The 55887-nt window shown below is 69.6% G+C and carries 58 protein-coding genes and 2 pseudogenes (1 of these 60 only partly in view); 25 read left to right on the top strand and 35 right to left on the bottom strand.

From position 1 onward, the window contains the following. The 3 genes in view from FG385_RS21835 to FG385_RS21825 are tightly spaced (each overlapping or abutting the next) and all read right to left on the bottom strand, a layout consistent with a single transcriptional unit that may run on beyond the window. On the bottom strand, positions 1-1830 hold the 5' portion of the coding sequence (locus FG385_RS21835) for a xanthine dehydrogenase family protein molybdopterin-binding subunit (protein WP_139098627.1). 345 nt of this gene lie to the left of the window's left edge; only the first 1830 of its 2175 coding nucleotides appear in the window; its start codon is at positions 1828-1830; its stop codon lies off the left edge, out of view. Continuing rightward, the gene (locus FG385_RS21830; RefSeq protein ID WP_139098626.1) at positions 1827-2789 is read right to left on the bottom strand and encodes an FAD binding domain-containing protein; all 963 of its coding nucleotides are present in this window, start codon (positions 2787-2789) and stop codon (positions 1827-1829) included. The genes FG385_RS21835 and FG385_RS21830 overlap by 4 nt, the downstream gene beginning before the upstream one ends. Beyond that, a complete protein-coding gene (locus FG385_RS21825; RefSeq protein ID WP_139098625.1) occupies positions 2776-3228 on the bottom strand; it encodes a (2Fe-2S)-binding protein in 453 nt (150 codons plus the stop codon). Before FG385_RS21825 ends, FG385_RS21830 begins: the two co-directional genes overlap by 14 nt. Before the next feature lie 178 nt (positions 3229-3406). Here FG385_RS21825 and FG385_RS21820 point away from each other — a divergent pair, with 178 nt between their 5' ends. After that, positions 3407-3985 (top strand): TetR/AcrR family transcriptional regulator, encoded by a 579-nt coding sequence (locus FG385_RS21820; protein ID WP_139098624.1) that lies wholly within the window; start codon positions 3407-3409, stop codon positions 3983-3985. Between the two features lie 23 nt (positions 3986-4008). Here FG385_RS21820 and FG385_RS21815 read toward each other — a convergent pair whose 3' ends face one another. From FG385_RS21815 to FG385_RS21790, 6 genes are all read right to left on the bottom strand, one after another. Further along, positions 4009-4419, bottom strand: a complete 411-nt coding sequence (locus FG385_RS21815; RefSeq protein WP_139098623.1) for a PIN domain nuclease — start codon at positions 4417-4419, stop codon at positions 4009-4011. After that, complete coding sequence (locus FG385_RS21810; protein ID WP_139098622.1) at positions 4416-4634, bottom strand: type II toxin-antitoxin system VapB family antitoxin; 219 nt, start codon at positions 4632-4634, stop codon at positions 4416-4418. The genes FG385_RS21815 and FG385_RS21810 overlap by 4 nt, the downstream gene beginning before the upstream one ends. Positions 4635-4722: 88 nt before the next feature. Next, positions 4723-5217 carry a GNAT family N-acetyltransferase gene (locus tag FG385_RS21805; protein WP_139098621.1) on the bottom strand — a complete coding sequence of 165 codons (495 nt, stop codon included), beginning with the start codon at positions 5215-5217 and terminating at the stop codon, positions 4723-4725. After that, positions 5210-7324, bottom strand: coding sequence for an NAD-dependent DNA ligase LigA (ligA, locus tag FG385_RS21800; protein ID WP_139098620.1), 2115 nt, complete (start codon positions 7322-7324; stop codon positions 5210-5212). The genes FG385_RS21805 and ligA overlap by 8 nt, the downstream gene beginning before the upstream one ends. A 36-nt stretch (positions 7325-7360) precedes the next feature. Continuing rightward, positions 7361-8035, bottom strand: coding sequence for a hypothetical protein (locus tag FG385_RS21795; protein WP_139098619.1), 675 nt, complete (start codon positions 8033-8035; stop codon positions 7361-7363). A 9-nt stretch (positions 8036-8044) separates the two neighbouring features. Beyond that, entirely contained in the window at positions 8045-9070 is a 1026-nt protein-coding gene (locus FG385_RS21790; RefSeq protein WP_139098618.1) for a uroporphyrinogen decarboxylase/cobalamine-independent methonine synthase family protein, read from the bottom strand. A gap of 137 nt (positions 9071-9207) precedes the next feature. Between FG385_RS21790 and FG385_RS21785 the strand changes: the two genes are divergently transcribed. Further along, positions 9208-9834, top strand: a complete 627-nt coding sequence (locus tag FG385_RS21785) for an LURP-one-related/scramblase family protein (protein ID WP_235022718.1) — start codon at positions 9208-9210, stop codon at positions 9832-9834. A gap of 87 nt (positions 9835-9921) precedes the next feature. Next, a complete protein-coding gene (locus FG385_RS21780) occupies positions 9922-10962 on the top strand; it encodes an MBL fold metallo-hydrolase (RefSeq protein ID WP_139098616.1) in 1041 nt (346 codons plus the stop codon). Between the two features lie 146 nt (positions 10963-11108). On the opposite strand, the gene FG385_RS21775 is transcribed toward FG385_RS21780, so the two are convergent. Further along, the gene (locus tag FG385_RS21775) at positions 11109-12584 is read right to left on the bottom strand and encodes an acyl-CoA synthetase (protein WP_139098615.1); all 1476 of its coding nucleotides are present in this window, start codon (positions 12582-12584) and stop codon (positions 11109-11111) included. 37 nt (positions 12585-12621) lie between these two features. Between FG385_RS21775 and FG385_RS21770 the strand changes: the two genes are divergently transcribed. After that, positions 12622-13068 carry a GNAT family N-acetyltransferase gene (locus FG385_RS21770; RefSeq protein ID WP_407645522.1) on the top strand — a complete coding sequence of 149 codons (447 nt, stop codon included), beginning with the start codon at positions 12622-12624 and terminating at the stop codon, positions 13066-13068. A 1-nt stretch (position 13069) separates the two neighbouring features. On the opposite strand, the gene mnmA is transcribed toward FG385_RS21770, so the two are convergent. From mnmA to FG385_RS21735, 7 genes are all read right to left on the bottom strand, one after another. After that, entirely contained in the window at positions 13070-14146 is a 1077-nt protein-coding gene (gene mnmA, locus FG385_RS21765) for a tRNA 2-thiouridine(34) synthase MnmA (protein WP_139098614.1), read from the bottom strand. Continuing rightward, positions 14146-15333 carry a cysteine desulfurase family protein gene (locus FG385_RS21760; RefSeq protein ID WP_139098613.1) on the bottom strand — a complete coding sequence of 396 codons (1188 nt, stop codon included), beginning with the start codon at positions 15331-15333 and terminating at the stop codon, positions 14146-14148. The genes mnmA and FG385_RS21760 overlap by 1 nt, the downstream gene beginning before the upstream one ends. A 26-nt stretch (positions 15334-15359) precedes the next feature. After that, positions 15360-16715: an MFS transporter gene (locus FG385_RS21755; protein WP_139098612.1), complete on the bottom strand. Its 1356-nt coding sequence runs from the start codon at positions 16713-16715 to the stop codon at positions 15360-15362. 160 nt (positions 16716-16875) lie between these two features. Further along, positions 16876-17757: a lysophospholipid acyltransferase family protein gene (locus FG385_RS21750; protein WP_139098611.1), complete on the bottom strand. Its 882-nt coding sequence runs from the start codon at positions 17755-17757 to the stop codon at positions 16876-16878. After that, entirely contained in the window at positions 17754-18524 is a 771-nt protein-coding gene (locus FG385_RS21745; protein ID WP_139098610.1) for a GNAT family N-acetyltransferase, read from the bottom strand. The genes FG385_RS21750 and FG385_RS21745 overlap by 4 nt, the downstream gene beginning before the upstream one ends. 151 nt (positions 18525-18675) lie before the next feature. After that, the gene (locus tag FG385_RS21740; RefSeq protein WP_139098609.1) at positions 18676-19635 is read right to left on the bottom strand and encodes an electron transfer flavoprotein subunit alpha/FixB family protein; all 960 of its coding nucleotides are present in this window, start codon (positions 19633-19635) and stop codon (positions 18676-18678) included. A gap of 14 nt (positions 19636-19649) precedes the next feature. Then, the gene (locus FG385_RS21735) at positions 19650-20435 is read right to left on the bottom strand and encodes an electron transfer flavoprotein subunit beta/FixA family protein (RefSeq protein ID WP_139098608.1); all 786 of its coding nucleotides are present in this window, start codon (positions 20433-20435) and stop codon (positions 19650-19652) included. A 212-nt stretch (positions 20436-20647) separates the two neighbouring features. On the opposite strand from FG385_RS21735, the gene FG385_RS21730 reads away from it, so the two are divergent. The 6 genes from FG385_RS21730 (at position 20648) to FG385_RS21705 (ending at position 26442) form a co-directional block, all read left to right on the top strand. Beyond that, the gene (locus FG385_RS21730) at positions 20648-21490 is read left to right on the top strand and encodes a DegV family protein (protein ID WP_139098607.1); all 843 of its coding nucleotides are present in this window, start codon (positions 20648-20650) and stop codon (positions 21488-21490) included. Positions 21491-21552: 62 nt separating this feature from the next. Then, entirely contained in the window at positions 21553-21720 is a 168-nt protein-coding gene (locus tag FG385_RS34445; protein ID WP_200834590.1) for a hypothetical protein, read from the top strand. Between the two features lie 86 nt (positions 21721-21806). After that, positions 21807-22622, top strand: coding sequence for an ATP-binding protein (locus tag FG385_RS21725; protein ID WP_139098606.1), 816 nt, complete (start codon positions 21807-21809; stop codon positions 22620-22622). Positions 22623-22921: 299 nt separating this feature from the next. After that, a complete protein-coding gene (locus FG385_RS21715) occupies positions 22922-23695 on the top strand; it encodes a class I SAM-dependent methyltransferase (RefSeq protein WP_139098605.1) in 774 nt (257 codons plus the stop codon). Then, a complete protein-coding gene (locus FG385_RS21710; protein WP_139098604.1) occupies positions 23692-25146 on the top strand; it encodes a 1,4-alpha-glucan branching protein domain-containing protein in 1455 nt (484 codons plus the stop codon). The genes FG385_RS21715 and FG385_RS21710 overlap by 4 nt, the downstream gene beginning before the upstream one ends. 42 nt (positions 25147-25188) lie before the next feature. Next, a complete protein-coding gene (locus tag FG385_RS21705) occupies positions 25189-26442 on the top strand; it encodes a glycosyltransferase family 4 protein (RefSeq protein ID WP_139098603.1) in 1254 nt (417 codons plus the stop codon). Here FG385_RS21705 and FG385_RS34985 read toward each other — a convergent pair. From FG385_RS34985 to aceA, 5 genes and pseudogenes are all read right to left on the bottom strand, one after another. Beyond that, positions 26439-26925, bottom strand: a pseudogene (locus tag FG385_RS34985) (hypothetical protein); the annotation flags it as partial. The gene FG385_RS21705 and the pseudogene FG385_RS34985 overlap by 4 nt on opposite strands. Positions 26926-26938: 13 nt before the next feature. After that, a complete protein-coding gene (locus FG385_RS21695) occupies positions 26939-27664 on the bottom strand; it encodes an alpha/beta hydrolase (RefSeq protein WP_139098602.1) in 726 nt (241 codons plus the stop codon). Positions 27665-27855: 191 nt separating this feature from the next. Continuing rightward, on the bottom strand, positions 27856-28311 hold the full coding sequence (locus tag FG385_RS21690) for a nuclear transport factor 2 family protein (protein ID WP_200834588.1): 456 nt from the start codon (positions 28309-28311) through the stop codon (positions 27856-27858). Positions 28312-28457: 146 nt separating this feature from the next. Next, on the bottom strand, positions 28458-30056 hold the full coding sequence (gene aceB / locus FG385_RS21685; protein ID WP_139098600.1) for a malate synthase A: 1599 nt from the start codon (positions 30054-30056) through the stop codon (positions 28458-28460). A gap of 63 nt (positions 30057-30119) precedes the next feature. Beyond that, positions 30120-31400, bottom strand: coding sequence for an isocitrate lyase (gene aceA / locus FG385_RS21680; RefSeq protein ID WP_139098599.1), 1281 nt, complete (start codon positions 31398-31400; stop codon positions 30120-30122). Positions 31401-31625: 225 nt separating this feature from the next. Here aceA and FG385_RS21675 point away from each other — a divergent pair, with 225 nt between their 5' ends. Next, complete coding sequence (locus FG385_RS21675; protein ID WP_139098598.1) at positions 31626-33050, top strand: short-chain fatty acyl-CoA regulator family protein; 1425 nt, start codon at positions 31626-31628, stop codon at positions 33048-33050. 165 nt (positions 33051-33215) lie between these two features. Here FG385_RS21675 and FG385_RS21670 read toward each other — a convergent pair whose 3' ends face one another. Then, positions 33216-34166: a DUF2332 domain-containing protein gene (locus FG385_RS21670; protein ID WP_139098597.1), complete on the bottom strand. Its 951-nt coding sequence runs from the start codon at positions 34164-34166 to the stop codon at positions 33216-33218. Continuing rightward, on the bottom strand, positions 34163-34918 hold the full coding sequence (locus FG385_RS21665; protein WP_139098596.1) for an acyltransferase: 756 nt from the start codon (positions 34916-34918) through the stop codon (positions 34163-34165). The genes FG385_RS21670 and FG385_RS21665 overlap by 4 nt, the downstream gene beginning before the upstream one ends. 11 nt (positions 34919-34929) lie before the next feature. On the opposite strand from FG385_RS21665, the gene FG385_RS21660 reads away from it, so the two are divergent. Then, entirely contained in the window at positions 34930-35892 is a 963-nt protein-coding gene (locus FG385_RS21660) for a nucleoside hydrolase (RefSeq protein WP_139098595.1), read from the top strand. Here FG385_RS21660 and FG385_RS21655 read toward each other — a convergent pair. Beyond that, positions 35882-36829 (bottom strand): annotated as a pseudogene (locus FG385_RS21655) (alpha/beta hydrolase). The gene FG385_RS21660 and the pseudogene FG385_RS21655 sit on opposite strands and share 11 nt — an antisense overlap. Positions 36830-36989: 160 nt before the next feature. Here FG385_RS21655 and FG385_RS21650 point away from each other — a divergent pair. Further along, positions 36990-37451, top strand: coding sequence for a MarR family winged helix-turn-helix transcriptional regulator (locus FG385_RS21650; RefSeq protein ID WP_200834587.1), 462 nt, complete (start codon positions 36990-36992; stop codon positions 37449-37451). On the opposite strand, the gene FG385_RS21645 is transcribed toward FG385_RS21650, so the two are convergent. Next, positions 37426-38907, bottom strand: a complete 1482-nt coding sequence (locus FG385_RS21645) for a plasmid pRiA4b ORF-3 family protein (RefSeq protein WP_139098594.1) — start codon at positions 38905-38907, stop codon at positions 37426-37428. The genes FG385_RS21650 and FG385_RS21645 overlap by 26 nt on opposite strands. Positions 38908-38981: 74 nt before the next feature. On the opposite strand from FG385_RS21645, the gene FG385_RS21640 reads away from it, so the two are divergent. Next, positions 38982-39563, top strand: coding sequence for a GNAT family N-acetyltransferase (locus tag FG385_RS21640; RefSeq protein WP_139098593.1), 582 nt, complete (start codon positions 38982-38984; stop codon positions 39561-39563). Here the strand turns inward: FG385_RS21640 and FG385_RS21635 are convergent. Further along, positions 39499-40131, bottom strand: coding sequence for a winged helix-turn-helix transcriptional regulator (locus tag FG385_RS21635; RefSeq protein WP_235022717.1), 633 nt, complete (start codon positions 40129-40131; stop codon positions 39499-39501). The genes FG385_RS21640 and FG385_RS21635 overlap by 65 nt on opposite strands. Before the next feature lie 51 nt (positions 40132-40182). Here FG385_RS21635 and FG385_RS21630 point away from each other — a divergent pair, with 51 nt between their 5' ends. From FG385_RS21630 to FG385_RS21620, 3 genes are all read left to right on the top strand, one after another. Then, entirely contained in the window at positions 40183-40677 is a 495-nt protein-coding gene (locus FG385_RS21630; protein ID WP_139098592.1) for a pyridoxamine 5'-phosphate oxidase family protein, read from the top strand. After that, on the top strand, positions 40674-41318 hold the full coding sequence (locus FG385_RS21625; RefSeq protein ID WP_139098591.1) for an alpha/beta fold hydrolase: 645 nt from the start codon (positions 40674-40676) through the stop codon (positions 41316-41318). The genes FG385_RS21630 and FG385_RS21625 overlap by 4 nt, the downstream gene beginning before the upstream one ends. A 112-nt stretch (positions 41319-41430) precedes the next feature. After that, entirely contained in the window at positions 41431-42372 is a 942-nt protein-coding gene (locus FG385_RS21620; RefSeq protein ID WP_160148863.1) for a helix-turn-helix transcriptional regulator, read from the top strand. Positions 42373-42376: 4 nt separating this feature from the next. Here the strand turns inward: FG385_RS21620 and FG385_RS21615 are convergent, their stop codons facing one another. Beyond that, positions 42377-42640, bottom strand: coding sequence for a DUF2277 family protein (locus FG385_RS21615; RefSeq protein ID WP_139098589.1), 264 nt, complete (start codon positions 42638-42640; stop codon positions 42377-42379). Positions 42641-42711: 71 nt separating this feature from the next. Here FG385_RS21615 and FG385_RS21610 point away from each other — a divergent pair, with 71 nt between their 5' ends. From FG385_RS21610 to FG385_RS21590, 5 genes are all read left to right on the top strand, one after another. Next, entirely contained in the window at positions 42712-43167 is a 456-nt protein-coding gene (locus tag FG385_RS21610; RefSeq protein ID WP_139098588.1) for a MarR family winged helix-turn-helix transcriptional regulator, read from the top strand. Continuing rightward, positions 43164-43967, top strand: coding sequence for an ABC transporter ATP-binding protein (locus tag FG385_RS21605; protein ID WP_139098587.1), 804 nt, complete (start codon positions 43164-43166; stop codon positions 43965-43967). Before FG385_RS21610 ends, FG385_RS21605 begins: the two co-directional genes overlap by 4 nt. Continuing rightward, the gene (locus tag FG385_RS21600) at positions 43927-44748 is read left to right on the top strand and encodes an ABC transporter permease (protein ID WP_139098586.1); all 822 of its coding nucleotides are present in this window, start codon (positions 43927-43929) and stop codon (positions 44746-44748) included. Before FG385_RS21605 ends, FG385_RS21600 begins: the two co-directional genes overlap by 41 nt. Before the next feature lie 74 nt (positions 44749-44822). Then, the gene (locus tag FG385_RS21595) at positions 44823-45290 is read left to right on the top strand and encodes a DUF4383 domain-containing protein (protein WP_235022716.1); all 468 of its coding nucleotides are present in this window, start codon (positions 44823-44825) and stop codon (positions 45288-45290) included. 19 nt (positions 45291-45309) lie between these two features. Continuing rightward, on the top strand, positions 45310-46041 hold the full coding sequence (locus tag FG385_RS21590; RefSeq protein WP_139098585.1) for an SDR family NAD(P)-dependent oxidoreductase: 732 nt from the start codon (positions 45310-45312) through the stop codon (positions 46039-46041). Here the strand turns inward: FG385_RS21590 and FG385_RS21585 are convergent. The 7 genes from FG385_RS21585 to FG385_RS21555 form a co-directional block, all read right to left on the bottom strand. Next, entirely contained in the window at positions 45995-47395 is a 1401-nt protein-coding gene (locus FG385_RS21585; RefSeq protein WP_160148862.1) for an MFS transporter, read from the bottom strand. The genes FG385_RS21590 and FG385_RS21585 overlap by 47 nt on opposite strands. Before the next feature lie 29 nt (positions 47396-47424). Then, positions 47425-47811 (bottom strand): aconitase X swivel domain-containing protein, encoded by a 387-nt coding sequence (locus FG385_RS21580; protein WP_235022715.1) that lies wholly within the window; start codon positions 47809-47811, stop codon positions 47425-47427. Between the two features lie 20 nt (positions 47812-47831). After that, on the bottom strand, positions 47832-49103 hold the full coding sequence (locus FG385_RS21575; protein WP_139098582.1) for an aconitase X: 1272 nt from the start codon (positions 49101-49103) through the stop codon (positions 47832-47834). Next, entirely contained in the window at positions 49100-50428 is a 1329-nt protein-coding gene (locus FG385_RS21570) for an MFS transporter (protein ID WP_235022714.1), read from the bottom strand. Before FG385_RS21570 ends, FG385_RS21575 begins: the two co-directional genes overlap by 4 nt. A gap of 8 nt (positions 50429-50436) precedes the next feature. Beyond that, the gene (gene ilvD / locus FG385_RS21565; RefSeq protein ID WP_139098581.1) at positions 50437-52104 is read right to left on the bottom strand and encodes a dihydroxy-acid dehydratase; all 1668 of its coding nucleotides are present in this window, start codon (positions 52102-52104) and stop codon (positions 50437-50439) included. Between the two features lie 4 nt (positions 52105-52108). Further along, a complete protein-coding gene (locus FG385_RS21560) occupies positions 52109-53395 on the bottom strand; it encodes an FAD-dependent oxidoreductase (protein WP_139098580.1) in 1287 nt (428 codons plus the stop codon). A gap of 105 nt (positions 53396-53500) precedes the next feature. After that, positions 53501-54253 carry a hypothetical protein gene (locus tag FG385_RS21555; protein WP_235022713.1) on the bottom strand — a complete coding sequence of 251 codons (753 nt, stop codon included), beginning with the start codon at positions 54251-54253 and terminating at the stop codon, positions 53501-53503. A 155-nt stretch (positions 54254-54408) separates the two neighbouring features. Here FG385_RS21555 and FG385_RS21550 point away from each other — a divergent pair, with 155 nt between their 5' ends. From FG385_RS21550 to bcp, 3 genes are all read left to right on the top strand, one after another. After that, complete coding sequence (locus FG385_RS21550) at positions 54409-54591, top strand: hypothetical protein (RefSeq protein ID WP_139098579.1); 183 nt, start codon at positions 54409-54411, stop codon at positions 54589-54591. A gap of 194 nt (positions 54592-54785) precedes the next feature. Beyond that, on the top strand, positions 54786-55316 hold the full coding sequence (locus tag FG385_RS21545; protein WP_139098578.1) for a hypothetical protein: 531 nt from the start codon (positions 54786-54788) through the stop codon (positions 55314-55316). Between the two features lie 28 nt (positions 55317-55344). Then, positions 55345-55815, top strand: coding sequence for a thioredoxin-dependent thiol peroxidase (bcp, locus tag FG385_RS21540; RefSeq protein WP_139098577.1), 471 nt, complete (start codon positions 55345-55347; stop codon positions 55813-55815). Positions 55816-55887: the final 72 nt, after the last annotated feature.

The following is a 55887-nucleotide window of genomic DNA, read 5'->3' as shown; positions in this document are numbered from 1 at the left end:
GTCGAACACCCCGAGCAGGCGCGACACCCGGGCCTCACGCGTCCACCGGTGCACGCGAACCTCGCAGAACTGGGCACCCCACGAGCTGAACGAGTGCTTGGTCAGCTCTTCGCCGGGCGCCGACGAACCGGTCGCGGAGATCGACGAGCGGTTCAGCGCCCGCAGCAGTTCGCCGAACGTCATGGTCCGGCCGCCGGCCAGCACCCGGCCGTCCGCGTACGAGACCTCCTCGCCCTCGAACGGCGCGCCCGGGGCCGACGCCAGCGCGACGAGATCGTCGATCACCGTGGCCGCGGCGATCATGATGGCGGTGCCCGCGCTCGCCGTCGCGGTCGAGCCGCCGGACATGCCACCCGGTGGGAGCGCCGAGTCGCCCAGCCGGGGCGTGACCTGCTCGGGCGGGATGTCCAGCGATTCGGCTCCGACCAGGGAAAGCACCGTCAGCAGGCCCGTGCCCGGGTCCGCGCCGCTGGTCGAGACCACGGCCGTGTCGTCCGCTCGCAGCGTCACCTCGACGGTGGCCGGGAACCGCAGGGCGGGGAACATCGCGGTCGCGGTGCCGAGCCCCACCAGCCAGTCGCCGTCGGTGCGGCCGTGCGGCGCGCGGTTCGCCCAGCCGAAACGCTGCGCGCCGATGCGGAAGCACTCGTCGAGATGCTTGCTCGACCACTGCAGGTCCTTGCCGGGCGGTGCGGTCGAGTTGTTCCGCAGCCGCAGTTCGATCGGGTCCATGTTCAGCGCGACCGCCAGTTCGTCGATCGCGCTCTCCAGCGCGAAGGATCCGGGCGCCTCGCCGGGCGCGCGCATGAACGTCGTCGGCGGGACGTTCAGCGGCACGATCTTCTGGCTGATGGCCAGGTTCTGGGTGGCGTACCACTCCCGCGAGGTGCCGTGCGAGGTCGGCTCGACGAACGACCGGTCGGCGCCCGTGCTGCACACCGAGTCATGGCGCAACGCGATCAGGGTGCCGTCCGCGTCCGCGCCGAGGGAGATCTTCTGCACGGTCGCCGCGCGGCCCGCTGTCGCGGTGAAGACCTGTTCCCGGGTCAGCGCGGCCTTGACCGGGCGGCCGATGTCCCTGGCGGCGGCCGCCGCGAGGAACGCCGGCACAGACGTGCGCCCCTTGCCACCGAACGCCCCGCCCACGAACGGGTCGATCGCGCGGACCGACGACGGATCGATGTCCAGTGCACTGGCCAGCTCCGCCGCCTGGAGGTTGGCACCCTGGTTTCCGCTGTAGACGGTCAGCACGCCCGCCTCCCACACCGCGACCGCGGAGTGCGGCTCCATCGCGGCATGGTTCTGCGGCGCGGTGGTGTACGTCGCGCCGACGACCACCGGGCTCGCCGCCAGCGCGTCCTCAATGGACTCGACGCCATCCGCGAGGATCTCCAGGGCGGGTGGCTCCTGCCGGGCGGTCGGCGACGCGTCCTCGGCCGAGTCGAGCCCGCCCTCCAGCGAAGTCAGCGCCGGTCGCTCGTGATACGTGACCTCGATGAGCATGGCCGCGTCCCGGGCCTGCTCGAAGGTCTCCGCCACCACGAACCCGATCGGCTGGCCGTAGTAGGTGACTTCCTTGTCCTGCAAGGGAACCCAGGTGTCGCCCAGTATCGGCGAGGTCGGTGTGCGCAGCTCCAGCGGGTCGAACGGCGAGTACACGGCGAGCACCCCGGGCGCACCGCTCGCCGCGGCGAGGTCCATGGCCGCGATTTCCCCGTGCGCGATCGTGCTGACGACGACGTACCCGTAAGCCATACCGGGAAAGTTGTGGTCCGACCCGTACCGGGCCTCACCGGTGACCTTCAGCGGCCCGTCCAAACGGTTCGTCACCGGTGGCTCCCCTCGGTCAGTTCGAGTAGCGCGCGGACGACGGTCCGCCTCAGCAAGGACAGCTTGAAACCGTTGGCGGCCAGGGGCCTGGCTCCTTCGGCCGCGACCGATGCCGCGTTTTCGAAGGACGCGGGGGTCGCGGGCGCGCCGCGCAGTGCCGCCTCGACCGCGGGCAGCCGCCACGGCACGGTGGCCACGCCACCGACCGCCACCCGGGCGTCGGCGACGCGCGAGTCCTGGATGTCCAGGGCGACCGCGGCCGAGCACAGCGCGAACTCGTAGGACTGCCGGTCCCGCACCTTGACGTAAGTGGAGCGCGACGCCCAGTCCAGCCGCGGTACGACCACCTCGGTGATCAGCTCGCCAGGTCGCAGATCGTTCTCGACCTCCGGCGTTTCGCCTGGCACGCGGTAGAAATCGGCCAGCTTGAGCACACGCTCACCGCCGGCACCGGCCAGCCGCACCTCGGCGTCCAGCGCGACCAGCGCGACAGCCACATCGCTGGCATGCGTCGCCACGCAGTTGTCGCTCGTGCCAAGCACGGCGTGCGTCCGGTTGGCGCCCGAGATGGCCGGGCAACCGCTGCCCGGCCGGCGCTTGTTGCACGGCATCGCGACGTCACGGAAGTACGTGCACCGCGTGCGCTGCAACAGGTTTCCGCCGATACTGGCCATATTGCGCAGCTGCTGGGATGCGCTGAGCAGCAGCGCGCGAGAGATCGCCGGGTAGACACCGGGATGCGCGGCGATGTCGCCCATCCGCTCCAGCGCGCCGATCCGCAGGCCGTCGCCGGTGTCGATACCGCGCAGTGGCAGGCCGTTGATGTCCACGACCTGTTGCGGGGTCAGGACATCGAGTTTCATCAGGTCGACGACGGTCGTCCCGCCGGCGAGGAAGGTGCCGGGTGCCGAGAGCGCCGCTTCGACGGTGGCGGGTGCCGTGAGCTCAAACGGACGCATCAGCCTGCCTCGCGTGTTCGATTGCCGCGACGATGTTCGGATAGGCCGAACAGCGGCAGATGTTGCCGGACATGAATTCCCGGACGTCTTCGACGCCGTCGCGGACCGCGGCCACCGCGGACATGAGCTGTCCCGGTGTGCAGAACCCGCATTGCAGGGCGTCGGCGTCGACGAACGCGCGCTGGACCGGATGCAGACCGTCCTCCGTGGATAGTCCTTCCACCGTGGTCACCTGCTGTTTCACGGTGGCAGCCAGGGTGAGGCACGAGAGCACGGGCTTGCCGCCGACGTGCACCGTGCAGGCGCCGCACTGGCCCCGGTCGCAGCCCTTCTTCGGACCGGTGATGTCGAGGCGCTCGCGCAACGCGTCCAGCAGCGTCACACCGGGCTCGACGCTCAGTCGTTCGGTCCTGCCATTGACTTCGAGTGAGATGTCCAACTGGATCTTTCCCCAGATCGTCGGTAGCGGAAGCCTGAGGGCATGGATGTGGAGGTCGTGGCGAACCGGATATTCATCCGCTCGACCACGCCGCCCAGGCTAGCGGATTACAATCCGCTTCGCACCGTGGAGTTGCTCCAGCTTCGGGTGCCGGCGAGGTGAACGGTCAGGAGGGACGATGACGACGGGAGCGGTCAGCCCGCGGCGGGCGGACACCCGGCGCAACCACGAGCGCATCCTTGCCGCGGCCGCGGCGGCGCTGGCCGGTTCGGGCGAGGTTTCGTTCAACAGCATCGCGAAGAAGGCCGAAGTAGGGGTCGGCACGGTGTACCGGCATTTCCCCACGACCGAGTCGCTCATCCTGGCCGTGTACCAGCGCGAGCTGCGACATCTCGTCGACGTCGTGCCCAGCCTGCTCGAAACGCACAGCGCGGAACAGGCTTTCCGGATCTGGATAAGCGATCACCTGGCGCGGTACATGATGACCAAGCGGGGCCTGGCGAACGCCCTGCACGCCGCGGCGGGGTCACGCGGGGAGCTGCCGGCGAACACCTACGAGGCCGTGGTCGGCGCGGTCTCCACCCTGCTGGAGGCCAACGTCGAGGCGGGCAACGTGCGCGCCGACCTCGATCCGGCGACGGTCGTGCGCGGGCTGGGCGGCCTGTTCTACCTCGACCCGGCCGGCGACTGGCGGAGCCAGACCAGGAGCCTCATCGACCTGCTGTGGCGCGGCATGCGCACGGACGGCTGCCGATGACGAACGGGCGGCGGGGGTGGATGTCAGATGTCCGTAACCAGCTTGACCGGCTGGCCGGTGACGTCCGCCACGGTCTCGAAATCATGATCGTCGCACAGTACGGTAAGCCGCTCACGCTCTGCCGTAGCGGCTATGAGCAGGTCAACGGGGCCGGCTGACCGATGCCCCCCGGTCTCCGTGAGCACCTGTTGGACTTCTTCTGCGCGTTCCCAAACTTGTTCGCTCATCGGCACCCAGCCGAACACCTCATCCAGCAGCCGCCGCTTCTCCAGCCGGTCCGCAAGCGATCGTGCGGAATAGAGGAACTCCAACTCGACGACAGGACAGATCGCGATAACGCCTGCGGCGAGCTGATCGGACCATGCCTGCCGTAGTTTGTCCTGCACGATCCGGAACAGGCCGGACGTGTCAATCAGGTACAACGCTGGGGTCACCTGCGGTAGGCCGCCTTGTTACCGACGAACTCATCGAAGTCACCGCGATCTGCCATGTCTCCGAGCCGGGCCAGCGCCCGCAGACGTACGAGCCGCTGCCCGACTTCGCGGAGGGCGGCGTTGACCGTTTCCTTCTTCGTCTTGGTGCCGAGGACCTCAGCCGCCAAGGACAGAGCCTCCTGGTCGATCTCGATCGGGGTCTTCACCGTAGTCATGCGACGCCTCCTCTGTGCGAACACGTCGAGGATATCACAGATATCTAGCGTGGATATCCGCGATGTCTTGCCGCCGGGCGCGGGCGGATCACACCTCCACCGCGAAAGCGCGCAACCACACTCCGGGCACCGGCTGCCAGTCGCGGTCCGGGAGGCGGGCGAAGCCGAGCCGTCCGTACAGGCGGTGCGCGGTCTTCATCGCGTCCAGGCTGGACATCACCACCCGCCGGAGGCCGAGTTCGCGAGCGCGGTCGAGTACCGCACGGGTGAGCGCCTCGCCGACGCTGCGGCCCCGCGCGGACGGGCTGGTCGAGAGCATCCGGAACTCCAGTTCGTCCTCGCGGGAGATCTCGGAGTACCGGGTGCCCGAGCGCACGACGGTGACCGAACCGAGCAGCTCACCGGCCGGGTTCACCGCCACGAGCAGTTCGGCGTGCTCGGCGCGACCGGCCGCGTCGGACAGCGTCTGCACGTACTTCGGATCCGCGGAGAGCAACCCGTCCGCGTCGTAGGCGGCGACGGCCAGCGCGCCGACCTCGCCGAACTCCGCCGGCAACGCCGCGCGCACCACGATCTCACTCACCCGGCTCCTCCTCCCCCGCCGGCAGCGCCACCTCGGCCGCCGCTTCGGGACCGCTGTCGAGCAGGACCTGGAACCCGCTCTCGTCCAGTACCGGCACCTTCAACTGGACCGCCTTGTCGTACTTCGAGCCCGGGGCATCGCCGACCACGACGAACGCCGTCTTCTTCGACACCGAGCCCGCCGCCTTGCCGCCGCGCGACATGATGGCCTCCTTGGCCTCGTCCCGCGAGTACGTCGAGAGCGATCCCGTCACCACGATCGACAGGCCTTCGAGGTTGCGCGGGATCGACTCGTCCCGCTCCTCCGCCATCCGGACCCCGGCGCGGCGCCATTTGTCCACGACCTCGCGATGCCAGTCGACGGTGAACCACTCCGTCACCGCGGCCGCGATGGTCGGCCCGACACCGTCCACATCGGCCAGTTCCTCCTCGCTCGCAGCCTCGATCCCCGCCAGCGAACCGAACTCGCGCGCCAGCGCCTGCGCCGCCGTCGGCCCCACATGCCGGATCGACAGTGCCACCAGCACCTTCCACAGTGGACGATCCTTGGCCGCGGCCAGGTTCACCAGCAGCTTGCGCGCGTTCGCCGAGAGCTCCCCCGCCTTGGTGCGGAACAGCTCCACCTGCCCGAGCTTCTCCTCGTCGAGGTCGAAGATGTCACCCTCGTCGAGGACCACCCTCGACTCCAGCAGCGCCGTGGCCGCCTCGTAGCCGAGCATCTCGATGTCGAACGCGCCGCGCCCGGCCAGATGGAACAACCGCTCCCGCAGCTGCGCGGGACAGGACCGGGAGTTCGGGCATCGGATGTCGACATCGCCCTCTTTCTGGTGCGCCAGCCGCGTGCCGCACTCCGGGCAGTGCGCGGGCATCACGAACTCGCGCTCGTCACCCGTGCGGGAGTCGACGACCGGGCCGAGCACCTCGGGGATCACGTCACCGGCCTTGCGGATCACCACGCGGTCCCCGATCAGCACCCCTTTGCGCTTGACCTCCTCGGCGTTGTGCAGGGTCGCCATCGCGACGGTGGAGCCCGCGACCTTCACCGGCTCCATCACCGCGAACGGCGTGACCCGGCCGGTGCGCCCGACGTTGACCTGGATGTCGAGCAGCTTCGTGATCGCCTCCTCCGGCGCGTACTTGTACGCGATGGCCCAGCGGGGGGCGCGTGACGTGGTGCCGAGCCTGCGCTGCAGCGACACCTGGTCGACCTTGATCACGATGCCGTCGATCTCGTGCTCGGCGTCATGGCGGTGCTCGCCCCAGTAGTCGATATGGGCGAGGATCTGCTCCGCGGTGTCGAACACCTTGCTGTTCGGCGAAACCGGCAGCCCCCATGCGGCCAGCGCGTCGTAGGCGTGCGACTGGCGCTCGGGTTCGAAACCCTCGCGCCGGCCGAGGCCGTGGCAGATCAGCCGCAGGCGGCGGCTGCGGGTGACCCGGGGATCCTTCTGCCGCAACGATCCCGCCGCGGTGTTGCGCGGGTTGGCGAACGGCGGCTTGCCCGCCTCGACGAGTTTCGCGTTGAGATCCAGGAAGTCCTCGACGCGGAAGAACACCTCGCCGCGCACCTCGACCAGCCCGGGCACCGGGAACTCGCGGGTGCCGGTCAGCCGCTCGGGCACCTGCTCGAGAGTGCGGACGTTCAGCGTGACGTCCTCGCCCGTGCGCCCGTCCCCGCGGGTGAGCGCGCGCGTGAGCCTGCCCTGTTCGTAGAGCAGGTTGATGGCCAGCCCGTCGACCTTGAGCTCCGCCAGGTACTGCGTGGACCCGCCGACCTCGCGCTCGACGCGCTCGATCCAGCCCAGCAGCTCCTCGGTGTCGAAGACGTTGTCCAGGCTCAGCATCCGCTCGAGATGGTCGTACGCGGCGAACTCGGTGGAGAACGTGCCGCCCACGTTCTGCGTCGGCGAATCCGGCGTGGCCAGGGAGGGGTACTGCGCCTCCATCGCCTCGAGCCGGTGCAGCAACTCGTCGAACTGACCGTCGGAGATCGTCGGCGAATCCAGCACGTAGTAGCGGAACTGGTGGCCGCGGACCTCGTCCGCGAGCGCGCCGTACCGCTCCCGCACGTCGGCGGGCACGTCCTGGACTTCCTGGGATTCACTCACAGCCGGTAAGCCTAGTCAGTACGTCCGACAGTTTCGTCAGATCGTCCGGCCGAGGCCGCGGACCAGTTCACGCAGTTCGAGCAGCGACATCGACGCCGCGGGTTCGGACTCGGCGGCCTCCACTCTCCGTAGCCGCTCACCTGCCAAGCGCTCGCCCAGCGTGGCGTCGAGCGGCAGGAACGTCATGGCCGACCGGGCCGCTTCGTCGAGCTCGGCCAGTTCCGGGTGGTACACCTCTACGTCCACCATCCCGTCCTCGACCCGCGCGCCGACCCGGAACTCGCCGAGCGAGATGCGCCGGCCGCCGAGGTTCACCGCCACTTCCGAGGGATCGGGCACCGGGGGAACCGAGTCGTGATACTCCCAGATGGCGTCCTCTTCGGGCGCGGCCTCACGCCACGCGTCGGTATACGGCCGCACCGCCGGGTCCTCCTGGCCCGTCACGACGAGCGCGTAGATCGCACGCTGACCACGTTCGAGCGAAAAGTGGAGATCGGGGTGCAGCGCGGCGACCGCGACGGACAGCTCGTGCTCGACCCGCTGGGGCTCCCGGTCGCCGAGCGCGGCGTTGACCTCAGGGAGCAGTTCGAACCACCGGCGCCAGAACACCCCGGCCGCCACGGCGGGATCCTCGGGCACTTCCTGCGCCGGCCACGGGGTGCGCGGATCGGGAACCTCGTCTTCGGGCTTCCTGCGCCGGAACCATCGCATCCTGCGTGTTTACCAGCCTTCGGGCGGCTCCACGAACGCTTTGCCCAGATCGCGGGTCAGCGACAGCGCGCGGCGCAGCCAGCCGGCCTTCGCCCCGGCGAGACCGCAGGTCGGGGTGGGCACGGCGCGTTCGGCGAGCACCGACCGGTTGAAGCCGAGGCGATCGGTCAGCCGCAGCGCGGGCGCGGCGACCTCGCGCAGGGTCGGCGGTTTCTCCGGCGCGAGCGCAGGGACGAGGCCCAGGAACAGGTGCACCCCGCTGTCCCACGCCTCACCGAGTTCGTCGAGGAGCTTCGCGGGTGAACCGTCGAGCAGCGTGGCGTCGAGCGCGAGCGCACCGGCGCCTGCCGAGCGCAGCAGCCCGACCGGCGGGCGCGGCGCGCAACAGTGCACCACGACGGGCTGGCCGGTGATCGCCCCGGCGCGCTCGATGACGGTGGCGAGCAGGTCACGAGCCTCGGGCTCCGCGACCGCGGCGACCGTGCCGTAACCGGAGGGCGTCGACAGCGAACCGGCGAGGACGTCGGGCAGCGTCGGCTCGTCGAACTGGACCACGACCTCGGCGCCCGTGCGGGACTTCAATTCGGCGACGTGCGCGGCCAGGCCCTCGAGCATCGACTCGGTGAACTCGCGGACGGCGCCGGCGTCAGTGAGCACGCGATGCCCGCGCGGCAGCTCGATCCCCGCCGCGAGCGTCCACGGCCCGGCGATCTGGGTCTTGATCACCCTCGCGCCCTCCGCCGCCTCATGCACCGCGTCGAGGTCCCAGCGCAGGAGGTCGACCGCGCGGCGGTGGTCGCGGCCGGGATGCGCGGCGACCCGGTACCCGCTGGGCACCTCCTCGATCGCGAGGTCCACGAGGAACGCGGAGGTTCGCCCGATCAGGTCAGCGCCGACGCCGCGTGCGGGAAGCTCGGGCAGGTGCGGGAACTCGGGTAGCTCGCCGAAGACGATCGCGGCGGCTTCACCCGCGTCGGTTCCCGGCATGGAACCGACGCCGGTCGCGGCTCCGGAGGGCCAGGCTCGTTCACTCACCCCGCCATTGTGGCCGGTGACCCGGCCGGCGGCGGCACGCACCCCCGGGGACCGCTCCCCGAATGAATTACGACATTTCTCCGCAATTCGCCTCGACGCTCGCCGTTCCGCCTTTTCTCTGGCTACCCTTTGGGCGCATGACGAATGATTCGCGGCGAGCCGGCGGCGGCACGCTGTTCACCGAACCGGTCCTGGTGGTGAACCAGAAGGCGAAGCTGGTCGAGACGGTGACCGAATTCGGCGTCTTCGACCAGCACGGCCGCCCGCTCGGCGCGGTGGTCGAGGTCGGCCAGACCCGGCTACGCAAAGCGATCCGGTTGTTCACGAATTACGACCAGTTCCTGACTCATGTTTTCGAAGTCCGCGATGCCGGCGGAAGCGTCGTGCTGAAAGTGACCAGGCCCGCCAAAATGGTGCGGTCCCGGTTCGTGGTGACCCGCGCCGACGGCACTCCGATCGGCGAGATCGCGCAGGAGAGCGTGTTCGGCAAGATCCGGTTCTCGTTCACCGCCGGCGGGCAGCCGGTCGGCCAGTTGCGCGCGGAGAACTGGCGCGCATGGAACTTCTCCATCACGGACGCGGCCGGCACCGAGGTCGCGCGCGTCACCAAGACCTTCGCGGGGGTGCTGAAGGAGGCCTTCACGACGGCGGACAACTATGTGGTCGAGGTGTACGACCACCTCTCCGATCCGCTCGCCAGCATGGTCGTCGCCGCCGCGCTGACCGTCGACACCGCACTCAAGCAGGACCAGCGCGACACGTGACAGGCGTCTCAACATCGTCCTGTAGACAATCCGACCGTGAGCGTTTCAAAGTAATTCGAACCGGTACGGAAGGGACGATGAGGTCGCGTGGAACCACTTGCCGAGGACGCAGCACGATCGTGGACCGAGCCTGGCGTCTACTCGGTCGCGCCCGGCGTCTACCGCATCCCCTTGCCCCTGCCCAACGACGGGCTGCGCGCGGTCAACGTCTACGCCGTCACCGACGGAACCGAACTGGTGATGATCGACTCCGGCTGGGCCCTCGACGAGGCGCGTGAGCAGTTCCAGGCCGCGCTGAAAGGGATCGGCGCGGAACTCGGGGACGTGACCCAGTTCCTGGTCACGCACGTGCACCGCGACCACTACACCCAGGCGGTCGCGCTACGGCGCGAGTTCGGCAACCGGATCGCGCTGGGCGAGCACGAGCGGACCTCGCTGGAGATCACCGCGAACCCCGAACGCGAACCGGTCAACACGCACCTGCGGCTGCTCGGCGAGGCCGGCGCGGAACCGGTCCTCGACGAGTTGCGGCGGTTCTTCGACGGCACGCGCAACACCGAGGCGTCCATCTGGGAGATGCCCGACGAGTGGCTGACCCCCGGCCGCCGCACCGTGCTGGGCAGCCGCGCGCTCGACATCGTGCACACGCCGGGGCATACGGCCGGGCACGTCGTGTTCGACGACGCGGCGGCCGGCCTGATGTTCACCGGTGACCACGTCCTGCCGCACATCACGCCGTCGATCGGCTTCCAGCCCGGCGCGACACCGTTGCCACTGCGCGACTTCCTCGATTCGCTGCGGGTGGTACGCGGGATGCCCGACCGCCGGATGCTGCCCGCGCACGGTCCGGTGTCCCCGAGCGTCCACGCCCGCGTCGACGAACTGCTGGCCCATCACGAAGACCGGCTGGAACACACCGCGAAAGCGCTTTCCGAAGGCGCATCGACGGCTTACCAGGCCGCGTTGAAACTGAGCTGGACACGACGGATGCGGAAGCTCGGCGAGCTGGACGTGTTCAACCAGATGCTCGCGGTGATGGAAACCAAGGCACACCTGGATCTCCTGGCGTACCAGGGAAAGGTGACGATGTCCGAAGTGGACGGCGTGCGGCACTACGCCATGGGCTAGTGTCCCGTGATCTTGTTTGCTGGTCAGGGCATCGAGTTGGCCCCTGGCGTCACCGAGTTGGCCCCACCGCTGCCGCCGAGGGCAAACTCACCGACCGCAAAGGCAAACACGGCAACGTAAACCGGACAGGATCACATAGCACCCGTTCAGCGCAGGTTTCGCTTCAGGATCTTGCCCGACGCGTTCCTCGGCAACTCGTCCACGAAGCGAATCGCCTTGGGGATCTTGAACGGCGACAGCTTCTCCCGCGCGTGCGCGAGCAGCTCCTCGGCCGAAACGTCCTCTTTGGACACGACCACCGCGGTGATGGCCTCGATCCACTTCTCGTCGGGCACACCGATCACGGCGACCTCCGCCACCGCCGGGTGGGTGTAGAGCGCGTCCTCGACCTCGCGCGAAGCGACCAGCACGCCGCCTGTGTTGATCACGTCCTTGATCCGGTCGACGACGTAGATGTAGCCCTCTTCGTCCTGCCGCACGAGGTCGCCGGAATGGAACCACCCTCCCCGGAACGCCTCTTCGGTCTCTTCCGGCTTGTCCCAGTAGCCGAGGCACAGCTGCGGGGACCGGTAGACCACCTCGCCCAGCTCCCCGGGCGGCAGGTCCGTCCCGTCGCTGTCGACCACCCGGAGCTCGACGAACAACGCGGCTTTACCGGCGGAGTCCGGCCGGGTGAGATGGCCTTCCGGGCCGAGGATCGTCGCCAGCGGGGCGATCTCCGACTGGCCGAAGCAGTTGTAGAAACCCAGCTCGGGCATCGCCTCGCGCAGTCGCGCCAGCACCGGGCCCGGCATGATCGAGGCGCCGTAGTAGGCCTTGCGCAGCGCGGGAAGCGGTTTGAAGTCCGGATGGTTGGCGAGTGCGACCCACAGCGTCGGCGCGGCGAAGAACGCGCCGTGCCCGTCGCCGGAAAGCCGCCGCAGGATGTCTCCCGGCTCCGGTGTCTCCACCAGCGTGTTGACCGCGCCGACGGCCAGCCAGGGCACCAGGAACACGTGCATCTGCGCGCTGTGATAGAGCGGCATGACGTGGAGCGGATCGTCGTGCTCGGTGAAATCCAGGCCGACGATGCACGACAGGTACTCGTGCACGAGCGCGCGGTGGGTCATCATCGCGCCCTTCGGCCGCGACGTCGTGCCCGACGTGTACAGCAGCTGCACGAGGTCCGTGTCCGCCAGCTCGACGTCGATCTCCGGCACCGCACCGGACTCCGCGTGCGACAGCAGTGAGCCCTCCGCGTCCCGCAGCGGGATGACCCGGCCGGCGGTCACCCGGTCCGCCAGCGCGGGATCGGCCAGCACGACCGTGCTGCCCGACTGCTCCAGCAGGTATCCGAGTTCGGCACCGACGAGGTTGTAGTTGACCGGAACGTGCACCAGGCCCGCCCTGGCACAGGCGAGAAACGCGATCAGGTAGGCGTCCGAGTTCTTACCGTACGCGGCGACCCGGTCACCCTTCGTCAGGCCGAGGCTCAGCAGGAAAGCCGCCGCCCGGCTCACCGCGTCGTCGAGTTCCGCGTACGTCCATTGCCTGTCCGCGAACCGCAACGCGGTCCTCGTGGGGACTCGCGCCGCGCTCCGGCGGAGGACGTCCGCGACGGTGCTGGAACGAAGCGTGGTCATAGCGACTCCTCTGGCGCCGGTGCCATACTCTCCGAATGTGATCCACATTAGACGTGCCACCGCCCCCGATGTCGAGCAGATCGTCGCGATGCTCGCCGACGATCACCTCGGCCGCGACCGTGAGTCCCCCGGCGACCAGGCGCGCTACGCCCGCGCCTTCGACGCCGTGGACGCCGACCCGAACCAGTTCCTCGCCGTGGCCGAGGACGGCGGCGAGGTCGTCGGCACGCTGCAGCTCACGTTCATCCCCGGCCTGTCGCGGCGCGGGGCGAGACGCGCCATGGTGGAAGGCGTCCGCGTGCGCGCCGACCGCCGCGGCGGCGGTCTGGGCGCACAGCTGATGAAGTGGGCCGTCGAGGAGGCCAGGCGACGCGACTGCGCCCTCGTCTTCCTGACCTCGGACGCCTCACGCGACGGCGCGCACCGGTTCTACCGCCGCCTCGGCTTCGCGCAGAGCCACCTCGGCTTCAAGCTCCTGTTGTGAATCAGGCGGTACGCGCGATCTTCGCGCTGCCGAGCACCAGATCACCGCGGTAGAGCACGACGACCTGACCGGGCGCGACGCCCTTGAGCGGCTCGCGCAACTGCGCCCGCACGTCGCCGTCCACGACCTCGGCGACCGCTTCGGCGGTGCCGCCGTGCGCGCGCACCTGGATCGTGCACTCGGTCGGCCCGTCCAGCGCGCGCTCCCCCGGCCAGATCGGCCGGTCCGCCTCGATCGCGCGCACGGCCAGCCGGTCGGCGGAACCGACCCGCACCGTACCGGACACCGGTTCGAGCGCGAGCACGTACCGCGGCTTGCCGTCCACGGCCGGCTGCTCGAGCCCGAGGCCCTTGCGCTGGCCGACGGTGAACCCGTGGACGCCGCTGTGCCGCCCGAGCACCGCGCCGGTCTCCGCGTCGACCAGGTCACCAGGGCGCTCGCCGAGCCTGCGCTCCAGGAAACTCTTCGTGTCGCCGTCGGGGATGAAGCAGATGTCGTGGCTGTCCGGTTTGTGCGCTACGGCGAGCCCGCGGCGCTCCGCCTCGGCCCGCACCTCGGTCTTGCGAGAATCGCCCAATGGGAACAGCGAATGCCGTAGCTGCTCGGGCGTCAGCGACGCGAGCACGTACGACTGGTCCTTGCCCTCGTCCACGCTGCGGCGCAGCTCCGGTACACCGTCCACATGCGACAGCCGGGCATAATGACCGGTGGCCACCGCGTCGAAGCCGAGCGCGATCGCCCGGTCCAGCAGCGCCTCGAACTTGATCTTCTCGTTGCAGGTGACGCACGGGTTCGGCGTGCGGCCCGCGGCATACTCGCCGACGAAGCTCTCGATGACCTCTTCGGTGAACCGCTCCGCGAAGTCCCAGACGTAGAACGGAATCCCGAGGATGTCGGCGGCGCGGCGCGCGTCACGGGAGTCCTCGATCGTGCAGCAGCCGCGGGCGCCGGTGCGCAGCGTGCCCGGTTTGGCGGACAGGGCCAGGTGCACGCCGACCACGTCGTGCCCGGCTTCGACGGCACGGGCGGCGGCGACCGCCGAATCCACGCCCCCGCTCATCGCGGCCAGTACCCGCATCACGCCCCCTTCCGCATTCCGGTCAGCCCGGCCTGGCGGGCCCGCGCGACGACCGCGCCGATCTCACGTGCCACGGCGTCCACGTCCCGGCGCGTCGAGGTGTGCCCCAGGGAGAATCGCAGCGAGCAGCGCGCGTCGGTCGGGTCGGCGCCCATTGCGAGCAGGACATGGCTCGGCTGCGCGACCCCGGCTGTGCAGGCCGATCCGGTCGAGCATTCGATGCCCTTGGCGTCCAGCAACATCAGCAGGCTGTCGCCCGCGCAACCGGAGAACGTGAAGTGCACGTTGCCGGGCAGGCGGCCCTCGCCGGGCGGCGGCCCGTTGAGCACCGCGTCGGGCACCTCACGGCGGATCGCGTCGATCAGCGCGTCCCGCAGGGCGACGAGTTCCGCCGAGCGCTCGTCCTGTTCGCCCACCGTGGCCCGCACCGCCGTCGCGAACGCGTGGATTGCGGGCACGTCCAGGGTGCCGGACCGCACGTCACGCTCCTGCCCGCCGCCGTGCAGCAGCGGCACGCATTCGGTTTCGCGCGACAGCAGCAGCGCGCCGACGCCGTACGGCCCGCCGAGCTTGTGCCCGGTGAAGGTGAGCGCGCTCGCGCCGCTCGCGGCGAAGTCGATCGGCACGCCGCCCACCGCCTGCACGGCATCGGTGTGCAACGGGATGCCGTGCTCGGCGCAGATCCCGGCGAGTTCGGCCACCGGGTTGATCGTGCCGACCTCGTTGTTCGCCCACATCACTGTGACCAAGGCCACGTCGGAGGGATCCCGCGCGATCGCCTTACGCAGCGTCTCCGGCAGCACCCGGCCGTACGCGTCCACCTCGAGCCAGGTGACCTCCGCGCCGGCCTCCTCCTCCAGCCACTGCACGGCGTCCAGCACCGCGTGGTGCTCGACGGCGCTCGAGATGACCCGCTTGCGCGCGGGATCGGCGTTGTGCCTGGCCCAGAAGATGCCCTTGACGGCGAGGTTGTCGCTCTCCGTGCCCCCGCCGGTGAAGATCACCTCGGAGGGCCGGGCGCCCATCGCCTCGGCGACCGCCTCACGCGCCTCCTCGACCATCCGGCGCGCCCGGCGGCCCGAGGAATGCAGCGACGAGGCGTTGCCCACGGTGGACAGCGCCTCGCTCATCGCCGCTATGGCATCGGGCAACATCGGGGTGGTCGCCGCGTGGTCGAGGTAGGTCATCGCCTTCCCAGGGTAGACCGTCCCATTCACTCTTGGGTGGGCCACCGCCGGGTGATCACGGCACCGAGCAAGGCCATGCCCACGAGCACGGCGGCCAGCACCACGACCGCGTTCGACGGCTGCCGCGCGGAGGCCAGCAACCCGAGCAGCACCCCGCCGAAGCCGACGACGAGGGCCGAGCCGACCCAGTCGCCCAGTTGCATCGCGGAGGTGTTGAACCCGCGTTCGGCGACCGGGGAGAAGCGGAACAGCAGGACCGTGATCGAGGGATAGGCGGTGCCCATCCCGGCACCGCCGATGACGCACGCGGGGAACGCGACCCAGCCCGGAAACCACGGCTGCGAGACGAAGGCGAACAGCACGAGCGAGACGGCGACCAGACCGAATCCCGCTCGCAGCGCCGTTTCGCGAGACCAGTCGGGGCGACGGCCCTGCACGGCCGACGCGGCGGACCAGCCGAGGGCGCTCACCGTCAGCGGCAGCCCGGCCATCGCGGGGTGGTAGCCGTGCACCTGGCTCATGGTCAGCGGAAGGTAGGCCTCCATCCCCGCGTAGGCCCCGCCGAGAAGGGCACGCGATGCGACGACTGTCGGGAGGCCGGGGCGCGCGGTCACCGTTCCCGGTGGCAGGAGCGTGCGCAAGGCGAAACCCAGCGCCACCAAGGCACCGGCCCCATAGGCGATCGCGAGCGGCGAAGGGTGCTGCGCCGCCCAGGTGAGCGCCGCCACGCCGACTGCCGCGGCGAGAGCGGCCGTCGTCGACGCCCGCCGCTGATGTGCCGCGGATTCCGGCGGGCCGAGCCTGCGGGCGACGGGGACGAGGAGGGCGAGCCCCACTGCCGCGAGCGGGACGAGACCGAGGAACACCCAGCGCCAGCCGAACTGCTCGGTGATCAGGCCCGCGATCGACGGCCCGACGAGCGCGGGCAGCACCCACGCGGCCGAGTTGGCGGCGTACATGGCCGGGCGTTCACGATCGGTGTAGACCAGCGCGATCAGCAACGAGACGGCGACGAGCACCGTGCCGGAACCGAGGCCCTGCAGGACGCGACCGCCCAGCAGCACGGCCATGTTCGGCGCACTGCCGCAGAGCACGAGTCCGGTGAGGAACATGGCGGGCCCGGCGACGAGCGCGAACGCGGGACCGCGGCGATCGCACAGCCGTCCGGACAGGACGGTCGCGACGACGCTGGCGACGAGAAACGCCGTGAACGGCCAGGAGTAGAGGGACTGGCCGCCGAGCGCGGGCACGAGGGTCGGCATCGCCGTGGCGACGCCCATGTTCTCGAACGCGATGAGCGTCACTACGAGCAGGCTGGCAACGGTGGTGGTGCGATGCGCCGGGGTCCACAGCACCCCGCCCCTTCGCGCGGCGACGATCACCCGTCAACCCTGCAACCTCCACCCAACTAGAGGTCAACCACTTTCCCCCCCACCCCCGAGATCTACGTTCGAGACGCCGAGTTGGACATTCAGGTCACCGAGATCTACATCCACGACGGCGAGTTGGACATTCAGGTCACCGAGTTCGGCATCCAGGCGCTCAGTGCAACGCCGGGCTCACCGGCGCGGCTGGCGGAACCACCCGCTTCCCCCGCGATCGGCGCGGTGGGTGCACCGTGCCGAGCGCCGAATGGACGGCCGACTCCGCGAGCGCGGCCAGTTCCCGGCGGTCGGCGGCGCGGCCGGGCGCGATCTCCTCGCACACGAACACTTCCAGCACCAGCCCCCGCAACCGGGCGACGCGGCGGAGCGAGTCGATCAGCGACTCCGGTCCGATGAACGCCGGCTGCGTGGTCTCGCGACCGTCGCCCAGCCGGTACCGCAGCGCGAGGGGACGCACCGGCACGCCGCCGTCGATCGCGGCCTGGAACGTCGCGGGTGCGAACCGGCCGGCCGCCAGCCCGCACCACGTCGTCCCCTCGGGGGTGACGCTTACCAGCGAACCGCCACGCAGCGCGTCGGCCAGCTCGGCCATGGTCGCCGGAAGAGTGGAAAGGCGTTCCCGGTCGAGGAAGATGCTGCCGCCGCGTGCGACGAGCCCGCCGAGCACCGGCCACGCCGCGATCTCCTTTTTGGCGAGCGCCCGCATCGGCCGCACCGCGTTGACCGCGACGATATCGAGCCACGAGATGTGGTTGTTCACCACGAGCGCACCGCGCCCGGCCTCGCCGCGACGGAACTCCTCACCGCCGTGCACCACCAGACGCACGCCAAATGCCCGCAGCACCGAACGGAAGATCAAGCGCGCCAACGGTTCCCGCATGCGGGCGAGCACCAGCAACGGCGCCGAGGCGAGCGCCGCGAGCACGACCATGACCGCCGAGCCGATCCGCAGCATCCGACGCGGGAACGCGACGGCCGCGGCGTCCGGCGTCAGGCACCCGTCACCGCACGGCGAGACCGGCATCCAGGCGTGACTCATCCGCCTGTCCCCAGAAAGAACTTGAGGTACCGCTCGTCGACCTGGTGCAGGTCCAGCAGCGTGAAGAAGTCCGCGACGCCGAAGTCCGGATCGTGCGCCGGCGGGCCGCACACCTTCGCGCCCAAGCGCGTGTATCCCTTGAGCAACGGCGGCAGCAGCGATCGCGACGGGCGCGCGATTTCCGTGCTGTCCCAAGGGTTCAATGGCGTGACCCGGTGCTCTTCAGCCGCGTAGTGCTTGGCCTGGATGGTGTCCCACACCCCGGCCGCGAAAGCCCCGCCGTCGGCGAGCGCGACCGACGCGCAGCCGGCCAGGTAGCGGTGCCCGCCCAGCAGCATGTACCGGCCGATACCGGCCCAGACCAGGCTCACCACGGCGCCCGTGCGGTGGTCCGGGTGCACGCACGAACGGCCGGTCTCGACGAGCGAGGGGCGCAGCTTGGAAAGGTTCGCGAGATCGAATTCGGTATCGGAATACAGCCCGCCCGCCGAGCTTGCGCGACCGGGCGGGAGCATGCGGTAGGTGCCGACGATTTCGCCGGTGTTGTCCTCCCGCACGACGAGGTGATCGCAGAACTCGTCGAAGCGGTCGGCATCGAGGCCCGGCTGCAGGGAGTGCAGCTCGGCGCCCATTTCTCCGGCGAAGACGGCGTAGCGAAGTCTTTGTGCCGCAACGACTTCCTCGGTCTCGGAGGCGACGAGGAGCGAGTAGTGCGGAGCACCGTCCGGCTGCGATTCGGTGCTGACGAGTAACTGTGACCGCGTCATAGCACAAGGTGTACCGGCGACCAGGAAACCACCAGGACCCCCACGGGATGACCAGTCCGTGCACTTTGTGTGAATACCGGGTTCTCAGGGTTCTCTCAGGTACGAAAACGGCCCTCCCGCACCGGCGGGAGGGCCGTGATCCGTCCGGCTGTCAGCCCTTGCGCTTCGCGACCTCTTCGGTCAGCTGCGGGGCGACGTTGAACAGGTCGCCCACGACACCGAAGTCGGCGATCTCGAAGATCGGTGCCTCGGGGTCCTTGTTGACCGCGACGATCGTCTTCGAGGTCTGCATCCCGGCCCGGTGCTGGATCGCGCCGGAGATGCCGAGCGCGACGTACAGCTGCGGCGAGACCGTCTTACCGGTCTGGCCGACCTGGAACTGGGCCGGGTAGTAACCGGAGTCGACCGCGGCACGGGACGCGCCGACGGCCGCGCCGAGCACGTCGGCCAGCTTCTCCACGACCTCGAACTTCTCGGCGGAACCGACGCCGCGCCCACCGGAGACCACGATCGAGGCCTCGGTGAGCTCGGGGCGGTCGCCACCGACGACCGGCTCGACGCCGGTGATCTTCGCGGCCTTCGCCGCGTCGACGGCGGGCACCTCCACGGTCTCTTCCGCGGCCGCGCCCGGGGCCTCGGTGGCCTCGACCGCGCCGGGGCGCACGGAGATGACCGGCACGCCATGCCCGGCCTTGGCCTGCACCGTGTACGCGCCACCGAAGATCGACTGCTCGGCCGAGCCGTCGGAATTCACCGCGACGACGTCGTACAGCAGCGCGCTGCCCAGGCGGACCGCGAGCCTGCCGGTGACCTCCTTGCCTTCGGCCGTCGCAGCCGCCAGGACCGCCGCCGGCGAGACCCGCTCGGCGAGCGACGCCAGCACGTCCACCTTCGGCGTCACGAGGTACTTGTCGGCATCCTCGGACTCCGCGACGTACACCTTCGCCGCGCCGTAGCCGGCCAGTTGCTCCTTGAGCTTGCCGGCGGTGCCCGGGGCACCCACCACGACGGCCGACGGCTCGCCCAGCTCGCGGGCGGCGGTCAGCAGCTCGTACGTCAGCTTCTTGAGTTCGCCGCCAGCATGGTCGACGAGAACCAGAACCTCAGCCATATGTCCGTCTCCTCTCAGATGAGCTTCTGGCCGACCAGGTACTCGGCGACCTTCGAGCCGCCGTCGCCCTCGTCGTCGACGCGCTGACCGGCGGTGCGCGGCGGCTTCGGGGCCGCCTCGGTGACCTGCGACCACGCGTTGGCCAGCCCGACCTCGCCCGCGTCGATGCCGAGGTCGGCGATGGTCAGCGTGTCGACCGGCTTCTTCTTCGCGGCCATGATGCCCTTGAACGAGGGGTAGCGCGGCTCGTTGATCTTCTCGCCGACGCTCACCAGCGCGGGAAGGCTCGCTTCGAGGTGGGTGAGGCCGTCCTCGGTCTCGCGGTCGGCCTTGACGGCCGAGCCGTCGACGGTCAGCTCACGCACGTGGGTGAGCTGGGGCAGGCCGAGCAGTTCGGCCAGCATCGCGGGCACCGCGCCGGCGCGCCCGTCCGAGGCCTCGTTGCCCGCGATGACCAGGTCGTAGCCCTCGACCTTGCCGATCGCGGCGGCGAGGACCTTCGCGGTGGCGATCGCGTCGGAACCGTGCAGGGCCTCGTCGGAGACGTGGATGGCCTTGTCGGCGCCCATCGACAGCGCCTTGCGGATGGCGTCGGTGGCCCGGTCAGGCCCGACCGAGATCACCGTGACCTCGCCCTCACCGGCTTCCTTGATCTTGAGGGCCTCTTCCACGGCCTTCTCGTTGATCTCGTCGAGCACCGCGTCCGCGGATTCGCGGTCCAGCGTGTGGTCAGCCTCGGACAGCTTCCGCTCCGAGTAGGTGTCCGGCACCTGCTTGACCAGGACAACAATGTTCGTCATGGGTCCCCTTCGACCTCCCGGGTTAGCCCTACTAGCCGGTAGCGTAGGGAGCTTCGCCGTTCGTGGCGCGCCGAGGTGACGGCATTCACCTGGAATCCCAGTTTACCAGGACGATCGTCCCAGTAATTTCCTCACCTTATCGCGCTACTCCTGGTGGCCGCAAAGGCGGACGGGCTACTGCCCGTAGACCTTTCGGGCTAACCTCACAGACCGTGTCTCCTCACGTGGCAGTAGTTACCGATTCGACAGCTTCGCTTTCAGACCAGCTCATCAAGCAGTGGGGCATCAAGGTGATCCAGCTCCAGCTGCAGGTCGAAGACCGTATCGACGACGAAGCGCGGTTCGACCGGGACGAGCTCGTGGAGTCGTTGCGCCTCAACCGGCAGGTCGCGACCGCGCCACCCGATCCGGGGGCCTTCTTCTGGAACTACCAGGACGCGGTGAGCGAAGGGGCGAGCGCGATCGTCAGCGTGCACATCTCCAGCCGGATGTCCGCGACCGTACAAGCCGCCCAAGAGGCGGCAAGACAGGTGCGGATCCCGGTCTACACGCTCGACAGCGGGACTGTCGGGATGAGCCTGGGCTTCGCGGTGCTGTCCGCCGCGCGGGCCGCCGCCGCGGGCGCGCATGTCAGCAGGGTGATCGAAGCGGCCGAACGCCGGTTCACCAGCACCTCGGAACTGATCTATGTGGACACTCTGGAGTACCTTCGCCGCGGCGGGCGGATCGGCGCGGCGCAGGCGATGCTCGGCACGGCGCTGTCCATCAAGCCCCTGCTCACCGTCAAGAGCGGCGAGGTGGCGCCGCTGGCCAGGGTGCCGGGCGCGAGGCGGGCGGTGAACAAGCTGGTCGACATCGCGGCGCAGCGGGCCGGCTCCCATCCCAGCGAGGTGGCGGTCTCGTGCTTCCGGCCCACGGACCGGGAACTGGCCGTCGTCGGTCAGCTTCGCCAGCACGTCCAGAACCTGCGCGAGCTGTCCATCGTCGAGTCGAGCGTCGTCGTCGGCTCGCATGTGGGGCCCGGCGCCATGAGCATCACGGTTTCCCCCGTCTGAGCCGGGAACCGCCACCGCCGCCGGACCGTTGGCTGGAAAAGCCGACAATCGGGAGGAAAGCAGTGGCCTCGCTGTTCACCAGGCTCGCCCGGCTCGCCAGCAGCCCGCAGGGCAGGCGCGCGATCGCGCAGGCGAAGCAGTTCGCGAACGACCCGCGCCGCCGCCAGCAGGCGAAGGACGCCGTGGAAAAGGTGCGGCAGCAGGTGGCAGGACGGCGCCGTCCGCGGTGATCGAAGCCGTTTCGGCAGACCTGTAACATTCCGCCACCGTCACCCGATAGGGTGCCCCCAGCCGCACGAGCCAAGGGAGCGCTGGGGTGACGACAACTCACGAGGCTATCGGCGACGAGCAGCGGCTCGTGGCCGAGATCAGGAGGTTCGCGGCCGCTCCGTTCGACGCCAGACCGGCCCAGACCGCGGACGAGAACGACCTCGACCTTCGACTGTTCCAGACCACGTATCTGCCGTCGGTCGTGGCGATCGAATCGCTGGAGGACAACCAGCGCCCGGTCGCGGCCGATCTGGCGTGGCTGCGCCTGACCACGCCCGGTGGCGCGCCGACGAACCTCGGGGTAATGGCGATCGGCAAGGATCCGAGCGCGCATGTGCCGGGGGCGTACGTGCAGTTCGTGAGGTACCAGGGGCTGGATCTCGGCGCGCCGGTCGGTGATCAGCATGAGCTGCGCGGGAACCTGGTGGGCACCGCGACCAGGCTGAGTGCCCTGCTCAGCGCGAACCTGCGCACGAAACTCACCGAGGGCGAGGGCCTGTTCCGCGAGGAGACGCAGCCGGACTATCCGCTGGAGGCGCTGCGCGAGACGTGCATGAACGCGCTCATGCACCGCGACTACGAGCGGTCCAACGCGCCCGTGCGCATCGCCTGGTTCGACGACCGGATCGAGGTCACGAACCCCGGCGGACCGTACGGTCAGGTGCGAGTGGACAATTTCGACCGCGTCAACGACTACCGCAACCCGGGGCTGGCGAAGGCGATGAAGGCACTGGGCTACGTGAACCGCTTCGGCCGGGGCATCTGGCGCATCCGCAACGCGATGGCCCGCGCGGGCAGTCCGGTGCCCGAGTTCCGGGTGGACGACGCCTCCTGGTCGGTCGTGCTGCGGAAGTGGCCGTAAGAGCAGCCATGACGTCTGATCGAGCGGGACAGCACGGCATCCGGATCAAAGACCAGTACCGGGTCTGCTTTCGGTGGACCGACGCGGGCCCGGAAGACGTCGGCGCGGTTCTTCGGCACGTCTGCCCAATTCTGGGTGACATCGCAGGCCCGCTATGACCTGGAGAAGGAACGCGATCGCCTCGGTACCGAGTTGGCCGAGATCGAGCCGCTGGACGCGGAGCGACATCGTCTCACCAGTGCTTGAGGCTGCACCACACCCGTCCGGCGCGCGCCGTTTCACCCAGTAGGGTCGGGCGGGTGACGACCTCATCCGCGCGCACCGAGGCGCTGCACCTGACCGGGGAACGGACCGTGCCCGGCATCCCGGAGGAGAACTACTGGTTCCGCCGGCATGAGGCCGCTTACCTCGCGCTGCTCCCCCACTGCTCGGGCGCGACCGTGCTCGAAGCCGGATGTGGCGAGGGCTACGGCGCGGCGCTGATCGCGAAGCGCGCCGCCCGGGTGCTGGCGCTCGACTACGACGAGCCGACCGTGCGCCACGTCGCGCGGCGTTATCCACAGCTGGGGACGGTCCGGGGGAATCTCGCCTTCCTGCCGGTCGCATCATCCACTGTGGACGTCGTGGCAAACTTCCAGGTGCTCGAACACTTGTGGGACCAGGCCGGGTTCCTCGCCGAATGCCGCCGCGTGCTGCGGCCGGGCGGGCGGCTCGTCGTCACCACCCCGAACCGCCTGACCTTCACCCCGGACAGCGACACCCCGCTGAACCCGTACCACACCCGCGAACTCGCACCGTCCGAATTGGATGAGCTGCTGCGCGAGGCCGGGTTCGAGGTCGAGCTCTTGCACGGCTTGCAGCACGGTGCCGCGCTGCGCGCGCTCGACGAAAAGTACGATCATTCGATCATTGACGCGCAGCTCGACGTCGTCATGGGCCAATTGCCGGGGCAGGCCGAATGGCCGGCGGAGCTGCTGGCCGACATCACCGCGATCCGTGCGGAGGACTTCGAGATCACCGGCGAAAACCTGGCGCGGTGCCTCGATCTCGTCGCGGTGGCGGTGCGGCCATGACCAGCGAAGGCACGTTCTGCCTGGTCCTGCACAGCCATCTGCCCTGGCTGCCGCACCACGGCTCGTGGCCGGTCGGCGAGGAATGGCTCTACCAGGCCTGGGCGCATTCCTACCTGCCGGTCGTCGAACTCCTGCGCCGGTTCGCCGGCGAGGGCCGCCGCGACGTGCTCACCCTGGGCGTGACACCGGTCCTCGCCGCGCAACTGGACGATCCGTACAGCCTGCGCACGTTCCACGAGTGGCTCGGTCACTGGCAACTGCGCGCGCTGCACGCGAGCACGTTGTGGCGCGGCCAGCCCGTGCTCCGCGAACTCGGCGCGGCCGAGCACCGGGCGGCGCTGCACGCGACCGAAGACCTGGAAACCCAGTGGCGGCACGGGTTTTCGCCGATCCTCCGGTCCCTTGTGGACGCCGCGACGATCGAGCTGATCGGCGGTCCGCTCACGCACCCGTTCCAGCCGCTGCTGGACGAGCGGATCCGCGCGTTCGCCCTCCGGTCCGGGCTCGACGACACCGGACTGCGGATCGGCCACCGCCCGGCGGGCATCTGGGCGCCGGAATGCGGGTACGCGCCCGGTATGGAGGACGGCTACGCCGCCGCCGGGGTCGAACGGTTCCTCGTCGACGGCCCCTCGCTGCGCGGTGACACCTCGGCGGCGCGAACGGTCGGTTCGTCGGACGTCGTCTGCTTCGGCCGCGACCTCGAAGTCACCTACCGGGTCTGGTCGCCGAAGGCCGGCTACCCCGGGCACGCGAACTACCGCGACTTCCACACCTGGGCGCACGAGGTCGGGATGAAGCCGTCGCGGGTCACCGGTCACCAGGTCGCGCCTCCGGACAAGGCGCCCTACGAACCGGCGCTCGCCGCGGACACCCTTCGCCTGCACGTCAAGGACTTCGTGGACACGGTCGTCACCAGGCTGCGCCGCCTGCGCGCGCGGAACGGCAAGGAGGCGCTGGTCGTCGCGGCCTACGACACGGAACTGTTCGGGCACTGGTGGCATGAGGGCCCGGCCTGGCTCGACGGGATCCTGCGCGCGCTCCCCGAGGCCGGGGTCCGGGTCACCACACTGCGGGGCGCGCTGGAGGCTGGGCACCTCGGCCCGCCGGTCGACCTGCCCGCGTCGTCGTGGGGTTCGGGCAAGGACTGGCGGGTCTGGGACGGCGAGCAGGTCGCGGACATGGTCGAGGACAACGCCGCACTACAGCGGCGCCTGCTGGCCGTGCGGCCGGGACCGCTACGCGACCCGGTGCTGGACCTGGCGGTCAACGAGGCGATGCTGGCGCTGTCGAGCGACTGGGCGTTCATGGTCACCAAGGACTCGGCCGCCGACTACGCCCGCCGCCGCGCCCGCGTGCATACCGAACGCTTCGGCGCCGTCCTTCGCGGCGAACGCCCGCTGCCGCTGGAAGACCGCGTCTTCGGGCAACTCGACGCCCGGCTGTTGTGAGTGTCATTCGGACTTTAGTTGACTAGTGAGTAACCTCGGCCCATGCGCGTGCTGATGTTGTCCTGGGAGTACCCGCCGGTCGTCGTCGGCGGGCTCGCGCGCCACGTGCACGCACTGGCCCGCCACCTGGCGCGCGACGGGCATGAGGTCGTGGTGCTGTGCCGGCACGTCTCGGGCACCGACGCGCAGACGCATCCGACCACGGATCGCCTGGTCGACGGGGTGCGGGTGATCCGGGTCGCGGAGGACCCGATGCACGTGACGTTCGAGCAGGATCTCGTCGCGTGGACGCTCGCGATGGGCCACGCCATGGTGCGCCGGGGCCTGGAGCTGCTGCGGACCTGGCAACCGGATGTGGTGCACGCGCACGACTGGCTCGTCGCGCATCCCGCCATCGCGCTCGCCGAGGCATCCGGAAAGCCGCTCGTCGGGACGATCCACGCGACCGAGGCGGGGCGGCACTCGGGGTGGTTGTCCCATCCGCTGAACCAGCAGGTGCACTCGGCGGAGTGGTGGCTCGCGAACAGGGCGGACGAGCTGATCACCTGCTCGCAGGCCATGCGCAACGAGGTCGCGGGCCTGTTCGAGATCCCGGCGGACGACATCACGGTGATCCACAACGGCATCGAGGAGCGGGGCTGGCGCGTTCGGCCGGAGGACGTCGCCCGCGCCCGCAAGTCGTTCGCGCCGGAGGGCGATCCCCTGCTGCTGTATTTCGGGCGGCTCGAATGGGAGAAAGGCGTGCAGGATCTGCTGGCGGCGCTGCCGGCGATCCGCCGCGATCATCCGGGCACCCGGCTGGTCGTCGCCGGGCGCGGGCGGCATCAGGAGGAACTGCTCGCGCAGGCGCGGAAGCTGCGGATACGCCGGGCAGTGCACTTCGCCGGGCACCTGCCGGACCGTGAGTTGCGCACGGCGCTGTGCGCCGCGGACGCCGTCGTCCTGCCGAGCCGGTACGAGCCGTTCGGGATCGTCGCGCTGGAAGCCGCGGCCGCGGAGGCGCCGCTGGTCGCCTCGACGGCCGGCGGGCTGGGCGAAGTGGTCATCGACGGCATCACCGGCCTCGCGTTCGAGCCCGGGGACAGCGCCGCCATCCGGGCCGCGGTGGACTCGGTCCTCACCGACCGCAAGGCGGCCCGGCGGCGGGCGCGCACGGCCAGGGCGCGCCTGGCCGAGGATTTCGACTGGGCGCGCATCGCCGAAGCGACCGTGCGGGTCTACCGGCGCGCTCGCGTCGGGGAGCAGGAGGACCTGGGGCGCCCGAAGATCCCGACGGGCAACGTGTTCGCGCCTTAGGGGTCGTAACAGATTGATTGTTGTTTGTGTCGGCGCCAGCAGATGATGCTGCTGGCGATGCTGAGGAAGGCTTCATGGATGTCGTCGCGGATTTCCCAGCGGATGCGCAGGCGGCGGAACCGTGCTCGGTGCCACGCCGGGCGAACTTGAGGTCGATGCCCTTGGCGCGCACCAGTTCGCGGTGCTTGTCGAAGCCGTAGGCGCGATCGGCATACAACGTGTCCGGGCGTCGGCGTGGGCGACCGGGCCGCCCGCGGACCGGCGGGCGGCCCGGTCAGCGGGGCGAGTTGGGTGACGTCATTGCGGTTCCCGCTCGATCGCGGCGCGGGACCAGTCGATCAACCCGGCCGCGGTCAACCTGACCAGCAACACTTCGTGCAACTGCTGCCACACTCCGGCGTCGGACCAGTCCCGTAACCGGCGCCAGCACGTCACGAACAAGATCCCGCACAACGCCTGCCGATCCTCCAGCCGCTTGAGGCCTGTCGGCCCGGCCTCACTTCAGGTGCCGGGCGAAGAACCGGTTCCCGGCGTCCCCCTCGAACTGCGGGACGCCGGTGTGCCCGCCCATGTTGGCGTGCAACGTCTTCTCCTTGGTGCCGAAGGCGTCGAACAGGTCCAGCGCCAGCTGCCGGTCGTTTCCTTCGTCGTCCCACTGCAGCAGGACCTGCAGCGGAATGGTGACCTGCCGGGCCTCCTCGAACAGGGCGCGGGGCACGAAACTCCCGGCGAACAGCAGGGCGGCCGAGATGCGCGGCTCGACCACCGCCAGCCGGATGCCGATGGCGATCACACCTCCCGCGTACCCGACCGGCCCGCCGATCTCGGGCAGCGCAAGGAGGGCGTCCAGGGCGGCCCGCCATTCCGGGACCGCCGCTTCCACCAGCGGGAGCACGAGCCGGTCGACGATCTCGTCGGCGACCGGCTCGCCGGCCCGCAGCGCCCGGCGCAGGTCGGCGCGGGCCTGTTCGGCGGCGGCGGAACGGGGCCGGTCACCGCTGCCGGGGAGTTCGATGGTGGCCGCGGCGTAGCCCTCCGCCGCGGCGTGCCGGGCCCGGGCCACCAGCCGGGGATACATCTTGCGCAGCCCGCCGGGGTGGCCGAGCAGGATCAGCGGGGCCGGTGCGGCTCCGGGCGTCCACAGGATGCCGGGGACCCCGCCGAGGGTGAATTCGCGTTCGAGGACGCCGTCGTCGAGGCGCTGTTCGGAAGTGAATCGCATGGTCGTGCCTTTCGGGAGTGCTCGTGAAACGGCGCTCCCGGACGACCTACCGCCCGACCGTGACCCCGGAGGGGAGCACCCAGGTCGAAAAGTTCACGGGTACCACCTCCTCGTTCTCTCGCACGGCCTCCGGAAAGCTAGCAGTGGTCGCCGTGGTTCGCCAACGGGTTTTCCGGCGCACCACGACGGTCTCAGAACAGCGGGAAGGACTTGCCGCGTTCCTCCTCCGGCCGCGGGCCGAAGATGCGGCGGTCCTGCTCGTTGATCGGCAGGTCGTTGATGCTCGCCTCGCGGCGGCGCATCAGGCCGTCGTCGCTGAACTCCCACAGTTCGTTGCCGTAGCTGCGGAACCACTGCCCCGACGCGTCGTGCGACTCGTACTGGAAGCGGACCGCGATCCGGTTCCCGCGGAAACCCCAGAGTTCCTTCCGCAGCGCGTAGTCCAGTTCCCGTTCCCACTTCGACGTCAGGAACTTCACGATCTCCGCGCGCCCCACCACGTGCTGATCGCGGTTACGCCACACCGAATCCTCGGTGTAGGCCAGCGCGACCTTCTCCGGGTCACGCGTGTTCCAGGCGTCTTCCGCGGCCTGGACCTTCTGGGCGGCGGTGGTCTCGTCGAACGGCGGGAACGGTGGTCGGCTCATGACCGAGAGCATAGAGAACCAGCGTTCTCCCCGCTAGTGCGAAAAGTGCCCGGCGGGAGTTGGGGCTCCCACCGGGCCTTTCCGCGCTGTCCGGCCAGAGACCAGCGCGCACCGCTCTCCCCGTCAGGAGGAGGGAAAACGGCGAGTCAGAGATCGGTCAGGTACCGGGCGTAGGCGCCGGTCGTCAGGAAGCTCGGCAGCCGGTCACCCAGCGCCGTCTCCACGAAGATCTCGCGGGCATCGTCGAGACGGCCGTCGCCCAGTTCGGCGCGAATCGCGGCGAGTTCCTCGTCCAGCCAGGCCCGCGCCAGCTCCGGCGTCACCGCGGTGCCGTCGCCGAGCTTCGTGCCGTTGCGGACCCACTGCCACACCTGGCACCGCGCGATCTCGGCCGTCGCGGCATCCTCCATCAGGTTGAAGATCGCCGCCGCGCCCGTCCCCCGCAGCCACGAGTCGATGTAGCGCAGCGCGACGTTGATGTTGCCGCGAACGCCCTTCTCGGTGACCTCACCGCCGGCGGTCGCCACGTTGAGCAGGTCGTCGGCGGACACCGAGACGTCGTCCCGCAACCGACCGAGCTGGTTCGGCCAGCCGCCGAGCACCTCGGTGAAAGCCTCGTCGCACACCGGCACCAGGCCCGGATGCGCGACCCAGGAACCGTCGAAACCGTCGCCGGCCTCGCGTTCCTTGTCCTGCCGCACCTTTTCCAGCGCGGTGGCGTTGGCCTCGGGGTCCTTGCTCGGGATGAACGCGGCCATCCCGCCGATCGCGTAAGCCCCGCGCTGGTGGCAGGTGCTCACCAGCAGTTCGGTGTAGGCCCGCATGAACGGCACCGTCATCGTCACCTGCGCCCGGTCCGGCAGCACGAAATCGGCCCCGTGCCCGGCGAAGTTCTTGATGAGGCTGAAGATGTAGTCCCAGCGGCCGGCGTTGAGCCCCGAGGCGTGCTCACGCAGCTCGTAGAGGATCTCCTCCATCTCGAACGCCGCGGTGATCGTCTCGATCAGCACCGTCGCCCGGATCGAGCCGCGCGGGATGCCGAGTTCCCGTTGCGCCATCAGGAAGACCTCGTTCCACAGCCGCGCTTCGAGGTGGCTTTCCAGCTTCGGCAGGTAGAAGTACGGGCCGGTGCCGCGCGCCAGCAGCTGGCGGGCGTTGTGGAAGAAGTACAGCCCGAAGTCCACCAGGCTCGCGGAGACCGGGCGGCCGTCGATGCGGATGTGCTTCTCCACCAGATGCCAGCCCCGTGGGCGCGCGACGATGGTGGCCGGGTCGTCTCCGATCGCGTACTGCTTGCCGCCACTGGAGAAGTCGATGCCGCGGCGGATCGCGTCGTACAAGTTCAGCTGGCCACCGATGATGTTGGCCCAGGTCGGCGAGGTCGCGTCCTCGAAGTCCGCGAGCCACACCTTCGCACCCGAGTTCAGCGCGTTGACGGTCATCTTGCGGTCCGTCGGGCCGGTGATCTCCACGCGCCGGTCCTCCAAGCCGGCCGCCGCGGGGGCCACCTGCCACGAGGGGTCGTTGCGGATCCATCGGGTCTCCGGCAGGAAATCGAGTGGCTGCTCACCGGAGGCGAGCTTCTCCCGGCGCTGCCGGCGCGCGTCGAGCAGCTCGCGCCGGCGGCCGGCGAACGCGTTGTCCAGCTTGGCGATGAAGTCCACCGCGGCCGGGGTGAGGATCTCGTCGAAGCGTTCCCCCTGGGGACCGGCGACCTCGATCCGGGACGTGAACCTGCTAGCCATGACGACCTCTCTCGGGCACGAAATGCGGGGGCCGGTAGGCACCGGCCCCCGCGAACCGGTGTGTCAGTGGAACTGGGCTTCTTCCGTGGAACCCTTGAGCGCGGTGGTCGAGCTCTCCGGGTTCAGGGCCGTCGACACCAGGTCGAACCAGCCGGTGCCGACCTCGCGCTGGTGCTTCGTGGCGGTGTAACCCCGCTCCTCCGAAGCGAACTCGCGCTCCTGCAGGTCGACGTAGGCCGTCATGCCCTCGCGGGCGTAGCCGTGCGCCAGGTCGAACATCGAGTAGTTCAGCGCGTGGAACCCGGCCAGCGTGATGAACTGGAACTTGTAGCCCATCGCACCGAGCTCGCGCTGGAACCGCGCGATCGTGTCGTCGTCGAGGTGCTTGCGCCAGTTGAACGACGGCGAGCAGTTGTAGGCCAGCATCTGGTCCGGGTGCTGGGCCTTGATCGCCTCGGCGTACTTGCGGGCCACCTCGAGGTCCGGCGTCGAGGTCTCCATCCACAGCAGGTCGGCGTACTCGGCGTAGGCCAGGCCGCGGTCGATGCACGGCTCGAGGCCGTTGGAGACCTCGTAGAAGCCCTCGGAGGTGCGGTCGCCGGTCAGGTACTTGCGGTCGCGCTCGTCGACGTCGCTGGTCAGCAGCGTCGCGGCCTGCGCGTCGGTGCGGGCGACGACGATCGAGGGCACGTTGAGCACGTCGGCCGCGAGGCGCGCGGCGTTCAGCGTGCGCTCGTGCTGCTTGGTCGGGATGAGCACCTTGCCGCCGAGGTGACCGCACTTCTTCTCGGACGCGAGCTGGTCCTCCCAGTGCACACCGGCGGCGCCGGCCGCGATCATGCCCTTCATCAGCTCGAACGCGTTGAGCGGACCACCGAAACCGGCCTCGGCGTCGGCGACGATCGGGGCATACCAGTCGATGTCGGAGTTGCCCTCGGCGTAGTTGATCTGGTCGGCGCGGCCCAGCGCGTTGTTGATGCGGCGGACGACCGCGGGCACCGAGTTCGCCGGGTACAGGCTCTGGTCCGGGTAGGTCTGGCCGGCCAGGTTGGCGTCGGCCGCGACCTGCCAGCCCGACAGGTAGATCGCCTTCAGGCCGGCGCGAACCTGCTGCACCGCCTGGTTACCGGTCAGCGCGCCGAGCGCGTGCACGTAGTCCTCGTCGTGCAGCAGCTGCCACAGCTTCTCCGCGCCGCGGCGGGCCAGCGTGTGCTCCTCGACCACGCTGCCGCGCAGCTTGATCACGTCCGCCGCGCCGTAGGACCGCTTCACGCCCTTCCACCGGGGGTCGGTCTCCCACTGCGCGGTCAGCTCGGCCGCCGCCTGCTCGAAGTTCTGTGCCATGAGATGTCTCCACCTTTGCAAAGTTTGCGACGAAACGCGTCCTGTCCTGACCATGACATGTCCTGCGGAAACAGCGCCACGCCTCCAATTTGCCAATTTATGCGAATCTTTCGTAGCATGTTGTGAAGGTTGCGAACGCGAGGTTCGCAGGTCGTGGAAATCGTCGTGACTGAACCGGTTTCTTGATCGGTCCGGCCCGGAAGATCTCCGATGGAAAGGGCGCGAATGGACAAGACTTTCGCCGGCGCGAAACTGCGTCATCTGCGGGAGAGCCGCTCGATGAGCCAAGCCGACGCCGCCCGGCTACTGGAAATCAGCCCCAGCTACCTCAACCAGATCGAGCACAACTCGCGCCCGCTGACCGTTCCGGTGCTCCTTCGCATCACCGAAGCCTTCGGTGTGGACACCGAGTTCTTCGCCAACACCGACACGGCGCGCCTGGTCGCGGACGTGCGCGAGGCGATGCTCGACGAAGCGGTCGGCATCGAAGCGACCACCGGCGAACTCAACGACCTGGCGACCAACCTGCCGACCATCGCGCAGGCGCTGGTGAAACTGCACCGCAGCTACCGCAACGCGGTGGAGACGACCGCGGCGCTGGTGACCGAGAACGGGATGGGGGTGCACGGCAGCGCGGCGGCGCCGCTGCCGCATGAGGAGGTCCGCGACTTCTTCTACGAGCGCGAAAACTACGTGGGCGAACTCGACGAACGGGCCGAAAAGATGGCCGCCGCGATGGACCTGCGGCCCGGCCACGTGCACGCGACGCTGCAGGCCCGGCTCACCGATCACTACGGCGTGCAGGTCACCACCGAGGGCATCGACGAAGCGGCGGGCCAGCAGCATCGCTACGAGCCGGGCGCGCGCGTGCTGCGGCTCGCGCCGAGCCTGCGAGTCGGGCAGCGGGCGTTCCGGATGGCCTCGCAGATCGCGCTGCTCGAATACGACGAGCTGATCACGGAACTGGCGGACTCGTGGGCGTTCTCCGGTCCGGCGGCGCGCTCGCTCGCACGGGTCGGGCTGGCGAACTACTTCGCCGGCGCGCTGATCCTGCCCTACGGGCCGTTCCTGTCCACGGCGGAGCGGTTCCGGTACGACATCGAGCGGCTCTGCGATCACTTCGGCATCGGCTTCGAGACGGTGTGCCACCGGCTTTCCACCCTGCAGCGGCCGAAGATGCGCGGGGTGCCGTTCTCGTTCGTGCGGGTGGACCGGGCGGGGAACATGTCGAAACGCCAGTCGGCGGCCGGGTTCCACTTCTCGCGGGTCGGCGGAGCGTGTCCACTGTGGAACATCTACGAGGCCTTCACCGCCCCCGGCAAGATCATCACGCAGATCGCGACCCTGCCCGACGGGAAGAGCTACTTCTGGATCGCGCGGACGGTCGCGCGCAACATCGGCGGGTACGGCAGCCCCGGCAAGATGTTCAGCGTCGGCCTGGGCTGCGAGCTACGGCACGCGCGGCGGCTGGTCTATTCCACGGGCCTCGACCTGGACGACCGCGCGGCCGCGACGCCGATCGGTATGGGCTGCAAGGTGTGCGACCGGCAGGCGTGCCCGCAGCGCGCCTTCCCCACCATCGGCAAGCAGCTCACCGTCGACGAGAACACCAGCACCTTCGTCCCCTACCCCGCCGTCCCCAAGGCCTGACCACCCGCGAGTTGGCCCCCACGTCCGCGAGTTGGCCCCCGGCGTCGGCGAGTTGGCCGACGGCGTCGCCGAGTTGGCCGACAACGAGCCAGCCCGGCGACCCGGCGAACCAACCCAGCGACCCGGCGAACCAACCCAGCGACCCGGCGAGCCAACTCGCGGACGTTAGAGCCAGTCGAGCCAGGTGCCGTGGGGGTCGGTGTAGGCGATGGGGTCGCGGTCGCGGGTGAGGACGGCGCCGTCGCGCGACAGGACGGCGTCGTGCTCGGGACCGATGCCCGGGGGCGGGGTCGCGCCCGGGGCCTCGTTCGACAGCCAGACCGCGCCCGATTCGGCGACCGCGTCGGCGAAAGCCGCTCGGTCGGCCGGGTCGCGCACGTAGGCCAGCACCGCCGTATGAAACACGACGAGCGTCGCGTCGCGCGGCGCTTGCGCTGCCAGCGCGAGGAAATCGGCGCGCAGGTCGCCCTGGTGCACCGGCGGCGGGTCACGGCGCGCGATCTCGAGCGCGGCGCGCAGCCGCGGGATCCGCTCCTCCTCCCCCGGCCAGATCAGCGCCTCGAGCCACGCGCAGTCATCGGGATCGCGCACGTCGAGCGGATTCAGATCGAGCCCGGCCCGCCACGCGACCTCCGGCACCCGCGTGGGCAACGGCGTCGCGTCGTTCGCCTTGCACGGCAGCATCAACTCACCGGGAATCCGCACGCGGCCGTAGTCGTAGCCGTACCGGTCCGGCTGCAGGCACAGCCCCGCCGACGCACCGACCTCGAGCAACGCCAGCGGCTGCGGCAACCCGGCGAGCGCGGGCAACAGCGTCGCACAGCGGGCGGGCTCGTTCGTCTGCGTCGTGCGCGCGAGCATCACCTCGCGGATCTCGCCGGCGCGCTCCGCGAAAGAAACGCGGAACGACGGCCAGCCCCGGATCGGCCCGCACAGGTACTGCACCGCGCCGTAGAACAGGTTCGGCTGCCACTTCGGCCTCGGCAACGCGGCGACGAACGCGAGCACCTCCGGGTCCGCGGCGACTCGCCGCGAGATGTCCCGATAGATCGGAGACCGGCCACCCGCTTCCCGTTCGGCAAAACGCCGGTAGATCCGGGCGACCGGCTCCGTCATGACTCCCCCAGCGACTCCTGCAGCGCCTTGTCGGCCTTGCGGGCCATGTCCTTGATCGCCTCGCGGCGCTCGGCGTCGGCCTCGTAGTCCGCACGCCGGTCGCGCACCACGCGTGCCGGTGAGCCGACGGCGATCGCGTAGTCCGGGATGTCACCGCGCACCACGGCATGCGCCCCGAGGACGCAGCCACGGCCGACCCGCGTGCCGCGCAGCACCGACACCTTCGTGCCGATCCAGGTGTCCGGCCCGATCCGTACCGGCGATTTGATGATGCCCTGGTCCTTGATCGGCAGGGTGATGTCGTTCGTCACATGGTCGAAGTCGCAGATGTACACCCAGTCCGCGACGAGCGTGGCCGAACCGATCTCGATGTCGAGGTAGCCGTTGAGCACGTTCTGCCGCCCGAACACGGTCTTGTCACCGATCCGGAGCGAACCCTCGTGACAGCGGATCGCGTTGCCGTCACCGATATGCACCCAGCGGCCGATCTCCAGCCGCCCGTAGCCGGGGCGGCAGTGGATCTCCACGTCCTTGCCGAGGAACACCATGCCGCGCAGGATGATGTGCGGGTTGGCGAGCCGGAACTTCAGCAACCGCCAGTACCGCACGAGATACCAGGGCGTGTAGGCGCGGTTGCGCAGCACCCAGCGCAGCGAGTCGGCGGTCAGGAACCGCGCCTGCCGCGGGTCCCGCCGGGCCCGCCGCCAGGCCCCGACCCGGGAAAGCACGGGCGATCCCCACATGGATGTCATAGGTTGACAGTATGGCCGCCTCTCAGCTGATCATCGATACGGACCCGGGCGTCGACGACGCGTTCGCGATCTCGCTCGCCGCGCTGAGCGAGGACGTGGACCTGCTCGGTGTCACCACGGTGTTCGGCAACGTCCCGCTCGAGCACACCACCCGCAACGCCCTGCGTGTCCTGCAGTTGTGCGGCCGCGCGGACGTCCCGGTCGCCGCGGGCGCCGCCCGCCCGCTGATCCACCCGCAGGCCGCCCGCGCCGGGCACATCCACGGCGAGGACGGCCTCTCCGGCCGGTCGGCCGCGCTGCCCGAACCCGAGCGCGACATCGAACCCGGCGGCGCGATCAAGCTGCTGGTCGGCTTGCTCGAAGAGGCCGGCGAACCAGTGACGATCGCCCCGATCGGGCCGCTGACGAACATCGCCCTGCTGCTCGCCGCGCATCCGCACGTCAAGGCCAAGATCGACCGGATCGTGCTGATGGGCGGCGGGGTCAACCGCGGCAACACGACGGCGACCGCCGAGTTCAACATCTGGAGCGACCCGGAAGCCGCCCGCCGCGTGCTGGTCGAGGAGAACGTGCCGTGCGTGATGGTGCCGCTCGACCTGACCTACAAATGTGCCGTGGACGCCGAGTGGCTGGCCAAACTCGCCGCGGGCGGGCCGATCGGCGCCGCGCTGAACGCGCTGACCCCGGACTATCTCGCGTCCTACCGCCGCTCGCTCGGCTGGGACGGGATCGTGCTGCACGACGCGGTGGCCGTGGCCGAGGCGATCCGCCCCGGCATCCTGCGCACCGAGACCTACCCGATCGAGGTGGAGACGTCTTTCGGGCCCGGACGCGGCAGCACCCTCGTCGACAGCCGGTTGCCAGGGCTGCGCGGCGAAGGTGAAGGGGCCGGCGCGCCGAGCACCGTCCAGGTCGCGATGGACACCGACGTGGACGGCCTCGGGGAGTTCGTACTGGGACGTCTTACGCGGTGAGCGCGCCCTTGAGCACGGTGATCGCCTGCGTGATCGCGGCTTCCGCGGCATGGGTCTCGCGCAGCGCGTTCAGCATCACGAAGTCGTGGATGATCGCGGCGTACCGGACGGCGGTGACGGGCACCCCGGCCTGGCGAAGCTTGGCGCCGTAGGCCTCGCCCTCGTCGCGCAGCACGTCGGCCTCGCCGGTGACGACGAGCGCCGGCGGCAGGCCGGCGAGTTGGTTGAGGCTCGCGCGCAGCGGGGACGCGGTGATCTCCGCGCGCTGGGACTCGTCGGTCGTGTACTGGTCCCAGAACCACTTCATCCCGGTGCGGGTGAGGAAGTAGCCGTCGGCGAACTGCTCGTACGAGCCGGTGTCGAAATTCGCGTCGGTGACCGGGTAGAACAGCACCTGTTGCTTCAGCGCGACATCGCCTCGCTCCTTCGCCATCAGGGTGAGCGCGGCGGTCATGTTCCCGCCGACCGAGTCCCCCGCGACGGCGATCCGGCTCGGGTCGAGGTCCTTCTCCGCGCCGTGCTCGGCGACCCACTTGGCGACGGCGTAGTTCTGCTCGATCGCGACCGGGTAGCGGACTTCGGGCGAGAGGCTTTACTTGGGGAACACGACGGCCGCGCGCACGCCCACCGCCAGTTCGCGGATCAGGCGATCGTGCGTGTGCTCGTTGCCGAACACCCAGCCCGCGCCGTGGATGTAGACGATGACGGGCAGCGTGCCCGTCACGCCCTTCGGGCGCAGGATGCGGACGGGCACGCCGGCGACGACGGTGTCCTCGATGTCGGCCTCGGGCTTGACGATCTCGCCCGACTGCACCTCGTCGACCGTCTTGCGGCCGTCGACCGGGCCGAGATCGTAGAGGTAGGGCGGGTTGTCGGTGGCCTCGGCGAACGCCTGGGCCGCGGGTTCAAGGGCGAGGTTCCGGGGGTTGGCGGTCATGTCCTTCTCCTTGAGGTTCCCGGTGCTGGTCGAACCGGATACGACGAAAGTAGCGTCCAATTAAGTTGTTCACAACTTAATTGGTTCCAATGAGATGTAGAGCACCTGAATTGCGTTCCCGGGAACAACTGGCGCACCATGTGGCCAGGAGGTGATCGAGATGCCAGCGGAGGCTCCCCGACTCGACGACCAGGTGTGCTTCGCGCTCTATGCCGCATCGCGGGCGGTGACGAGCCTGTACCGCCCGCTGCTCGACGAGCTCAACCTGACCTATCCGCAGTACCTCGTGATGATGGTGCTGTGGGAGCACGGCAGCAGTCAGGTGAAGGATCTCGGTGCCGCGCTGAGCCTCGACTCCGGCACGCTGTCCCCGCTGCTGAAGCGCCTGGAGAAGCTGGAGTACGTCCGCCGCGAGCGGCGCAGCGACGACGAGCGCTCGGTGTGCGTCACGCTGACGGAGAAAGGCGAATCACTGAAGGAGAAAACCATCTCGCTGCCGGTCACGATGGGCGAGGCGATGGGCCTGGACTCCGCCGGCCTTGACGAGCTTCGGGAAACCTTGCGCGCGCTGACGAACTCGGTGAACGACTACCGCGTCAGGCCCACGGCTGCGGCATCCTGAGCCGGGCGAGTCGCCTGTCCAGTTCCGGATCCGTGACCGAGACGCAGGCCGGGTAACGCACCCCGGGATCGGGTTCGAGAAGCTTTTCGCAGGTGATCCGGTACTCCCACGGCTGCGCCAGGTCGTAGGCGTAGCTCAGCCCGTTGCCCGGCCGCGGGAACACTTTGGACAGCCGGATCTCGTGCTCGTCCCGGTGCTCCGCCAAGCCGTGGAACGGATCCGAATAGCGGGCACCGTCCACCTCGAACTCGTGCAGCTCGTCCCCGCGATGCCCGGCGAGGATCCGGACGATCTCGTGCAGCGCGCCGAGCGTGGTACCCGCCGGGACCAGCACACGCCACCATTCGCCGGTGGTGCGCGAGATCTTCAGCTGCTGCACGCGGACGCGGAAGTTCGCGGCGGTCAGCGCCCGATGCAGCTCCCGCGCACCGGAGTGGTCGCTGTCTTCGAGCACGGCCAGGCCACCGCTGTCGCGTACATAGTGGAACGCGTCCTCGAGGCCCCGCCGCGCACGCGCGGCCAGCGCGTACTCGGTGATCAGCCAGCGGCGTTGCGCGCCGTCGACCCCGCGGCCCTCGCCCCAGCTCTTCAGCGCGGCCATCGCGTGCGGGCGCAAGTTCTTGTGCCGCAGGCAGTTCCGCCATGCCGGAAGCGCTTCCTCGCCGAACCCGGCGACCACGTCCACCGCGGCGACCCGCTCGACCGGGGCCGCGTACTCCGCGGCGTACAGCAACTGCGCCGCGCCGTAGACGGGACGGCGGTCGCCGAACCAGCGCAGCGCGAGGCGCCAGGCCTCGTCCTCGGGCAGCGGCGCGAGCCGGGCGAGCAACTCGGGGGCGGGCAGATCCGGCGTCACCGACTCGGGCGCGCGGGCCTCGAACCTCTCGTGCGCCCAACGTCCGAGCGGGGTCAGGCGCTTCTTGCCGTCCAGCGCACCGAAACTCGTCAGCAGCGCAACGGCCTCCTCGACCGGCAGCTGCCCGGTCTGGCGAAAGGACTTATACGCCGTGCCGGCGTCCTCGTATTCCTCGACGATGTCGCCCACGGACTCCAGCGGGGCCTCGTCGGCGGCCGCGGTGAGCACCGCGCGGCACAGGGTGCACGCTCCGCGGCGATCCCGGTCATGCGATTCGGCGGCGAGTACCGCGTCGAGCCCGGTCAGCCACAGCTGCGCCGGGTCACCGTCCACTTCGCACGCGACCGCCTTCGCGGCGCCGACCTCGATCAGCCCGGCGGCTTCCGCGGCGACCCACGGCCAGTGGATGGGCGGTACGTCGGCGGCCGTGCGCACCTTCGCCGGTACCTGGACACCGAGCGCCGCCGCGGCGGCCGGCAGTTGCGAGGGTTTCAGGACACCTTTGGCGGTAACGGGTTTTCCCGGACCGACCCAGCGCTTGAGCTTGATCGCGTGCGACAACCCCCGGCCGGCCAAGGTCGAGATCTGCGACGTTGTCACGCCCAGACTCTAGACCACCGCCCGGGTCAGGCCCACTTGACACAACCTCCGCCGGCGACGAGCGTCCTGCCAGTATGGGAGAGGTTCGAGTCGAACCGGCACGCGGCGACGACGCCGCCGCCATCCTCGCCGTGCACGTCGCCGCCCGCAGCAGCTACTACCGCGGCTTCCAGCCGGAGGAGAAGCTGGCCCGGTCGAACGCGCGCGATCCCGAACTGTACGCGAGCATCATCCGCAGACCGGACCGCGTCGTCCGGGTGGCGAAGCTCGGCGAGGAGGTCGTGGGATTCCTGATGATCGGGCCGTGTTACTACCCCGAGCCCGATCCGGCGGTCACCTCGGAGCTGTACCAGATCCACGTACATCCGGACTGCTTCCGCCACGGGATCGGCACCGCGCTGCACGACGAGGCGATCTCGGTGTGGCGCGGCGCGGGGGTGGCGCTCGCGCGGTTGTGGGCGTGGGACTTCAATGCGCGGGCGCTCGCGTTCTACGCCGCACGAGGCTGGGTGCACGACGGGACCAATCCGCCGGGCGGGCCCGAACTGGGTGCGCACCGGATGCTCGGATACGTGCTCGATCCGCGCCGGGTCACAGCGGCTCCGGCCGGGGGAAGCAGCCCGCGAACCGTTCGAACGCCGCCTGGTCGCCGGTGAGCCGCAGCGCCCCCGCGCGCATCGCCGCCGCGACCCCCCGGCCACCGAAAACCAAGCCCCGCAACACTTTCGCATCCATCTCGGCCACGACGTCCGGTTGGGTGGCCGGCCCTCGGCCGATGTCCAGCCGCCCGCGCTCCGCCACGACGTGGAAGACGCCGGCGCCGAACCTGAGCTCGCAGGAGAAGTCCGGCCCCGGCACGTAAGTCGTCTTCAACGCGAGCATCAAGGCGTCGACGCTGAGCTCGGCGCCCGGTTTGAACGCCGTCCGGCTGCCCCAGCGGCCCAGCTCGATGAGCACCGGCTCCAGCGCGGAGCCGCGTTCGGTGAGTTCGTAGACGCGCGCGTTCGCCGGCGGGCCGAGCTCGACAATGCGGACGAGACCGGCGGCGCCGAGGTCGCGGAGCCGTTGGGAGAGCACGTTCTGGCTCATCCCTGGCAGGCCCCGCACCAGGTCGGTGAACCGCTTCGCACCGAACAGGAGCTCGCGCACGACGAGCAGCGTCCACCGCTCGCCTACCAGGTCCAGCGCCCTGGCCACCCCGCATGGATCTTCGTAGCTACGCATGCCGGAAAGTATAGCTTGTGTTTCAGGAGTGTTCACTACTAAAGTAGGAGAATGACGACAATCCCCCAGGGCGACCTCCGGCTCCTCGAGTCCGACATCGCCCGGCGCATGCTCGACTCGACCGAACTCGCCCGCCTCGCCTACGTCGCGCAGGACGGCACGCCGCGCGTATTGCCGATGCTGTTTCACTGGAACGGCACGGAAATCGTGTTCGCGACCTTCGGCGGCACGGCCAAGCTGAACGCGCTGCGCGCGCGGCCCGACGTCGCCATCACGATCGACACCGCGGGCCCGCCGCCCGTAGTCCTGCTCCTGCGCGGCCGCGCCGAGGTGGCCGAGATCGAGGGCGTCGCGCCCGACTACCTCACCATGCAGCAGCGGTACTACGGGCCCGAGCAGGGCGAGAGGGCGGCCGCGGAACTGCAGGAACCCGGTCTGCGTATGGCTCGCATCGCGGTGCGGCCGGCCTGGGTCGGCACCTTCGACTTCATGACACGCTTTCCCGGCGGGCTCAGCGCCGACGAGTTCGCGAGGCGGGGCCGATGAGCACCTTCGTCCTCATTCCCGGCGCCGGCGGCCAGGCGTGGTACTGGCACCGCGTGGTACCCGAACTCGTCGCCCGCGGACACCAGGCCGTCGCGGTCGACCTGCCCGCGGCCGACGATTCCGCGGGCCTCGCCGAGTACGCCGATGCGGTCGTCGAAGCGATCGGCGACCGGTCCGGGCTGGTCCTGGTCGCGCAGTCGATGGGCGGGTTCACCGCGCCGCTGGTGTGCGAACGCGTCCCGGTCGACCTGCTGATCATGCTGAACGCGATGGTCCCGAGGCCCGCCGAGTCACCCGGCGAATGGTGGTCGGCGACCGGGCACGACCGGCTGCACGACCAGTTCGACCTGCTGGAGTTCTTCTTCCACGACGTGCCGCCGGAGGTCACCGCGCAGGCGATGGCCGGGGGCGAGCTGCCCCAGTCGAGCACCCCGTTCGCCAAACCGTGGCCGCTCGCGAAGTGGCCCGACGTGCCGATGAGGTTCCTGCAGGGCAGTGACGACCGGTTCTTCCCACCGGAGTTCCAGCGCCCGCTGGTGCGCGAACGGCTCGGCATCGACCTGGACGAGATGCCCGGCGGCCACCTCGTCGCGCTCAGCCGCCCGGAGGAACTCGCCGCGCGGCTCGTCGCCTACCTCTGATCGCCAACCGGGCAAACCCGACTATTAATCCATTGTAGACACTCTGCCCCGCTTCACCAGCCCATGGCGCACAATGTCTTCGTCCACAATGGCGCGCGATGGAACCGGGGACATGCTGGAGCAGATACTGAGCCCGGCGGCGACAGCACTGTACCGCCGGTTGACCACGGACCACTACCACGTCGTCGACGATGCGGACACGCTCGAGGAAACCCAGCGCGAACTGGTCGATTCGGGTTTCGCCCGCGTCGAGGAATGGAACGGTCTCGTGCGCCTGGTCCCGGTCGCGCCCGCCACGGCCGCGCAGATGGTCCTGCGCACGCTCACGGACACCATCGGGAAATGGCAACAGGAGACGGCACGCGCCGTCGACGAACTGATCCGGCTGGAACCGCAGCACAGCGCCGCCAGCGACGATTCCCGCACGCCGCTGGCAGAGGTGATCACCGATCCCGCCCGCATCCCCGCGCTGGTCCACGACCTGCAGGCGAGCGCCCGCGACGAGTTGCTGTCGCTCGAGGTGCCCATCGCCGCCGGTGTCATCTGCCGGCCGAGTCTCTCCCCCGCCGCGGCGAACCCGCCCGCACGCTGGCGGACCGTGTTCACCACCGGTTACCTCACGGCCGAGTACCAGCACATCCCGGAGACGATCGTCCGCCGCGGCGGCGAGGTCCGCCTCCGGCGCACGCTGCCCACGAAACTCCTGATCTCCGACCGCACCTTCGCGCTGGTGCCGCTGGACCAGCCCGGCGTGGCCGGCGTCGTCCTCTTCCGGTCCGCCACCGTGATCACCACGCTCACGGTCCTGTTCGACGCCCTCTGGGAACAGAGCACGCCCCACCCCAGCGGCACCTCCGGCGGCGAAAGCCTCACCCCGTTCGAGCACCACGTGCTCTCCCTGCTCGCGTCCGGACTCAAGGACGAAGAGATCGCCGAGCACACCCACGTCTCCCTGCGCACGGTGCGCCGCCACGTCGCCTCGATCCTGCACAAACTGGCCGTGGACACACGGTTCGCGGCCGGTGTCCAGGCGGCCAAACGCGGCTGGGCCTGACCGGTCAGCGCCCCAGCCGCGCCCGGACCTCCGGGCGGCGCAGCGGCGGCACGGTGGCCGGCGGCTTGCGCCGGGCCGGGAGTTCGCCGAGCAGCCGCGTGGTGACGGCGGCGACCTCGGCGACCGCCGCCTCGAACGGTTCGCGGGTGGCGTCCGAGACGGTCTGCACACCGGTCACCTTGCGCACGTACTGGCGGGCCGCCGCCTCGATCTCCTCCGCGGTGGCCGCCGGCTCCAGGCCACGCAGGACGGTGATGTTTCGGCACATGCGGCCGAGAGTACGCGGGCGCACAAAGTAAGCCTTGCTAATAGCTCCTATTGAGAGCTATATTCGAAGGCATGCCGACAGACCACACGCCCCTCGCCGAGAGCCTGATGACGACGATGGCGGGGCTGCGCCGGCGAGTCCGGCGGCGCGTCGTCGCGCAGGCGGGCCTCGAACCGGCACTGCGCGGGGCGCAGATCGAGTTGCTCCGGGTCGTCGAAAACGCGCCGGGCGTCGGAGTGGCCGCGGCGGCACGCAAGCTCCACCTCGCCGGCAACTCGGTCAGCACGCTGGTCAACCAGCTTGTCGAGGCCGGGATGCTCGACCGGCGCATCGATCCGGCCGACCGGCGCGCGGCGCGCCTGGAGCTGACCGAGGCGGCGCACACCAGGCTCGCCACCTGGCGGCGCACGAGGACCGAGTACGTGGCGGGCAAGCTCGACCAGCTGTCCGAAGTGGACCGATCGGCGATCGCCGCGGCGCTGCCCGCCATCGGCCGCCTGGTGACCGCCATCGAGGAGGATGAATGACCGAAACCCCCGCCATCCGCTGCACCGGGCTCCGCCACACCTTCGGCGAGACGGCCGCGGTCGACGGCGTCGATCTCGAAATCACCGCCGGGCAGGTGTTCGGGCTGCTCGGCCCGAACGGGGCAGGTAAGACCACCACCATCCGCATGATCACCACCCTGCTCCCGGTCACCGAGGGCAGGATCGAGGTGTTCGGGCTCGACGTGACCCGGCGGCGGATGGCCGTCCGGCGGCTGATCGGCTATGTCCCGCAACAACTTTCCGCCGACGCGACGCTCACCGGACGGGAGAACGTCGCGCTGTTCGCACGGCTTTTCGACGTACCGCGAAAGCAACGCAAGCACCGGGTCGCCGAAGCGCTGGAGATCGTCGGGCTGACCGGCGACGCCGATCGCCAGGCCTCCGGCTACTCGGGCGGCATGATCCGCCGGCTCGAGCTGGCGCAGGCGCTGGTCAGCTCGCCGCGCCTGCTGATCCTCGACGAACCCACGATCGGCCTCGACCCCATCGCACGGTCCAACGTCTGGGAGCGCATCGAGCAGGTCCGCGTCGAAACCGGGATGACCGTGCTGGTCACGACGCACTACATGGACGAGGCCGAGCAGTACTGCGACCGGATCGCACTGATGCACCGCGGCCGGATCCGCTCGCTCGGCAGCCCGGCCGAACTCGAAGCCGGCCTCGGCCCGGAGTCCACTTTGGATGATGTGTTTCGCGCCGTGACCGGCGACCAGCTCGAAGACGGAGGAGGGATCCGCGATGTCCGCGCCGCTCGCCGCACCGCCCGCCGACTGGGCTGACCCCGGCCCGGCCCAGCAGCTGCGGCTGCTGCTGTCCCGGGTGGGTGCGATGTGCCTGATCGAACTGCAGAAACTGCGCCGGGACCGCTCGGAACTGCTCACCAGGGCGATCCAGCCCGCGCTGTGGCTGCTGATCTTCGGGGAGACCTTCACCCGGATCCGCGCGATCCCGACCGGGAACACCCCGTACCTCGACTACCTCGCCCCGGGCATCCTCGCCCAGTCGGCCCTGTTCATCGCGATCTTCTACGGCATCCAGATCATCTGGGAACGCGACGCCGGGGTCCTCGCGAAGCTGCTCGTCACGCCGACACCACGCGCCGCGCTGGTGGCGGGCAAGGCGTTCGCCGCGGGCCTGCGCGCGCTGGTGCAGGCGGTGATGGTGCTGATCCTCGCCGCGATACTGGGTGTCGCGCTGACTTCGAACCCGCTGAAGCTCATCGGGATGGCGATCGCGCTGGTCCTCGGTTCGGCGTTCTTCTGCTGCCTGTCTATCGTCATCGCCGGGCTCGTGCTCTCGCGCGAGCGGCTGATGGGCATCGGGCAGGCGATCACGATGCCGCTGTTCTTCGGCTCCAACGCGCTGTACCCGGCCGACATCATGCCCGGCTGGCTCAAGGTGCTGAACCACGTCAACCCGCTCAGCTACGAGGTCGAGGCCCTGCGCGGCCTGCTGATCGGCACCCCGGCCCGGCTCGGGCTGGACTTCGGGGTGCTCATCGGAGCCATGGCGGTCGCGATCGGGGTGGCGTCGGCGCTGCTGGGCAGGCTGGCCCGCTGAGCAGCGGGTTTGCCGTTCCCACGAACGGGGTACCCCTTGTGCCCACGAGGCACTCGGAAAAAGGGGACGAGATCATGACTCGTTCGAATGGCATCCACGTGCAGGGCCTGCAACCGGTTCAGCTCCTCGCCGGCCTGGTCGGCCTGGTCTACCTGGTCATCGGCATCATCGGGTTCACGCGTACGGGCTTCGGCAACTTCGCCGGCCACCACGACGTGCGGCTGCTCGGCTTCATGATCAACCCGCTGCACAACGTCGTGCACGTCGTGGTCGGCGGGCTGGGCCTGCTGGCGGCGCTGAGCTCGGGCCTGTCCCGCACCTTCGGCTGGATCCTGTTCATCGGCTACGGCCTGGTCGCGATCTGGGGCCTGATGATCACCGGCGTGATCTCCTCGAACCCGCTGTCGGGCTGGGGCAACCCGCTCGACCTCAACGACGCGGACAACTGGCTGCACATCGGCAGCGCGGTGCTGGGCCTGATCATGGCGATCATGCCGGCGCGCAAGGTCGTGCACATGGCGACGCCGGAACCGGCCCACTGACCATGGCAGACTGCTCCGCGTGAGCGGAACGGTGCTGATCCTCGGCGGGCGGAGCGAGATCGGTCTCGCGGTCGCGGAACGGCTCGTCGAGCCCGGCCGGAAGATTGTGCTGGCGGCCCGGCGCAGCGGCGACCTCGACGAGCAGGAAGCCTTGCTGCGCAAGGCTGAGGTGGTCCGCGTCGAGTTCGACGCGGACGACCTCGCCGGCCACCGCCCGCTGCTGGACAAGGTGGTCAAGGAGCACGGACCGCTGGACGTCGTGGTGGTGGCGTTCGGCGTCCTCGGCGATCAGGAGCGCGCGGAGACCGACGCGGCGCACGCCGCCGCCATCGTGCACACCGACTACCTCGCCCACGTGCACATGCTCACCGAGATCGTCAGCGTGCTGCGCGCGCAGGGCCACGGCGAGATCGTGGTGTTCTCCTCGGTCGCCGGGATCCGGGTGCGGCGCGCGAACTACGTGTACGGCTCGGCCAAGGCCGGGCTCGACGGGTTCGCGAGCGGCCTTGCCGACGCGCTGCACGGCGGCCCGGTCCGGCTCCTGCTCGTCCGGCCCGGTTTCGTGATCGGCCGGATGACCGAAGGCATGAAACCCGCGCCGCTGTCCAGCACGCCGGATCAGGTCGCCGACGCGACCGTCGCGGCGTTGCGGCGGGGGCGCGGCGAGGTGTGGGTGCCCGCCGCGCTCCGACCGCTCTTCTTCGTTATGCGACTGCTTCCTCGGTCCGTGTGGCGGCGGATGCCCCGCTGACCGAAGTCAGCGCGCCGTCCGCGTCCGGAGGCAGCCGCTTCTGCACGCGGCCGAGCCAGAACAGCAGCCCGGACATCAGCAGCGGGAACAGCGCGAACACGAAGAACGTGCCCCGCGCGCCGAGACCGCCGTCCATGATCACGCCGGCCAGCCACGGGCCGAGCATCGCGCCGAACTTCGCGATCGAGGTCGCCCACGCGCCGCCGTTGGCCCGGATCGCGGGCCGGTAGAAGATGCTCGCGATGCTGTGCACACCGCCGTGCCCGCCGATGATGAAGATGTGCGCGACCAGCAGGATCAGGATGTAGACGCCCGCGCTCAGCGGCGCCAGCCCGATCAGCAGCAGGCACGGCACCCCGAGCAGCGGCATGATGGCGATCGTCCCCGCGCCCCGCTTGTCGATGAACCGGCCGATCAGCAACTGCCCGACCGCGCCCGCGACGGACGCGCACGCCGCGATGGTGGCCGCCGCCGAGGTCGAGAAACCGAGGCGCTCGTTGAGGATCGGCCCCCAGAACGCCAGGTAGAACACGACCGCCGACGAGCAGATGTAGGCGATCCACAGCAGCGAGGTGATCATGCGGAGCTTGTCGGAGAACAGCTGCGCCGGGTTGAACCGCTTCTTGTCGACCAGCCCGGCGACGAACCTCGTGCCCTCGGCGAACTTCAGCGACGGGTCGATGCGGCGCAGGATCTTCGCGATCTTGTCCTGCTTGCGATCCTTCTGCGCCAGGAACTTCACCGACTCCGGCAGCACGAGCGCGACCGGGATCACCGCGAGCAGCGAGGCCACGCCGCCGGCCACGAACACCGACTCCCAGCCGAACCGCGGGATCAGCAGGTTGGACACCGGTCCCCCGGCGGCGCTGCCGAGGCTGTAGCCGATCATGATGATCACGACCGAGGTGGAGCGGAACCGGGCCGGGGCGAACTCGGTGTTGAGCGCCCAGGCCAAGGGCAGCATCCCGCCGAGGAACAGTCCCGCGAGCACGCGCAGGATCACCAGCTGCGTGTAGTCCTGCGCGAAGATGAACACGACCATGAAGATGCCGAACCCGATGGTCGCCACCATGATCGAGGGGCGGCGGCCGAGCCGGTCGCCGAGATAGCCCAGTGCCAGACCGCCGATCAGCGTGCCGAGCAGGCCGATGGTGCCGAGCGTGCCGAGTTGCGTGTCCGACAGGTGGTAGGCCTTCTTGATGTAGCGCCCGGCGAACGACAGGATCTGCAGATCGAAACCGTCGAGGAAGGTGATGGCCCAGGACACCACGAACAGGCTGATCCAGAACCTGCCCGCGCGTTGTCGTTCGATGATCGGGAAGACGTCTACGGTCTGTACGGACGGCGAGGACAAGGGACACACTCCTTTGTGCGGCAGGGGACTTACGAAGCAGGCTTGATCTCGACTACGCCCGCGTCGGCGTCGACGCGGACCCAGTCTCCGGTGGAAATCACCTCCACCGGGTCCCGGTCGAACCCCGTGATGCTCGGCACCCGGGTGACCACGGCACCCAGCGCCGCCTTCGTGGTGATGTTCGTGAACAGCATCGCGAGCGGCGCGGTGCCCATCAGGCGGGTGCTCTGGAAGAACCCGGACCAGCCCGAGGAACCCTTGGCACCGGGAAAGACCAGGATCTTGCCGGTGAAGCAGACGCCGAACAGTTCGTGCCGCCGCTCGATGATCACACCCTTGGCGGGGTCGATCCCTCCCCAGCCGGAGATCGTCTCGTGCGAGACCAGCGCCTCGCCCTCAGCGATCCCCGGTACCACTTTCCTGCCGTGTAACCGAATCACAGCTCCCCCGTCCACCGGCCGGTGACCGCGGCGTGCACGCAGTCCTCCAAGGTGCCGAACCACGCCTCGATGCCGAGGATCGCGGGCAGGTAGTGCGCCTGCTTCGCCGAGTCGGTCGCGAAGACCTTCGTCCCCGGCGGGGCCGACCGGGACATCGCCGGGCACGAGTCGGAAAGCACGCGCCCACCCGCCTTTTCGATGACCTCCGTGTACCCGCTGCGATCCGCGACGACCTTGAGCGCCCGCGGCACCATCAGCCACAGCTGCGCCTTGAGCTTGCGCCCGTCCAGCGCCCTCGCCGCGCGCCAGATCTGGTCGATCGAGGCGTGCGGGCAGCCCAGCAGGACGAAGTCGACGTCGGTGCTCTCGCCCTGGGAGTTCAGGATCTCGTACATCCGCCGCCGCTCGGATGGTCCATAGTGGACGGATTCGGGCAGCTTCGCGGAACCGAACGCCGCCTCGACCGTCGGCGCTTCCGGGGTCACACCGGGGATGTGGTACATCTCGACCCCGCCGCTGGAGGCGGCCGCGGCGCCGAAGTGCTTGAGGTCAACCAGTTCCGGCTGCCCGAAGTCGCCGGTGATCACCGGCCGCTCCTCCTGGACGAGGTCGCCGGCGAAATAGCCGAGCATGCCCCAGTCCAGGAAGCTCTTCACCGGCACGCGCACGTCGATCAGGTGCGTGCCGCGCCGGTTGCGCTCATGATGGTTGCCCCAGCATGGAATCTTGCCGGTCAGGCTCGCCGCGCCGGTCGACGCGCCGCCCTCGCAGTTGGTGCGGGCGCCGAGCACCGAGTTGGCGTAGACGACCGCCGAGGACTCCATCCACGCGATGTGCTCGCCGCGCACCGGAAGGTTGCCCACCTGGTAGGGCGTACACGTGGCGAGGATGTTGACGCCTTTGCGCCCGTAGAAGGATTCCGCGTCCGCCTGCAGTTCGACGTACTGTTTCGGGTACGGCGCGACGCCGACCGAATCGTCGCTGAACCCGTGCTGCAGCTGGCAGGTGGGGATCTTCATCTGCGGCACCTCGAACTCCTCGTCCGAATCGAGGTTGATCATCGCATATGCCTTGTCCCAGCCGTGTTCCTGCACGATCTTGGCCTTCGCCGGCGAGGGCTGGGTCATCGTGCCGGCCACGTTGCGGATGTCGCAGAACCGTTCGCAGTCCAGCGCTTCGCCGTAGCGGACCAGCAGGTCCATCGCCGCGGCGACGGCGGGCCCCTCGGCCCCGTCGACCATCGACTTCTCTTCGTCGGTCAGTATCACGGCCGCAGCTCCCTCTCCACCGTCCTGGCCTCGCCGGTGAGGCTGTCGATCTGTGTCGTCTCCGGGCCACTGTGCACGGCGAACGTCATGAGCAGACCGCCGAGCACGATCAGCACCACCGGGCCGTACGCATAGGGCATGAGGTTTCCCAGGCCCAGCAACCAAACGCTGTACAGGCCCGGCAGGATCAGGCCGAAGGTGTACCCCACGCTGTATCCCGTCGAGCGCACGGACAGAGGAAATCGCTCGTTCAGGTAAGTGATCAGCACGCCGAGCGGGCCCGAGGTCAGCGCGTTCGCGATGATGCCCATCACGGCTACGGCGAAGAAACCTGTGCGCACCTCCGCGAAATGAACCATCAATGCGAATGTCAGCGCGGTGACCACGGTGATGGCACAGGCGGCGCCGAGCAGCACTTTGCGCCGCCCGACGCGTTGTCCCAGCACCGCGAAACCGATCACCGAGAAAATAGTGAACACGCTTCCGGCCAACGTGAGCAAGGAGACATTCGTCGCGTCCTGGTGCAGGTCTCCGGTCAGCAACGAGGGCAACAGGGAAACCGCCATCTGCGCGGCGAACCAGTATCCCGAGGTGAGCAGGAAGACCTGGCCGAGCGTTTTCGCATTGCGCCTGCTGAACAGTTCACGAACCGGCTGGCGCCGTTCGGCGCGGCGAGCCGCCCAATAGCTCTCGTTGCCCTCATCGACACGCAGATAGTGCACGAGATAGCCGATTCCCAGCAGCACGCCGAGGAAGAACGGCAGCCGCCAGCCCCAGGACAGGAAGTCCGCCTTGGGCAGCTTCCGCAGCGCGAGCACCTGGATCAGGCTGATCACCAGGAAGGCGGCCGGCGCCGCGGCGGCGATCAGCCCGCCGACCAGCCCGCGCAGCCGCGCCGGCGAGTGCTCGAGCGCGAGCGGGATCGGCGCCGCGTAGCCGCCGCCGAGGAAGATCCCGTTGACCAGCCGCAGGAGCGCGAACACCAGGATCACCGCGACGCCCCAGCTGCCGTAGCCAGGGAGGACGCTGATCAGCAGCGTGCACGCGGTGAACCCGCCGGCCGAGATGAGGGTGACGCGTTTGCGGCCGATCTTGTCGCTGAGGTTGCCGAACACCAGGCCGCCGATCGGCCGGCCCAGCAGGCTCACGCAGAACAGCAGCGTCGAGACCGTGACCGAGGCCGACGGCGACATCGAATGCGGCAGGAAGTAGCTCATCGCCGCCGGGAGGACGAGCGCGGGCAGGTAGACGTCGAAGGTGTCGACGAACATCCCGAACACGCCACCGGAAATGGACCGTTTCGCCTGACCGGTAAGGGTTTCCACGAGTACTCCTAACCGCGCAGCACTGCGCCTTGCTGGAGTGGCCGCACGATGCGCTGGTAGATCGAAAGCCAGCCGTGCCCGGCCGGAACCGGCGCCTTGATCAGCCGTGCCCTGCGCTCGGCCAGAATCTCTCCGGGGACGACGAGATCCACGGTCCTGGCCGCCACGTCGATGGCGATCCAGTCACCGTTCTCGACCAGCGCGAGCGGCCCGCCGTCGGCCGCCTCCGGCGAGACCTCACCGACCACGATTCCCTTGTTCACCAACCCGGACAGCTGCCCGTCGGTCACCACGGCGACCTTGCCGGTGAGCCCGGCACCGTCCAAAGCGAACACCGGGCGGGAGGCCATGCCCATCCCGGGACTGCCTTTCGGGCCCTGGCCGCGCAGGACGAGCACATGCCCTTCGCGGATCTCGCCCGCGCGCAGACCGGCCATCGCGTCCTCGGGCGAGTCGTACACGATCGCCTTGCCGTCGAAGGTGAGCTTGCGTTCCTCGGCCACGGCGAGCTTGACGATCCCGGTCGACGGCGCGAGCGAACCACGCACCACGACCACGGTCGGCCGGCTGCCGAGCGGGCGGTCCGCGGGCCTGATGATCTCGGGGTCGGCCACCTCGACATCGGCGAGGTTCTCCCCCGTGGTGCGACCGGTGACGGTCATCGTTTCCTTGTGCAGCAGCCCTTCCAGCTGCTTCAACAAGGCGGCCGCACCGCCGGCGGCCTCGAACTGTTCGATGGAATGCGGGCCGTTGGGACGGACCGCTGCCAGCAGCGGCACTTCGTCGGCGTATCGCTCGAACAGCCAGTAGACGTCCACATCGGACTCCGCTTCGGCGGCGACCGCCTGCAGATGCTTGACGCAGTTGATCGAACCGCTGATCGAGAGCACCGCCGTCACGGCGTTCGCGAAGGCGCCCGGCGTCAGCACGTCGCGCGGCTTCAGTCCTTCCCGCACCATCTCGACGATGCGGCGCCCCGCCTGCTCGGCACTGTCCCACATGGACTGACTGTTCGCGGCCACCGGCGTGCTGCCCGGCAGCGCCATCCCGAGCGCCTCGCACACGATGTGCATCGAGTTCGCGGTGCCCATCCCGGCGCAGACTCCGGGACCCAGCACGGCGTTCTCGCTCATCTCGGTCAGCTCGTCGACGCCGAGCGTGCCCTGTGCGACGTGCCCGGCGGCGAGGAACACGTCCTCGATGTCGCAGTGCTCGCCCCGGAAGGTGCCGCACGGCTGGTACCCGCACGCGACGACGATCGTCGGGATGTTCAGCCGCCCGGCCGCCATGAGCTGCGCCGGCGCGGTCTTGTCGCAGGAAGCCAGGCACACCATGCCATCGAGCAGCGCACCTTCGACCCCGGCCTCGATGTCGTTCACGATGAGATCACGGCTCGACAGGATGTACCCACCGCGGCCACCCGCGCTGTGGATGAAGTCCGAGGGCGCCGTGGTGCGCACCTCGAACCCGACCCCGCCCGCGGCGCGGATCGTCTCCTTGACCCTCGCCGCGACCCCGTCCAGGTGGCTGTAGCAGATCGCGAGGTCCGAAGACGAGTTCACCACGGCGATCTTCGGCTTTTCCAGGTCCTCATCGGACAGTCCGAGCGCGCGCCACTGCGCGCGCCGGGTGGCCCACCGGGAGGTGCCCTTTTCGAAGTTGCTGCGCAGTTCCATGGCGTCAATCCAGGTTCGCCGCGAGCCGGTCGTGCAGCTCGGCGGAGTCGACTTCGTGCACGCTTTCCTTGCCGGCCAGGTCGAGCGCGTGTGCGGCCCCGGCACCCATCGCGGCGCACGGGCCCATCACCCGGATACTCGACAGCGCGGCGGCGTCCCCGTCGACGCAGCGGCCCGCGGCGACCAGGTTGTGCGTGCCGGGTGGGAGCATGCTGCGCAACGGGACGTAATGCACGTGATCGGCCTCGAACAGCTCCCAGACGTAGCCCTCGGGCCGGTCGTGCAGCTCGATCGGCCATGACGTACGGGCGACCGAATCCTCGAAGCGGTGGCCGGTGCGCACGTCGTCGAGGGTCAGCTGATGCACCGCCGCGAGCCAGCGCGTCTGGCGGCGGCCGGGGAAGCCGTAGGCGCGCACTTTGGCTTCGCCGAAGGCTTTCGGGTACTCGGTGCGCAGGAACTGAACCACCCGGTCCGCCTGCGCCCTGCCCTCCAGCTGCGCGTTGGAGGCCTCGACGGGATCGAGCGGCGCCTCGATATGCGTCATGTTCATGACCGCGGTGTTGCGGCCGGGGAAGAAGAACGCGAGCCCGTCGTGGCGCATGAGGCCGTACTCCCCGGCCTTCTCGTCCACCCGCTCGGCGAGTTCTTTCGGCTCCGGCTGATAGGTCTCGTCGAGGTGCTCGAGGACGATCTGCTGCGAGCCGTAGATGGTGCGCTCGGGGATGCGGCACGGCAGCCCGGCCTCCCAGGCGAGCGCCGCGTCACCGGTGGAGTCGACGAACCCGGTCGCGCGGACGGCCACGTCGCCGTAGCGCGAGGCGAAGGAGACCGACTCGATCCGGCCTTCGTGCACCTCGACGCGCTGGATAACGGCGCCGAGCACGACCCGGATGCCCAGCCGGCGGATCCGCTCCTCGATCCAGCGGCCGAGCACCACCTCGTCGTAGGCCACGGTGATCGTGTGGCGGCGGTTGAAATGCAGATCCCCCGTCGGCCCCAGATCGGCGAAGATCTCGTCGAAGATGCCGTGCGTGAGCTGCCGGTACTCGGGAGCGTTGCCGAACACCCCGCAGAACAGCCCGATCAACGAGTTCACCATCTGCCCGCCGAGCACCGGCAGCGAGTCGATCAGGACGACGTCACGGCCGAGTTTGGCGCTTTCGATGGCCGCCGAGACGCCCGCGACGCCAGCTCCGACGACGCACACGTCGGCGGTGATCTCGTGCGCCGAGACCCTCGCCGGTTTGCGGACGGTATGAACCTGCAGCTGGGTAAGCGGGTGCGGCATCGACGCTCCTGTCTGCGGTGACCGGTATCACGTCGACCCTAGAAACCCTTGTGCCCCTTAGGGAAATAACTCCTTCGGCTACCGAGCATCAATGCGGTTTATGGTTCAGCCGCCCAGCAGGCCGCCGATCGTGTCGAGAAGGCCGCCCAGCAGGCCCTTGGGCTGCTCGGTGCCCTTCGGCGGGCTCGGGCGGGCGGCGGGCCCCTGCGGCGCCGTCGTGGTGCTGCTGTCGCTCGTCGGCGGCTCGGAACGCGTCGTCGTGGTCGTGGGCGCGGGGGTGGCGCTCGCCGAGGCGTCTTGAGTCGTCTGAGGCGCCGCGGGCACGCTGGGCGCGCTCTGCGCCTGACCGCCAGTGGACGGGCTGCCGGTGGCCCCCGTCGTCGGGCGCGCGGCGCCGCCGGTGGCCTGCCTGGTCTCCACCCGCCCGAGCGAGGAGGTGCCCGCGGGGGCGGTCGTTTCGCTGGAGGCGAGGCTCGGCGCGGTGGTCAGCTGGCTCGACGACTTGGCCTCGGGCGGGACGTACCCGCCACCCCCGCCGCCGGCCGTGGAGGCGGCAGTGTCGTGCAGCTGGCCGGTGCTCAGTGCCGTCACGGCGATGCCGGCGAGCGCGGCGACTCCGGCGGCCAGCGCACCCACCTTGCTCGCCTTGCGGCGGTCCCAGCGCCCCTCGCGGCGCAGGAGGTCGCCCACGGGAATGCGGTCGGTCGGGGTGTCATCGACAGGATCCTTCACGACGGGCAGCTCCTGCGTCATGCCCTCGCGACGCAGCAGTTCGGCGACGGTCAACTGCTCGCCGTCGTCACCCTGACGAGGATTCACCTGGTTACTCGGCACGCTCACAAGCCCTTCGTTCGTCACCCACAGCGACATCCTTAACCGCCGTTATCAGTTCGTTGCCATCATAGTGATAACAGTCACAGCCAATCGGGAGAACTTTCGACAATGCGTGACACCGAGGTAGCGGAAGTGCCCATTGGCGCCAGGCCGTACGGTGGGTTCCGGAGGTGAGGTCCATGCCGCGTCGTAGCCCGTTCCGCTGGGCAGCGCGCTTCGCCGACTGGTTCGAGCAGCGCGGCGTGTACGTGCCGGGCGAGGACAACCACACCGTCGATCCGTGGCGCGACTTCGGCTGGCTGATCGTCGTCTGGGTGATCGCGGTCGGCGCGTTCATCCTCTTTTTCGCGCTTGCCACGTAGGGAAGTGACTCCGCTCACCACCGATCCCGTTCCGATCACGGATCGGCCACAGCCCTACACCAGGTGCGCCTCAACCCCGTGGCGCCGCTCGCCGTCGCGCCGGAGTGCCGACAGAGTGGAGCAGGTCCCGGCAGAAGTGTCTACCCCGAACGGCGCAGCCGGGACCGACGTGACGAGTAAAGGAAGTTGCCGCTGTGCGCACCCCGAGGCACGCCCTGATCGCGGCAGCCCTCATCGGGCTCGCCGCGTGCGGCGCGCCCGCATCGTCCGGCATCGCGACGCGAAACGACGCGGGCAGCCCCGCCGTGCAAGCCGCGCCGACCCCCGCGCAGGCGACGGTGTACTTCGGCGGGCAGTACCGGTTCGCCGACGGGATCACGGTCATCGTGTCGGCGCCAAAGCCTTTCCAGCCCAGCACGAGCGCGTACCCGCACAGTGACCGCGCGGTCGCGTTCGAGATCGCGATCCGCAACGACGGATCGCAGCCGTACCGGTTGTCGGGCCTGTCGGTGTCGGCGACCTTCGACGGCGCCGGAGCGAAGCAGGTCGTGGATCCCACGCAGGGCTACAGCGGGATCGTCGACGCGGGCAAGGACGTGCCCGTGGGGCGTGACGTGCGGGTGACGGTCGCGTTCGCGGTTTCCGAGCAGCCGGCTCAGCTGCGCCTGTCGCTGAAGCCGACGGCGACGAGTTCCGTCGTCGCCGTGTACAGCGGCTCGGCCTGACCCGGCCTGACCGGCTACGCTCGGCGGCATGCAGCGTTTGTCGACCGGCGACCGGGCACCCGAGTTCACCCTGCCGGACAGTGAGAGCAACAAGGTCTCGCTGTCGGACTACCGCGGGCAGCGGGTCGTCGTGTACTTCTACCCGGCGGCCGGCACACCCGGCTGCACCAAGCAGGCCTGCGACTTCCGGGACAGCCTCGCGGCGCTCAACGGCGCGGGGTACCAGGTGCTCGGGATTTCGCCGGACAAGCCGGAGAAGCTGGCGAAGTTCGTCGCGGCGGAGAAGCTGACGTTCCCGCTGCTGTCGGATCCGGAGAAGGCCGTGCTCAACGAGTGGGGCGCGTTCGGGGAGAAGAAGAACTACGGGCGGATCATCCAGGGCGTCATCCGCTCGACGTTCGTCGTCGCCCCGGACGGCACGATCGAGAAGGCGCTGTACAACGTCCGCGCCACCGGCCACGTCGCCAAACTCCTCAAAGACCTCTCCATCCCCACCTGAGCCCGTGTTTGCCCGTCCGGGCGGCGTGTTCGCTTCCCACGTCGCCGTGTTGGCCCCGCACGCGGCCAACAC

The organism is Amycolatopsis alkalitolerans (genome assembly GCF_006152065.1).
GTDB classification, from domain to species: Bacteria; Actinomycetota; Actinomycetes; order Mycobacteriales; family Pseudonocardiaceae; genus Amycolatopsis_E; species Amycolatopsis_E alkalitolerans.
Note: the sequence above shows the minus strand (reverse complement) of the source record. Positions and strands in the feature narration are given on the sequence as shown.

Coding starts and splice junctions, on each gene's coding strand:
- FG385_RS21670 (WP_139098597.1), bottom strand. CDS start 34,166: ATGACGGAGCCGGTCGCCCGGATCTACCGGCGTTTTGCCGAACGGGAA.
- FG385_RS21705 (WP_139098603.1), top strand. CDS start 25,189: ATGCGCGTGCTGATGTTGTCCTGGGAGTACCCGCCGGTCGTCGTCGGC.
- FG385_RS21605 (WP_139098587.1), top strand. CDS start 43,164: ATGACCGAAACCCCCGCCATCCGCTGCACCGGGCTCCGCCACACCTTC.
- FG385_RS21775 (WP_139098615.1), bottom strand. CDS start 12,584: ATGACCACGCTTCGTTCCAGCACCGTCGCGGACGTCCTCCGCCGGAGC.
- FG385_RS21735 (WP_139098608.1), bottom strand. CDS start 20,435: ATGACGAACATTGTTGTCCTGGTCAAGCAGGTGCCGGACACCTACTCG.
- FG385_RS21795 (WP_139098619.1), bottom strand. CDS start 8,035: ATGCGATGGTTCCGGCGCAGGAAGCCCGAAGACGAGGTTCCCGATCCG.
- bcp (WP_139098577.1), top strand. CDS start 55,345: ATGCAGCGTTTGTCGACCGGCGACCGGGCACCCGAGTTCACCCTGCCG.
- FG385_RS21710 (WP_139098604.1), top strand. CDS start 23,692: ATGACCAGCGAAGGCACGTTCTGCCTGGTCCTGCACAGCCATCTGCCC.
- FG385_RS21630 (WP_139098592.1), top strand. CDS start 40,183: ATGACGACAATCCCCCAGGGCGACCTCCGGCTCCTCGAGTCCGACATC.
- FG385_RS21810 (WP_139098622.1), bottom strand. CDS start 4,634: ATGACTACGGTGAAGACCCCGATCGAGATCGACCAGGAGGCTCTGTCC.
- mnmA (WP_139098614.1), bottom strand. CDS start 14,146: ATGCGGGTACTGGCCGCGATGAGCGGGGGCGTGGATTCGGCGGTCGCC.
- FG385_RS21820 (WP_139098624.1), top strand. CDS start 3,407: ATGACGACGGGAGCGGTCAGCCCGCGGCGGGCGGACACCCGGCGCAAC.
- FG385_RS21650 (WP_200834587.1), top strand. CDS start 36,990: ATGCCAGCGGAGGCTCCCCGACTCGACGACCAGGTGTGCTTCGCGCTC.
- FG385_RS21620 (WP_160148863.1), top strand. CDS start 41,431: ATGCTGGAGCAGATACTGAGCCCGGCGGCGACAGCACTGTACCGCCGG.
- aceB (WP_139098600.1), bottom strand. CDS start 30,056: ATGGCTAGCAGGTTCACGTCCCGGATCGAGGTCGCCGGTCCCCAGGGG.
- FG385_RS21690 (WP_200834588.1), bottom strand. CDS start 28,311: ATGAGCCGACCACCGTTCCCGCCGTTCGACGAGACCACCGCCGCCCAG.
- FG385_RS21660 (WP_139098595.1), top strand. CDS start 34,930: ATGGCCGCCTCTCAGCTGATCATCGATACGGACCCGGGCGTCGACGAC.
- FG385_RS21830 (WP_139098626.1), bottom strand. CDS start 2,789: ATGCGTCCGTTTGAGCTCACGGCACCCGCCACCGTCGAAGCGGCGCTC.
- FG385_RS21600 (WP_139098586.1), top strand. CDS start 43,927: ATGTCCGCGCCGCTCGCCGCACCGCCCGCCGACTGGGCTGACCCCGGC.
- FG385_RS21625 (WP_139098591.1), top strand. CDS start 40,674: ATGAGCACCTTCGTCCTCATTCCCGGCGCCGGCGGCCAGGCGTGGTAC.
- FG385_RS21750 (WP_139098611.1), bottom strand. CDS start 17,757: ATGAGTCACGCCTGGATGCCGGTCTCGCCGTGCGGTGACGGGTGCCTG.
- FG385_RS21635 (WP_235022717.1), bottom strand. CDS start 40,131: ATGCGTAGCTACGAAGATCCATGCGGGGTGGCCAGGGCGCTGGACCTG.
- FG385_RS21785 (WP_235022718.1), top strand. CDS start 9,208: ATGACGAATGATTCGCGGCGAGCCGGCGGCGGCACGCTGTTCACCGAA.
- FG385_RS21675 (WP_139098598.1), top strand. CDS start 31,626: ATGGACAAGACTTTCGCCGGCGCGAAACTGCGTCATCTGCGGGAGAGC.
- FG385_RS21695 (WP_139098602.1), bottom strand. CDS start 27,664: ATGCGATTCACTTCCGAACAGCGCCTCGACGACGGCGTCCTCGAACGC.
- FG385_RS21595 (WP_235022716.1), top strand. CDS start 44,823: ATGACTCGTTCGAATGGCATCCACGTGCAGGGCCTGCAACCGGTTCAG.
- FG385_RS21560 (WP_139098580.1), bottom strand. CDS start 53,395: ATGCCGCACCCGCTTACCCAGCTGCAGGTTCATACCGTCCGCAAACCG.
- FG385_RS21745 (WP_139098610.1), bottom strand. CDS start 18,524: ATGACGCGGTCACAGTTACTCGTCAGCACCGAATCGCAGCCGGACGGT.
- ilvD (WP_139098581.1), bottom strand. CDS start 52,104: ATGGAACTGCGCAGCAACTTCGAAAAGGGCACCTCCCGGTGGGCCACC.
- FG385_RS21640 (WP_139098593.1), top strand. CDS start 38,982: ATGGGAGAGGTTCGAGTCGAACCGGCACGCGGCGACGACGCCGCCGCC.
- FG385_RS21615 (WP_139098589.1), bottom strand. CDS start 42,640: ATGTGCCGAAACATCACCGTCCTGCGTGGCCTGGAGCCGGCGGCCACC.
- FG385_RS21760 (WP_139098613.1), bottom strand. CDS start 15,333: ATGACCTACCTCGACCACGCGGCGACCACCCCGATGTTGCCCGATGCC.
- FG385_RS21550 (WP_139098579.1), top strand. CDS start 54,409: ATGCCGCGTCGTAGCCCGTTCCGCTGGGCAGCGCGCTTCGCCGACTGG.
- aceA (WP_139098599.1), bottom strand. CDS start 31,400: ATGGCACAGAACTTCGAGCAGGCGGCGGCCGAGCTGACCGCGCAGTGG.
- FG385_RS21740 (WP_139098609.1), bottom strand. CDS start 19,635: ATGGCTGAGGTTCTGGTTCTCGTCGACCATGCTGGCGGCGAACTCAAG.
- FG385_RS21610 (WP_139098588.1), top strand. CDS start 42,712: ATGCCGACAGACCACACGCCCCTCGCCGAGAGCCTGATGACGACGATG.
- FG385_RS21665 (WP_139098596.1), bottom strand. CDS start 34,918: ATGACATCCATGTGGGGATCGCCCGTGCTTTCCCGGGTCGGGGCCTGG.